General features: G+C 46.0%; 56 protein-coding genes, 1 other RNA gene and 1 riboswitch (1 of these 58 only partly in view). Of the genes, 20 read left to right on the top strand and 37 right to left on the bottom strand.

Annotated elements, in window-relative coordinates:
• Positions 1-693, bottom strand: the 5' portion of a protein-coding gene (gene birA, locus ACMXYT_RS15805; protein ID WP_415899443.1) for a bifunctional biotin--[acetyl-CoA-carboxylase] ligase/biotin operon repressor BirA. The gene continues 282 nt to the left of window position 1, outside the view; 693 of the gene's 975 nt are visible here — the first part of the coding sequence; it begins with the start codon at positions 691-693; its stop codon lies beyond the left edge, outside the window.
• A gap of 15 nt (positions 694-708) precedes the next feature.
• Entirely contained in the window at positions 709-1212 is a 504-nt protein-coding gene (gene folA / locus ACMXYT_RS15810; RefSeq protein WP_415899444.1) for a type 3 dihydrofolate reductase, read from the bottom strand.
• Between the two features lie 122 nt (positions 1213-1334).
• Here folA and ACMXYT_RS15815 point away from each other — a divergent pair, with 122 nt between their 5' ends.
• Positions 1335-2186, top strand: coding sequence for a thymidylate synthase (locus ACMXYT_RS15815; RefSeq protein ID WP_415897122.1), 852 nt, complete (start codon positions 1335-1337; stop codon positions 2184-2186).
• A 50-nt stretch (positions 2187-2236) separates the two neighbouring features.
• Here ACMXYT_RS15815 and lgt read toward each other — a convergent pair whose 3' ends face one another.
• Together lgt and ACMXYT_RS15825 are read right to left on the bottom strand one after the other, a co-directional pair.
• Positions 2237-3013, bottom strand: coding sequence for a prolipoprotein diacylglyceryl transferase (gene lgt / locus ACMXYT_RS15820; protein ID WP_415899445.1), 777 nt, complete (start codon positions 3011-3013; stop codon positions 2237-2239).
• Between the two features lie 10 nt (positions 3014-3023).
• Positions 3024-3824, bottom strand: a complete 801-nt coding sequence (locus ACMXYT_RS15825) for a sulfite exporter TauE/SafE family protein (protein WP_415899446.1) — start codon at positions 3822-3824, stop codon at positions 3024-3026.
• An 84-nt stretch (positions 3825-3908) separates the two neighbouring features.
• Between ACMXYT_RS15825 and ACMXYT_RS15830 the strand changes: the two genes are divergently transcribed.
• Positions 3909-4679: an NRDE family protein gene (locus ACMXYT_RS15830; protein WP_415911658.1), complete on the top strand. Its 771-nt coding sequence runs from the start codon at positions 3909-3911 to the stop codon at positions 4677-4679.
• 20 nt (positions 4680-4699) lie between these two features.
• Here ACMXYT_RS15830 and ptsP read toward each other — a convergent pair whose 3' ends face one another.
• Together ptsP and ACMXYT_RS15840 are read right to left on the bottom strand one after the other, a co-directional pair.
• Complete coding sequence (ptsP, locus tag ACMXYT_RS15835) at positions 4700-6973, bottom strand: phosphoenolpyruvate--protein phosphotransferase (protein ID WP_415899448.1); 2274 nt, start codon at positions 6971-6973, stop codon at positions 4700-4702.
• 15 nt (positions 6974-6988) lie between these two features.
• Positions 6989-7480 (bottom strand): RNA pyrophosphohydrolase, encoded by a 492-nt coding sequence (locus ACMXYT_RS15840; RefSeq protein WP_415882757.1) that lies wholly within the window; start codon positions 7478-7480, stop codon positions 6989-6991.
• A gap of 136 nt (positions 7481-7616) precedes the next feature.
• On the opposite strand from ACMXYT_RS15840, the gene ACMXYT_RS15845 reads away from it, so the two are divergent.
• Positions 7617-8270 carry an HAD family hydrolase gene (locus ACMXYT_RS15845; RefSeq protein WP_415911659.1) on the top strand — a complete coding sequence of 218 codons (654 nt, stop codon included), beginning with the start codon at positions 7617-7619 and terminating at the stop codon, positions 8268-8270.
• Positions 8271-8334: 64 nt separating this feature from the next.
• Here the strand turns inward: ACMXYT_RS15845 and ACMXYT_RS15850 are convergent, their stop codons facing one another.
• The 11 genes from ACMXYT_RS15850 to ACMXYT_RS15900 form a co-directional block, all read right to left on the bottom strand.
• Positions 8335-8559 carry a phosphatase gene (locus tag ACMXYT_RS15850; RefSeq protein ID WP_415899450.1) on the bottom strand — a complete coding sequence of 75 codons (225 nt, stop codon included), beginning with the start codon at positions 8557-8559 and terminating at the stop codon, positions 8335-8337.
• 18 nt (positions 8560-8577) lie between these two features.
• The gene (gene ppk2 / locus ACMXYT_RS15855) at positions 8578-9483 is read right to left on the bottom strand and encodes a polyphosphate kinase 2 (protein ID WP_415892771.1); all 906 of its coding nucleotides are present in this window, start codon (positions 9481-9483) and stop codon (positions 8578-8580) included.
• Between the two features lie 176 nt (positions 9484-9659).
• A complete protein-coding gene (locus ACMXYT_RS15860) occupies positions 9660-10067 on the bottom strand; it encodes a CBS domain-containing protein (protein ID WP_415892772.1) in 408 nt (135 codons plus the stop codon).
• A gap of 117 nt (positions 10068-10184) precedes the next feature.
• Positions 10185-11222 carry an NADP(H)-dependent aldo-keto reductase gene (locus ACMXYT_RS15865; RefSeq protein WP_415899451.1) on the bottom strand — a complete coding sequence of 346 codons (1038 nt, stop codon included), beginning with the start codon at positions 11220-11222 and terminating at the stop codon, positions 10185-10187.
• 32 nt (positions 11223-11254) lie between these two features.
• Entirely contained in the window at positions 11255-12451 is a 1197-nt protein-coding gene (locus ACMXYT_RS15870; protein WP_415911660.1) for a class I SAM-dependent rRNA methyltransferase, read from the bottom strand.
• 83 nt (positions 12452-12534) lie between these two features.
• Positions 12535-12927: a glycine cleavage system protein GcvH gene (gene gcvH / locus ACMXYT_RS15875; protein WP_415886154.1), complete on the bottom strand. Its 393-nt coding sequence runs from the start codon at positions 12925-12927 to the stop codon at positions 12535-12537.
• A gap of 41 nt (positions 12928-12968) precedes the next feature.
• On the bottom strand, positions 12969-14081 hold the full coding sequence (gcvT, locus tag ACMXYT_RS15880; protein WP_415899453.1) for a glycine cleavage system aminomethyltransferase GcvT: 1113 nt from the start codon (positions 14079-14081) through the stop codon (positions 12969-12971).
• A 213-nt stretch (positions 14082-14294) separates the two neighbouring features.
• Positions 14295-15575 (bottom strand): UbiH/UbiF/VisC/COQ6 family ubiquinone biosynthesis hydroxylase, encoded by a 1281-nt coding sequence (locus ACMXYT_RS15885; protein WP_415899454.1) that lies wholly within the window; start codon positions 15573-15575, stop codon positions 14295-14297.
• Between the two features lie 9 nt (positions 15576-15584).
• Entirely contained in the window at positions 15585-16832 is a 1248-nt protein-coding gene (gene ubiH / locus ACMXYT_RS15890) for a 2-octaprenyl-6-methoxyphenyl hydroxylase (RefSeq protein ID WP_415886157.1), read from the bottom strand.
• A complete protein-coding gene (gene pepP, locus ACMXYT_RS15895) occupies positions 16829-18145 on the bottom strand; it encodes a Xaa-Pro aminopeptidase (protein ID WP_415899455.1) in 1317 nt (438 codons plus the stop codon). Before pepP ends, ubiH begins: the two co-directional genes overlap by 4 nt.
• Entirely contained in the window at positions 18145-18756 is a 612-nt protein-coding gene (locus ACMXYT_RS15900; RefSeq protein WP_415886159.1) for a UPF0149 family protein, read from the bottom strand. Before ACMXYT_RS15900 ends, pepP begins: the two co-directional genes overlap by 1 nt.
• A gap of 135 nt (positions 18757-18891) precedes the next feature.
• On the opposite strand from ACMXYT_RS15900, the gene ACMXYT_RS15905 reads away from it, so the two are divergent.
• The 4 genes from ACMXYT_RS15905 to ACMXYT_RS15920 all read left to right on the top strand — a co-directional run bounded on the left by ACMXYT_RS15905 (position 18892) and on the right by ACMXYT_RS15920 (position 20319).
• Positions 18892-19101 carry a TIGR02449 family protein gene (locus ACMXYT_RS15905; protein ID WP_415882770.1) on the top strand — a complete coding sequence of 70 codons (210 nt, stop codon included), beginning with the start codon at positions 18892-18894 and terminating at the stop codon, positions 19099-19101.
• A complete protein-coding gene (locus ACMXYT_RS15910) occupies positions 19098-19415 on the top strand; it encodes a cell division protein ZapA (protein ID WP_415899456.1) in 318 nt (105 codons plus the stop codon). Before ACMXYT_RS15905 ends, ACMXYT_RS15910 begins: the two co-directional genes overlap by 4 nt.
• Before the next feature lie 126 nt (positions 19416-19541).
• Positions 19542-19722: non-coding RNA, 6S RNA (gene ssrS, locus ACMXYT_RS15915), on the top strand.
• Positions 19723-19731: 9 nt separating this feature from the next.
• Positions 19732-20319: a 5-formyltetrahydrofolate cyclo-ligase gene (locus tag ACMXYT_RS15920; RefSeq protein WP_415899457.1), complete on the top strand. Its 588-nt coding sequence runs from the start codon at positions 19732-19734 to the stop codon at positions 20317-20319.
• Positions 20320-20332: 13 nt separating this feature from the next.
• Here the strand turns inward: ACMXYT_RS15920 and ACMXYT_RS15925 are convergent, their stop codons facing one another.
• Together ACMXYT_RS15925 and ACMXYT_RS15930 are read right to left on the bottom strand one after the other, a co-directional pair.
• A complete protein-coding gene (locus tag ACMXYT_RS15925; protein WP_415882773.1) occupies positions 20333-20458 on the bottom strand; it encodes a hypothetical protein in 126 nt (41 codons plus the stop codon).
• 180 nt (positions 20459-20638) lie between these two features.
• Positions 20639-21562: an AEC family transporter gene (locus tag ACMXYT_RS15930; protein WP_415899458.1), complete on the bottom strand. Its 924-nt coding sequence runs from the start codon at positions 21560-21562 to the stop codon at positions 20639-20641.
• Between the two features lie 53 nt (positions 21563-21615).
• On the opposite strand from ACMXYT_RS15930, the gene ACMXYT_RS15935 reads away from it, so the two are divergent.
• A complete protein-coding gene (locus tag ACMXYT_RS15935; RefSeq protein ID WP_415899459.1) occupies positions 21616-22134 on the top strand; it encodes a glycine cleavage system protein R in 519 nt (172 codons plus the stop codon).
• Positions 22135-22208: 74 nt separating this feature from the next.
• Here ACMXYT_RS15935 and argH read toward each other — a convergent pair whose 3' ends face one another.
• On the bottom strand, positions 22209-23603 hold the full coding sequence (argH, locus tag ACMXYT_RS15940; RefSeq protein ID WP_415882776.1) for an argininosuccinate lyase: 1395 nt from the start codon (positions 23601-23603) through the stop codon (positions 22209-22211).
• Between the two features lie 167 nt (positions 23604-23770).
• Between argH and hemC the strand changes: the two genes are divergently transcribed.
• From hemC to ACMXYT_RS15960, 4 genes are read left to right on the top strand one after another with little or no spacing between them, the layout of a single operon-like run.
• Positions 23771-24712 carry a hydroxymethylbilane synthase gene (gene hemC, locus ACMXYT_RS15945; RefSeq protein WP_415899460.1) on the top strand — a complete coding sequence of 314 codons (942 nt, stop codon included), beginning with the start codon at positions 23771-23773 and terminating at the stop codon, positions 24710-24712.
• A 25-nt stretch (positions 24713-24737) separates the two neighbouring features.
• Positions 24738-25514, top strand: a complete 777-nt coding sequence (locus tag ACMXYT_RS15950) for a uroporphyrinogen-III synthase (protein WP_415899461.1) — start codon at positions 24738-24740, stop codon at positions 25512-25514.
• Positions 25511-26782, top strand: coding sequence for a uroporphyrinogen-III C-methyltransferase (locus tag ACMXYT_RS15955; protein ID WP_415911661.1), 1272 nt, complete (start codon positions 25511-25513; stop codon positions 26780-26782). Before ACMXYT_RS15950 ends, ACMXYT_RS15955 begins: the two co-directional genes overlap by 4 nt.
• Entirely contained in the window at positions 26782-28035 is a 1254-nt protein-coding gene (locus tag ACMXYT_RS15960) for a heme biosynthesis HemY N-terminal domain-containing protein (RefSeq protein WP_415899463.1), read from the top strand. The genes ACMXYT_RS15955 and ACMXYT_RS15960 overlap by 1 nt, the downstream gene beginning before the upstream one ends.
• A 49-nt stretch (positions 28036-28084) precedes the next feature.
• Here the strand turns inward: ACMXYT_RS15960 and ACMXYT_RS15965 are convergent, their stop codons facing one another.
• The 6 genes from ACMXYT_RS15965 to trxA form a co-directional block, all read right to left on the bottom strand.
• Positions 28085-29308, bottom strand: a complete 1224-nt coding sequence (locus ACMXYT_RS15965) for an EAL and HDOD domain-containing protein (RefSeq protein ID WP_415911662.1) — start codon at positions 29306-29308, stop codon at positions 28085-28087.
• Positions 29309-29431: 123 nt separating this feature from the next.
• A complete protein-coding gene (locus ACMXYT_RS15970; RefSeq protein ID WP_415899465.1) occupies positions 29432-30061 on the bottom strand; it encodes a hypothetical protein in 630 nt (209 codons plus the stop codon).
• 263 nt (positions 30062-30324) lie between these two features.
• Entirely contained in the window at positions 30325-31371 is a 1047-nt protein-coding gene (locus tag ACMXYT_RS15975; RefSeq protein WP_415899466.1) for a 2Fe-2S iron-sulfur cluster-binding protein, read from the bottom strand.
• A 3-nt stretch (positions 31372-31374) separates the two neighbouring features.
• Positions 31375-32853: a 4-hydroxy-3-polyprenylbenzoate decarboxylase gene (gene ubiD / locus ACMXYT_RS15980; RefSeq protein WP_415899467.1), complete on the bottom strand. Its 1479-nt coding sequence runs from the start codon at positions 32851-32853 to the stop codon at positions 31375-31377.
• Between the two features lie 63 nt (positions 32854-32916).
• A complete protein-coding gene (gene rho / locus ACMXYT_RS15985; RefSeq protein WP_007021413.1) occupies positions 32917-34176 on the bottom strand; it encodes a transcription termination factor Rho in 1260 nt (419 codons plus the stop codon).
• A 229-nt stretch (positions 34177-34405) separates the two neighbouring features.
• Complete coding sequence (gene trxA / locus ACMXYT_RS15990; protein ID WP_415882785.1) at positions 34406-34732, bottom strand: thioredoxin TrxA; 327 nt, start codon at positions 34730-34732, stop codon at positions 34406-34408.
• A 300-nt stretch (positions 34733-35032) separates the two neighbouring features.
• Between trxA and ppx the strand changes: the two genes are divergently transcribed.
• Positions 35033-36547 carry an exopolyphosphatase gene (gene ppx, locus ACMXYT_RS15995; protein WP_415899468.1) on the top strand — a complete coding sequence of 505 codons (1515 nt, stop codon included), beginning with the start codon at positions 35033-35035 and terminating at the stop codon, positions 36545-36547.
• 25 nt (positions 36548-36572) lie between these two features.
• Here ppx and ACMXYT_RS16000 read toward each other — a convergent pair whose 3' ends face one another.
• The 3 genes from ACMXYT_RS16000 to hslO form a co-directional block, all read right to left on the bottom strand.
• Positions 36573-37673, bottom strand: a complete 1101-nt coding sequence (locus ACMXYT_RS16000; protein ID WP_415899469.1) for a poly(3-hydroxybutyrate) depolymerase — start codon at positions 37671-37673, stop codon at positions 36573-36575.
• 330 nt (positions 37674-38003) lie between these two features.
• Complete coding sequence (locus ACMXYT_RS16005; RefSeq protein WP_415886192.1) at positions 38004-39551, bottom strand: phosphoenolpyruvate carboxykinase; 1548 nt, start codon at positions 39549-39551, stop codon at positions 38004-38006.
• 209 nt (positions 39552-39760) lie between these two features.
• Positions 39761-40630 (bottom strand): Hsp33 family molecular chaperone HslO, encoded by an 870-nt coding sequence (gene hslO, locus ACMXYT_RS16010; protein ID WP_415911663.1) that lies wholly within the window; start codon positions 40628-40630, stop codon positions 39761-39763.
• Positions 40631-40741: 111 nt separating this feature from the next.
• Between hslO and ACMXYT_RS16015 the strand changes: the two genes are divergently transcribed.
• Entirely contained in the window at positions 40742-41524 is a 783-nt protein-coding gene (locus tag ACMXYT_RS16015) for a phosphatase PAP2 family protein (protein ID WP_415911664.1), read from the top strand.
• Positions 41525-41578: 54 nt separating this feature from the next.
• On the opposite strand, the gene hslR is transcribed toward ACMXYT_RS16015, so the two are convergent.
• Entirely contained in the window at positions 41579-41989 is a 411-nt protein-coding gene (gene hslR, locus ACMXYT_RS16020; RefSeq protein ID WP_415886198.1) for a ribosome-associated heat shock protein Hsp15, read from the bottom strand.
• On the bottom strand, positions 41986-42642 hold the full coding sequence (yrfG, locus tag ACMXYT_RS16025) for a GMP/IMP nucleotidase (protein WP_415911665.1): 657 nt from the start codon (positions 42640-42642) through the stop codon (positions 41986-41988). Before yrfG ends, hslR begins: the two co-directional genes overlap by 4 nt.
• A gap of 31 nt (positions 42643-42673) precedes the next feature.
• Here yrfG and nudE point away from each other — a divergent pair, with 31 nt between their 5' ends.
• A complete protein-coding gene (gene nudE / locus ACMXYT_RS16030; protein ID WP_415899473.1) occupies positions 42674-43219 on the top strand; it encodes an ADP compounds hydrolase NudE in 546 nt (181 codons plus the stop codon).
• Between the two features lie 49 nt (positions 43220-43268).
• On the top strand, positions 43269-44105 hold the full coding sequence (gene cysQ, locus ACMXYT_RS16035; RefSeq protein WP_415899474.1) for a 3'(2'),5'-bisphosphate nucleotidase CysQ: 837 nt from the start codon (positions 43269-43271) through the stop codon (positions 44103-44105).
• Between the two features lie 56 nt (positions 44106-44161).
• Here the strand turns inward: cysQ and ACMXYT_RS16040 are convergent, their stop codons facing one another.
• A complete protein-coding gene (locus ACMXYT_RS16040) occupies positions 44162-44446 on the bottom strand; it encodes a hypothetical protein (RefSeq protein WP_415886206.1) in 285 nt (94 codons plus the stop codon).
• 307 nt (positions 44447-44753) lie between these two features.
• Between ACMXYT_RS16040 and ACMXYT_RS16045 the strand changes: the two genes are divergently transcribed.
• Complete coding sequence (locus ACMXYT_RS16045; RefSeq protein ID WP_415911666.1) at positions 44754-45335, top strand: superoxide dismutase; 582 nt, start codon at positions 44754-44756, stop codon at positions 45333-45335.
• A gap of 118 nt (positions 45336-45453) precedes the next feature.
• Positions 45454-46014 carry a DUF4166 domain-containing protein gene (locus tag ACMXYT_RS16050; protein ID WP_415899475.1) on the top strand — a complete coding sequence of 187 codons (561 nt, stop codon included), beginning with the start codon at positions 45454-45456 and terminating at the stop codon, positions 46012-46014.
• A 6-nt stretch (positions 46015-46020) separates the two neighbouring features.
• Here ACMXYT_RS16050 and ACMXYT_RS16055 read toward each other — a convergent pair whose 3' ends face one another.
• A complete protein-coding gene (locus ACMXYT_RS16055; RefSeq protein ID WP_415911667.1) occupies positions 46021-46620 on the bottom strand; it encodes an arylesterase in 600 nt (199 codons plus the stop codon).
• Positions 46621-46630: 10 nt separating this feature from the next.
• Here ACMXYT_RS16055 and ACMXYT_RS16060 point away from each other — a divergent pair, with 10 nt between their 5' ends.
• Positions 46631-47320 (top strand): ABC transporter ATP-binding protein, encoded by a 690-nt coding sequence (locus tag ACMXYT_RS16060; protein ID WP_415899477.1) that lies wholly within the window; start codon positions 46631-46633, stop codon positions 47318-47320.
• Positions 47317-49776 (top strand): ABC transporter permease, encoded by a 2460-nt coding sequence (locus tag ACMXYT_RS16065; RefSeq protein WP_415911668.1) that lies wholly within the window; start codon positions 47317-47319, stop codon positions 49774-49776. Before ACMXYT_RS16060 ends, ACMXYT_RS16065 begins: the two co-directional genes overlap by 4 nt.
• Here the strand turns inward: ACMXYT_RS16065 and ACMXYT_RS16070 are convergent.
• The 4 genes from ACMXYT_RS16070 to ACMXYT_RS16085 form a co-directional block, all read right to left on the bottom strand.
• Complete coding sequence (locus tag ACMXYT_RS16070; protein WP_415899480.1) at positions 49755-50696, bottom strand: diguanylate cyclase domain-containing protein; 942 nt, start codon at positions 50694-50696, stop codon at positions 49755-49757. The two genes, ACMXYT_RS16065 and ACMXYT_RS16070, sit on opposite strands and share 22 nt — an antisense overlap.
• 15 nt (positions 50697-50711) lie before the next feature.
• Complete coding sequence (locus ACMXYT_RS16075; protein WP_415911669.1) at positions 50712-54149, bottom strand: response regulator; 3438 nt, start codon at positions 54147-54149, stop codon at positions 50712-50714.
• Between the two features lie 125 nt (positions 54150-54274).
• The gene (locus ACMXYT_RS16080) at positions 54275-54583 is read right to left on the bottom strand and encodes a hypothetical protein (RefSeq protein WP_415899482.1); all 309 of its coding nucleotides are present in this window, start codon (positions 54581-54583) and stop codon (positions 54275-54277) included.
• Positions 54584-54617: 34 nt separating this feature from the next.
• Positions 54618-54692, bottom strand: a riboswitch (cyclic di-GMP riboswitch).
• Positions 54693-54771: 79 nt separating this feature from the next.
• Entirely contained in the window at positions 54772-57360 is a 2589-nt protein-coding gene (locus tag ACMXYT_RS16085) for a DUF748 domain-containing protein (RefSeq protein WP_415899483.1), read from the bottom strand.
• Positions 57361-57671 lie beyond the last annotated feature (311 nt).

Here is a 57671-nt window from a genome sequence, read left to right on the forward strand (position 1 = left end):
AGTTTTAAGATCGGTCCAAGGCTGATCGATATCTTCCGCCTGCTCCTTTGGCATATTCACATTCATACCAACACCAATAATCACTTGGCATTGACCTGACGCCTCTCCATTTAACTCAATCAAAATCCCTGCAAGCTTTTTGCCTTGATAAAGTAAGTCGTTTGGCCATTTCAGCTCAACCCCATCAACCGAGAGTACTTCCAATGCTTTAACAAGAGATAGACCGATCAGCAGACTCAAACCCTCAAGTGCTGCAGCACCCTGCTCAAATCGCCATACCAATGAGAAATAAAGATTGCGAGCAAAAGGGCTAACCCAGTTGCGACCTCGTCGACCACGACCTTCTGTCTGCTGCTCAGCAACAAACAAACGCCCATGACAATCTCCCTGTTGAGACTCCTTCATAGCCATCTCATTTGTAGATGCGATGGTTAACGGAATCTCTGGACATTTTATTAGTTCTGCAACCTCTGGGCGTAAAGCAGATTTAATCTGCTCATAATCCAGTAGCTCTACACCACCCGGGACACGATAGCCTCGCCCTTTAACACTGTAGACTTCAAGACCGCTTTCTTCGATACGGCGTATATGTTTCCAGATCGCACTACGGCTGATTCCAATTTCCTCTCCCAATTCTCGACCGGAGTGGAATTTGCCATCAGCTAGAATAGACAACAACGAACGGAGCGTCATACTACTTTGCCTTCTTTAAATTTTATCTAAAACAATAAAGCTATAGTTGTATGGGTTAGGTCCTTCTGCAGAGAAATCTTCTCTACCCACTTCTTTCCAATTTTCTTGCGCAAACTCAGGGAACCAAGCATCCCCTTCTATTTCTGCATCAACTTCTGTCAGATATAAACGATCAGCCTTCTCTAACGCTTGCGCATAAATCTGACCGCCACCAATGACCATCGCCTCGGATGCACCATCGATCATTGCTACACTTTCAGCCATATCAATAGCCGCTTCTAGGCTAGAAACAACTTTGACACCTTGAGGCGCATAAGATTCCTGTCTAGAGATAACGATATTGGTGCGCCCAGGTAGTGGACGGCCTATAGACTCATAGGTATTTCGCCCCATGATAATCGGCTTACCCATAGTCACTTGTTTAAAGTAACGTAGATCTTCAGGTAAGTGCCATGGCAGCTTATTGTTAACGCCAATCACTCGATTTTTAGCTTGTGCAACAATAATTGCTAAGTTCATCGAAACTCCTAATCGACTTATATCGCTAAGATATTAAGCATCATTTTATATTCTTACCAAAAATACTTAACATTCGGTAACATAATCTCACTGAATTTAAACACAGGGTTAAGCACAAACCAATGAGACAATACCTAGATCTGTGCCAAAGAATTATCGATGAAGGCGTTTGGGTAGAAAACAAACGCACAGGCAAACGCTGCCTTACCGTCATTAATGCTGATTTAACTTATGACGTCGGCCAAGGGCTGTTCCCTATGGTGACTACGCGCAAGTGCTTTTACAAATCAGCGATTGCAGAGATGTTAGGTTATCTCCGCGGTTATGATAACGCAGCAGATTTTCGCAAGATTGGCACCAAAACATGGGATGCCAATGCCAACGACAATGCTGAGTGGCTAGCTAATCCATATCGAAAGGGTGAAGATGATTGCGGTTTCATCTACGGAAAAGTAGGCAGAAACTTCCCAAAACCCGATGGCGGCAGTATCGACCTATTGCGCAAAATTGTGGATAACCTATCAAACGGTATTGATGACCGTGGTGAGATCTATACCTTCTATCACCCGGGCGCATTCCACATGGGTTGCTTACGACCTTGCATGTATAGCCATCATTTCTCACTGCTAGGCGATACACTTTACCTAAACAGCACTCAGCGAAGCTGCGATGTGCCATTAGGTCTGACGTTTAATATGGTGCAGGTGTACTTCTTGCTAGCGATCGTAGCCCAGATCACCGGTCATAAACCGGGTAAGGCGTATCACAAGATCGTAAACGCCCATATTTATGAAGACCAAGTCGAGCTAATGCGTGATGTGCAGCTTAAACGTGAACCGTTACCGTTACCGACCTTTAAAATCAATCCAGATATCAAAACGCTGGAAGATTTAGAAACATGGGTAACCGTTGATGACTTTGAAGTTGATGGTTATCAGCACCACGACCCGATTCAGTATCCGTTCTCGGTTTAGATCAGACAATAAAAAAAGAGGCCTATTTGGCCTCTTTTTTAAGCTCAATTTCATCCGCGCTTATAAGCGAGCCCAACCAACAACATCCCCAGCAGTATCATCGGCAAAGAAAGCAACTGACCCATGGTTAGCCACTCAAATGCGATAAACTGAAGATGCGCGTCCGGTTCACGCACGAATTCTACTAAAGATCGGAACAAACCATAGAGCAGTAGGAATAATCCAGAAACAGCCATTTTCGGTCGCGGTTTAGATGAGAACCACCAAAGCACCACGAATAGCACGAGCCCTTCTAGTGCAAATTCATACAACTGAGAAGGATGACGAGGCAGATCACCTCCGCGAGGAAATACCACACCCCAAGGCCCATCGGTAACACGCCCCCACAGTTCTCCACCAATAAAGTTACCTATGCGGCCAGCACCTAAACCGATCGGCACCAAAGGAGCCACAAAGTCCGTCATAGTAAATAGGGATTTACCATGTTTGCGGCCAAACAGATACATAGCTGCGGTAACACCGAGCAAACCTCCGTGGAAAGACATTCCACCTTCCCACACAGCAAACAACCACAGCGGATCTTGCAGGAATCGATCAAAATGATAGAACAGGACATACCCCATTCGACCACCTAAAACCACGCCCATAGCGCCCCAGAAGATCAGATCGGATATCTGCTCTTCAGTCCAGCCAGAACCCGGCAAACGCGCTCGTCTTACACCTAACCACCAAGCTGCGGCAAAGCCGATCAAGTACATCAAGCCATACCAATGAATCTGCAATGGCCCGAGATCTAATGCAATCGGGTTGATATCATGAACCCACACAGCGCTACTCCTAAACTAGGTTACTGATTAAGAAACGCAGTCCTACACAGAATAAAAAGACTGCAAAAATCCGTTTTAAAACTGGTCCAGGCAAGCTGTGCGCCCATTTAGCACCAAACTTAGCAAAATAAGAACTGGTCAAAACAATACCCGCAAATGCAGGTAGGTAGACGTAACCTGCACTCCAATCAGGCATATCAGCATTACCCCAACCTTCCCAAACATTGGTTAGCGCCGCCATTACTGCAATCGGAAGGCCACAGGCAGCCGATGTAGCAACAGCTTGCTGCATCTGAACTCGCCCCCAAGTGAGATAAGGCACGGTCAGGGTTCCACCACCAATACCAAAAATACTGGAGAGCCAACCAATCACACCACCTGAGATAACAAAAGATTTGGTACTCGCCGATTTTTCACCCGCATCAGGCTTTAGGTTCAACGCCATCTGGATCGAAACCAAAATAGCAAAGCTACCCAACGCAATTTGCAGCCATTCACCGGTCATTTGTCCCGCAGTTTTAACGCCGAGAAATGCACCCAACAGAATACCGGCCGTTAAAGGCTTAAAAATATCCCAGCGGACTGCACCTTTGCTGTTATGTGCCATCGTAGAGCTGATCGAAGTCACTACTATGGTCGCTAAAGAGGTAGCAACCGCTGCATGGGTTAGCACACTAGGCGCCATCCCCTGTAATTCAAAGCAAAAGACCAATACCGGCACGATCAACAGACCACCACCAATACCAAATAAGCCTGCAACAACCCCTGCTGCTGCGCCTAGAATTAAGTAGGTAAGAATTGTGATCAGCATCTTTTATCCTTTACTCTGCCTTTGTGCGATTTGCACTTACAATAAAAACGATCGCTATATTACCCAATTAATGGCCTATTACCTATGTGCTTAATAACATTCGCATATAAGACCCACCCTAAATACTCCCTGATTTTACTCGCCAATCGCGACGAGTTTTATCAAAGAGCAAGCCAAACAATGCATTTTTGGCCAGATCAGTCTCATGTGCTTGCCGGAAGAGACCTAGAACAGATGGGCACTTGGTTGGGCATCAACAAGGAAGGAAAGTTCTCAGCCGTTACCAATTTTCGTGATGGCAACAATATGACCAAATCGAAAAAATCTCGCGGTGAGCTTACAGCCAATTTCTTAACGGGTTCTACTGATGCGAAAAGCTATTTAGCGCAATTGGAGAAAGAAAAATCACAATACGGCGATTTTAATCTGCTTACAGGGGACAAAACAGGTCTGTACTACTGTTCTAACCGCGGAGGTCAAACGCAGCAATTACAACCCGGTGTATACGGAATGAGTAATGCGCTTCTAGACACACCTTGGCCAAAGCTTACCCAAGTAAAACAGGCACTATCAGACACAATCGAAAATGAGATTATTTCTGAGCAGGTTTTATTTGAGATTATGCTTAACGATCAACGCGCCGCAGACGAAATCCTGCCAGACACCGGCGTACCTTTTGAATGGGAAAGGTTGCTCTCTTCTAGTTTTATTCGGTCAGAGACGTACGGCACTCGGGCTATAACACTTCTACTACAAGGACTCGATGGCCGTACAACAGTTATCGAACAAGGGTACGACTATAATGGGCTATTAGAAAGAAGTGAGTATCAACTTACCTTGCCAGCCCTAGGGTAGTAATCTCCAGAAAAAATCGACTAAACAACAACCGGCTGTTTTGGCAGCGCTATACCCAATTCAGTTAGGCGCTCATTGATGAATTTCTGAATGCGATCAGCATCATCCATCGCCATCACATCTTTCAAGAGTTGACCCGCGTCTTCCTTACTCACTTGGCGAATCGCGGCTTTTACTTTAGGCAGATTGGTCGCGTTCATTGATAGCACGTCATACCCCATTGCCATCAACAGCAAAGCACCACCTGGCTCAGACGCCAATTCACCACAGATAGACACTGTAACGTTTTCTTTATGCGCCTCTCGTGCAATGAAAACAAGCGCTCTCAGAACAGCGGGATGGTAGCTAACATACAGATCAGCAACACGAGGGTTATTTCGGTCTACGGCAAGCAGATACTGAGTAAGGTCGTTGGAACCTACCGAGATAAAATCGACACGACGGGCAAATCGGCGTACCTGATAAACAGCTGCCGGCACCTCAACCATCACACCCACCAATGGACGCTCTATATCATGCCCTTCATCTTGCAGCTCTTTAACTGCACGATCGATCTGACGACTTGCTTCTTCTACTTCGCCGACGCTGGTCACCATCGGCAACATGATACGTAGATTACCGTAGCCTTCACCCGCTTTAAGCATGGCGCGTACTTGCACTAGGAAGATTTCAGGATGATCCAGCGTCACTCGGATACCACGCCATCCCAAGAATGGGTTTTCCTCTTCAATTGGGAAGTAAGGTAGTGACTTATCTCCACCGATATCCAAGGTGCGCATTGTCACAGGACGAGGATGGAATGCTTCAAGCTGCTTGCGATAAGTCTGCGCTTGGTCTTGCTCACTCGGGAAGAACTCTCGGATCATGAAAGGCACTTCGGTTCGATACAGTCCGATACCTTCTGCTCCGCGATCAAGTGAACGCGCTACATCGGCGATCAAACCTGTATTTACCCATAACGGCATTCGGAAACCATCTGTCGTTTCCGCAGGCAGGTCCTTGATCGCTTCAAGTTCGGCTGCTTGCTCCTGCTCACCACGCAAGATATCTCTGTATGCCGTTAGAAGATCCTCTCCCGGCTGTACGTAAATTCGACCTGAATAACCATCAAGAATCAGCTCTCGACCATCAATACGCGTTAGAGGCAGATCAACCGCGCCCATAATGGTAGGAATGCCCATGGAACGAGCAAGGATCGCAGCATGTGAGTTACTAGAACCATGCACAGAAACTAAACCGACCAACTTCTCGCTCGGCACTTCTCCAAGCATCGCCGGGGTTAGTTCATCAGCAACTAGTATTGTTTCATCGGTAAATTCGAGTACTGCAGGCGCATCTTCTTGCAGATAGGCGAGCACTCGACGACCTAAATCTTTGATATCCGTCGCACGTTCACGCAGATAGGGATCATCCATCATAGAGAACTGACGCACATGCTCCATGACAACTTCACGCAGTGCACCTTGCGCCCAGTTACCTTGGCGAATTCTCGCTACAACTTCGCCAGCCAAGGCATTGTCATCCAACATTCGAAGATAAACATCGAACAGCGCCTGCTCTTCAGAACGTAAACGCTGGGCTAAACTGCGCCCAACTACTTTGATATCCCGTCGAACAAGCTTTAACGCAGCTTCAAAGTTCGCAATTTCCTGCTCTACATCTTTGGCAACTTTATCCGGAACTGAATTCAGATCTGCAGGAGGCGCAACAACCGTAGCCGAACCAATAGCTACGCCAGCAGAACCCGGTACACCTTCAAAGCGTAAGTTAACAATCTCGCTACTAGGCTCTTCACCCATCGCACCTAAAGAGCCTGTGGCTTCAGCATGAGCAATCGCACCTGCTAGTTGCGCAGATAATGTAACCAGAAAAGCTTCTTCGCTCTCATCAAAACGGCGCTGCGCTTTTTGCTGAACAACTAAGACCCCTAAAACACCGCGGTGATGGATAATCGGCACACCGAGGAAAGAGTTAAAACGCTCTTCACCAGTGGACTCAACATATTTGTAGGCGGGATGTTCAGAGGCGTTTTCAAGGTTGATTGGTTCGGCACGATCCACCACCATACCAACCAAGCCTTCTTCGGCAGATAAGCGAACACTACCTACCGCTTCTTGATTTAGACCCTCGGTCGCCATCAAAACATAACATTGATCCTCGGGATCAAATAGATAAACAGAACAAACCTCTGTGGACATAGCACGCTGGATGCGACGCACAATCAGATTCAGTACCGAGTCCAAATCTGGCGCGATACTGACTTCCTGTACAATCTTCTTCAACACATCCAGCATTCAGTGTCTCTCCTTCTAGGTATTTATGGCATTAAATCTCGATAGTTTAGGTGATAATTCTCGCATTGCCTTGCGATACACCTCTCGTTTAAATGACACAACCTGTCCTAGCGGATACCAATAGCTCACCCAACGCCAACCATCAAACTCTGGCGATTCAGTGTGATCAATTTTTACCGCGCTATCTGCGCTCAACATCCGTAGCAAGAACCATTTTTGCTTCTGGCCAACACATACCGGATGCGAATTGCGCCGGATCATTCGTTTGGGCAATCGGTATCTCAACCAACCTCGGGTTACTGCAACAATCTCTACATCTTCTGCAGCAAGTCCAATCTCTTCTCTTAATTCGCGATACATTGCTTCTTCAGGGGTTTCATCCTCATTAATCCCCCCCTGCGGAAACTGCCAAGCATCTTGGCCAATTCGTCTTGCCCAAAGGACCTGACCCAGCGAGTTAGCCAGAATGATACCGACATTCGGCCTGAACCCATCTGAATCAATCACTTTAGTTATTCCTAATTATTTTTCAGCTATTGTTCCATAATTCTTTGATACTCAGCAAATCCCTTTTCAGACAATTGCATTCAAAGCATATCCTCCCTATCCTTGCGACACTATCTTATTCGTTGAGGAACCTCTTTTGAGCTTAGCAATTTTTGATCTGGACAATACTCTTCTTGCCGGTGACAGTGATCACGCATGGGGCGAATTTTTGTGCGAAAAAGGGATTGTAGATAGCGATGAGTATAGTCGCGCAAACGACTACTTTTACGAGCAATATAAAAATGGCGGATTAGATATTTTTGAATTTCTTGCCTTTGCTCTAAAACCTTTGACGCAGATGAAACGTGCAGAGCTAGATAAGCTGCATTTAGAGTTTATGGAATCTAAAATTATTCCAATTATGCTGCCTAAAGCGGCTGAGCTTCTGCAGAACCACCGCGAACAAGGTGATTACTTGCTTATTATCACAGCGACTAACCGCTTTGTAACAGGCCCTATCGCAGACAAGCTTGGTGTAGACGATATTATTGCAACAGACCCAGAAGAAGTGGATGGTGAATATACCGGTAAAGTTGCGGGTATACCTTGCTTCCAAGATGGCAAAGTAACGCGCCTGAATGAGTGGTTAAAACATAATGACTTCAATTTAGAAGGCAGTTATTTCTATAGTGATTCCCACAATGACTTACCGTTGCTGGAGAAAGTAACTCATCCAGTCGCAGTAAACCCAGATGAAACGCTGGAAGATCATGCCAACGCCAACCTTTGGCCTGTGCTTGATCTACGTTGATCAGGTGTAAACATCCGCACAAAAAAGAGAGGCAATAGCCTCTCTTTTTTATTTCTGTTAAAACTCAATCAAAATGTTCTGCAAAATGACGAACATCGTGAGCTAACTTATCAATCTTATCGGCCGCTTTTTCCATCTCTGCCAAAACAGCCGCACTGATCGCTGACTCAATCAACAGTGCTAACTCATCAAAATGCTCTTCACCAATATCGTTACACATTGCTGTTGGTAATCTCTCCTTAAAAGACGAGACAACATGTTGAGCATGTGCAGTTTGTTTCATTGTCATCGTTTTACTCCTTAACTCTTACTTATGCACTGGGTGACGATCAATTTGCCCTTGGGCATTGCTGACGATTTGCGGATCCGGCTGAAGATCAATCTCTTCACTTTTATTCGGATAAGGCATACGACTAAGTAGATGGCGCATTGCATTAAGTCTTGCGCGCTTCTTATCGTCAGACTTAATCACAGTCCAAGGCGCATCTGCTGTGTCGGTATAGAAAAACATCGATTCTTTGGCTTCTGTATATGAATCCCACTTATCTAAAGAGGCCAAATCGATTGGAGAAAGTTTCCATTGCTTCAACGGATCTACACGACGAGCCTGAAAACGTCGGAACTGCTCGTCACGGCTTACCGAGAACCAGAACTTAAACAGTTTGATGCCACTTCGCGCCAGCATACGTTCCAGATCAGGTGTCTGACGCATAAACTCTAAATACTCAGATGGCGAACAGAAGTTCATCACCTTCTCAACGCCAGCACGGTTGTACCAAGAACGGTCAAACAGCACTATCTCACCAGCCGTAGGAAGATGATTGATGTAACGCTGGAAATACCACTGTCCTTTCTCTTGCTCGGTCGGCTTTTCCAAAGCCACAACACGGGCACCACGAGGATTGAGGTGCTCCATAATACGTTTGATGGTTCCACCTTTACCGGCGGCGTCACGCCCTTCAAAGAGGATAACAACACGCTGCCCGGTCTCGCGCACCCAGTTCTGCATCTTCAATAGTTCTATCTGCAGCTCTTTTTTGCGCTTTTCGTATTCTTTGCGGGAGATCTTTGTATCGTAAGGGTATTCGCTGGACTCAAACAGATCAGTAACTTCCTGATCCAGCAGTACAGTAGGGCAGATTTCTTCTTGCGGTGGCAAGGTCACATCTGCAGTTTGAACATCAACGTCTGGGGTCTGTAACTCCTGGTTCATAGGCTTACCTCTCTAGTTCGGTTAATCAGTATTACTGATTATGCGCCTACTACATCAGGAGTTTCTGATATAGGTCAAACAACCATTATTATTTTAAAAATTAACTTTCTCTCTATAATTATTCTTCGGTATGATCCCTCGTCCTTTGCGGTTAAACCTTCACGGAATAACAGCCTTTAAGCCACCACTTTACAGTGCTTCAAAGACTCATTTAGCTCATGCATCAACATGCTTCGCGTGATGATACCCACAAGCTTATTCTGCTCAACCACTGCATACACTTTTGGTTTATCCAAACCCATCTGCTGAGCCAAATCGACAATACTCAATCCCGGTGCAACCGTAAGTGGATCGGTACGCATAATATCACCAACAATTTCATGGCTATCACAGTGATAGCTGTCGGTAACCAAATAGGGCAAACAATCAAACTCTGATAAAAAGCCAACCACCTTCAAGTTCTTATCCACAACCGGTAAGCCTAAATACCCAGAATCTAGAATATGAGAAACCGCCTCAACTAGGGGCATATCTGCACTTAGCGGCTTATTCACAGGAAACATTGCATCTTTTACTTGTAACATAACCCTACCCACCTGTTTTATCTTGCTGATTACAGTCTGGCAAAGAACTCGAAAATGACAAATTCACAACAAAAAAGGGAGCTGTTAAAGCTCCCCTTTTTGATCAATTCGCCAAAGCTATGGGCATGGATTCGGATAGCGGACATGAATCGCTTCAATCTCCGCCAGTAAACCTTCATCAAGGTTAAGGTTTACCGAGTCTATATTCGCTGTCAGCTGCCCCATGGTCGTTGCGCCAATAATATTACTGGCAACAAAATCACGACTATTAACAAAAGCCAACGCCATCTGAGCTGGATCCAAATTATGCGCTCGCGCTAGCGATACATACTCTTCAGTCGCTTTTATACCTTGTTCATTCAGATATCGAGTGTAATCAGGAAACAGGGTTAAACGGCCTTTCTCAGGCTGAGCGCCATTAAGGTACTTGCCACTCAAGGTACCAAATGCCATTGGTGAATACGGCAGTAGAGACACCTGCTCACGCATCAAAACCTCGGTTAAACCGACCTCGGAGGAGCGGTTTAACAAGTTGTAAGGATTCTGTACGGAAACAACTCGTGGCAGGCCTAATTGCTCAGCATAAGCGAGAAACTTCATGGTTCCCCATGCCGTTTCATTGGATAAGCCCACATATCTAATCAAGCCTTCATCCACCAGCTCTTTTAAAATGTTTAGGGTTTCCAAAATTGCTGCCCCATCGTTTTCTGGAGCATGCTGGTAGCCTAACTTACCAAAAAAATTAGTGGTGCGATCTGGCCAGTGGAGTTGGTAGAGGTCAATATAATCGGTTTGGAGGCGCTTTAAACTGCCTTGGATCGCTTCACGAATGTTTTTGCGATCAAAATGCATTTCAGGGCGGATAAAGCTGACAAAATCACCGGGCCCCGCAACCTTTGTTGCAACAATCACCTTATCGCGGTTATTCCGCTGCTTCATCCAATTGCCGATATAGGTCTCGGTCAGCCCCTGATAGCGCTCATCAACAGGCACTGGATACATCTCAGCAGCATCAAGAAAATTGACACCTTGTGCCCAAGCATAATCCAGCTGCTCAAACGCTTCGACCTCAGTATTTTGACGCCCGAAGGTCATGGTTCCCAGACAGATTAGACTCACATTGAGGTCAGTATTACCTAGCTGACGATATTGCATGGTAAAGCTCCTATCTGGGAACAGATGTCAGATTAAGACGATGGCAAAACTCTGACAAAGAATGATTTAAGGTAATCCGTTTCTGGAATCGCCGGATGTACCGGGTGGTCTGCACCCTGATGCCCCTGATCAAAGACCTGAGCATTACGATCCAATTCGCGGCTATTACTACGAATAATATCGATCAAGCGATCACGCTGAAGATGCATAGAGCATGACGCAGACACCAAGATTCCGTCTTTCTTAAGCAGACGCATCGCGAAGTTATTCATACGGGAGTATGCACGCTCACCATTACGAATATCCTTTTTCTTCTGGATAAACGCAGGCGGATCCAACACAACCACATCAAATTTTTCTTTATCTGCAATCAGAGACTTACAGATATCAAAGGCATCGCCGTGGAAGCCTTCGAAACGATCAGACGCATTGTTGATACGCGCGTTCTCAGCTGCCACTTCTAGAGCAAAGTGGGAAGCATCAACACAGATCGCCTGATTAGCACCAGCAGCCAAAGCTTGCGCGCCCCAGCCACCTACGTAACTAAACAGATCCAGTACCCGCTTACCTTCAACATGCTTTTGCATCTGTGCGCGGTTATTACGGTGATCGTAGAACCAACCAGTTTTCTGGCCTTTCTGCAGTGGTGCTAGCAGTGGCACAGAGTTTTCCATCAACGGACACAGTTCAGGGATATCACCCTGGATAATCTCTGTGTAGGTTTCCAAGCCTTCCATATCACGCATTTTGCCGTCGTTACGCAGCAAAATAGCTTTCGGCGTGAACACCTTGTTCAATGCGTCGATAATGTCATCTAGCACCGCTTCCATGCCAGCTGTAGAGATCTGTACAACAAACACATCGTAGAAACGATCAATCACTAGACCAGGTAGAGCATCACTGTCACCAAACACCAAACGATAACAATCATCAGTAAAGCAGCTTTCACGCAGTGATAGCGCCACTTTTAGACGGTGAATGATTAAGGAACGATCCAAAGTGTATTTAAGATCACGACTGACAATTCGACCGCAAATCAACGTATTTGGGTTTACATAAGCAACGCCTAAAGGTTTGCCTTTGTCAGTTTCGACAATAACCTGCTGACCCGGCTCAAAGCTCTTCAGCGGCGTCGCACGGTTATCCACCTCGTTACTGTAGATCCAAAGGTGACCACCACGCAGCCTGCGTTCAGCCCCACTGTTTAGTTTTAGAGTTTGCAGTGACATGTTTTTCCTGTTTTACAGACAACTGTCCCGGCATATAGCCGGGACAAGGTATTTATTTCTCAGGCCGAGGCCCTAAATCTGACTTAAGCTTCAGATTCGCACAGATCGTTGTAAGCTTCTGCGCTTAGTAGTTCGTTCAACTCTTCAGCGTCGCTTAGCTTCAATTTGAAGAACCAACCATCACCGTATGGATCAGAGTTAACTAGCTCTGGAGAGTCTTCCAGATCTTCGTTAACGGCTACAACTTCACCACTTAGCGGCGCGTATACATCAGATGCAGCTTTAACAGACTCAACAACACCTGTTTCATCACCTGATTCTACTTCAGCACCGACTTCTGGCAGCTCAACGAAAACTACGTCACCCAAAAGGTCTTGCGCGTGATCTGTTACACCAATGACAACGGTGCCATCACCTTCAACGCGGATCCACTCGTGACTAGCAACGTATTTCAGTTCAGATGGAATGTTACTCATGTTTATTTCCTACCCCTATGGGTCCTGTTTAAATCGAATTCTTAGTCAAAAACTTTTTTGCCGTTACGGACAAAAGAAGGACGAATTACACGTACAGACACCAACTTGCCTTTACCACGCAGATCCACTTCAGCTGTATCCGTTGTGCCCACTGGCACACGCGCCATAGCGATCGAACAACCTAGCGTTGGGGAGAATGTACCACTGGTAATCTCGCCTTCGCCAATGCCGTCTACTACAACCTTCTGATGTGCACGCAATACACCACGCGCTTCCATCACTAGACCTACAAGCTTATGGCTTACACCTGCATCGCGCTGCTGTTGTAGTGCTTCACGGCCGATAAATACACGCTCTTGCGGTTCCCAAGCGATCGTCCAACCCATATTAGCTGCAAGTGGGGAAATGGTTTCATCCATATCCGCGCCATATAGGTTCATACCCGCTTCTAAACGCAAAGTGTCGCGCGCGCCTAGTCCACACGGAGCAACGCCAGCATCCGCGAGCGCCTGCCAGAAATCTGCTACCTCATCTTCAGGCAGCATCACTTCTAAACCGTCTTCACCAGTATAGCCAGTTCTCGCAATAAACCAGCCTTCTGACTCTAAACCTTGGAAAACACTTAACTGATCGATCAAATTAGCGCGAGACTCAGTTACAGCTTCTTTAGCCAACGCTAATGCGTCTGGGCCTTGCACGGCCACCATCGCCAATTCTGGCTGCTCTGTTAGGGCAACGTCATCAAAGCTAGCTGTCTGGTCAGACATCCAACGTAAATCTTTTTCGCGTGTTGCACAGTTCACAACGACACGGAACCACTCACCAGCAACACCTGGCTCTGTCATTAGGTAGACAATAAGATCATCAATTACACCAGCATCTTCATTCAGCATGCCGCTGTACATCGCCTTACCTTTTTCCTGCAACTTAGCAACATCGTTTGCTAGCAGGTAACGTAAATACTCTTTAGCGTCTGTGCCGGTAACGTCTACAACCGTCATGTGGGAGACATCAAACATACCAGCAGCTTGTCGAACCTTGTGATGCTCATCTACCTGAGAACCATAGTGGATTGGCATATCCCAACCACCGAAGTCGACTAGCTTAGCACCCATCTCTTGGTGCTTTTCGTACAATGCAGTTTTGCTACCCATATTATTAACTCTTATCAGGGGCTAGCTTAGGCCTTGTTATCGTCATAAACAGGTCTTGCTAGGCTTTAACAACTGCTTTTCAGCTCAAGAGCGAATCAATTGACCTGAAAAACAAAAAAAGGGAAGACAATTTATAGGGATTCTCTTCACAGTTCAATCTTTGAACGACAAACTAGGGTTGCGACTATGGTCGGATCAGATTATCCAAGCCAATTATTCTTGAATGTTTCTCTGCGCCAATTGTGGCAAACGGCCAGATAATCCCATCGCATCCATCACAATATGGTTTTTAACAGGTGACAGTTTATCCAATAAGTTCATACCCATATTGCGCGCTAAGCAAGCTAAAGGCTGTCTGGTATTAAATAAACGCTTGAAACTTTCCATAGCTAAAGACATCTGGATATTGTCATTGCGGCGTTCGCGCTGGAATCTGCGTAACACAGATTGAGCGCCTAAAGGCTCACCTCGACGCGAAGCTTCCATCAACGTTTCAGCTAATTGAGCTGCATCCAGTAAACCTAAATTCACACCCTGACCTGCCAGAGGATGGATGGTATGTGCCGCATCCCCAATCGCAGCAAAGCCCGGCTGGATATAATGCTGAGCATGACGCTGACGTAAAGGAAAAACGCTGCGTTGATCGCACCATTCTATGTCGCCTAAACGGTTCTCAAATGCGCGGCCTAATTGCTGGCAAAACGCGTCATCTGGCAATGCCATCAATTCATTGGCATGTTCTGGCGATGTCGACCAAACAATCGAGCAGTAGTAATCGCCCTCTTCGTTACTCAGAGGTAACAATGCTAGCGGTCCATCTTCGGTAAAACGCTGCCAAGCGGTCGCTTGGTGAGGCTGTTCGGTTTTAACTGTGGTCACAATGGCATGGTGACCATAGTCCCATTCCACCATCGGTAGACCAGCATGTTGACGCGTTTTAGATAACGCGCCATCCGCAGCAACCACTAGACCCGCTTGAATGATACGACCATCACTCAATTTCACCGCACGACCATGATCAGACTGGGGAGAGAGCTCCGTCACTGTCACGCCGGTAATCAGTTCTACTGAAGGTGTTTCTAAAAGAACCTGATACAAACCCGCCAGTGTCACACGGTTTTCTACAATATGGCCTAAAGCGGGTTCATGTAACTCTCGTGCTGAGAAATGAATATGCCCAGTCCCTTCGCCATCCCAAACATCCATCTCGGTGTAGGGGCTTAGACGATAATCCCGCATATACTTCCAAGCACCTACAGAGGTTAAGATCTGCTGTGAGGCACAGGTGAGCGCACTGACACGAGGGTCATAGCCCTTAGTTTGAGCGCCTTTAACAAACTCAGAGAAACCACTGATATCGCCTTCACGCTGCTCTAAAAGCGTTACTTTAATATCGGCATCCGCCAAAGCCGCAGCAAGGGTAACTCCCACCATGCCGGCTCCAACAATCACTACATCTGAATTAAGCACTTGTGCCTGTGTATTTTCTGGCATGATCTATCTCTATTTCAGGTCTGGAGCGGGCATATCTAAGCCCATGGCACCACGGGCAAAAACGGTTCTAGCAGGCGGACAAATATCTAACAGTTGCAGGCCTAGGTTACGGCCGGCTGCAAGCAGAATATTATTATTGGAGAACAGCTTCATAGTCTGATCGCTCAGCCCAATTGTGCGCTGCTGATCTTGTCGTTGCTGTTCGTAGAAATCCTGAAGTACGTTTAAGTCACCTAGATTACCGCCCGCTTTACGAGCTTGAATTAGGTGATCAGCTAAAGCGACAACGCCACGTAACGCCAAGTTGTATCCTTGTCCAGCGATTGGATGCAAAGCATGCGCTGCGTTACCTAAGACCACTAAACCCTGACGCACCTGTTCCTGCGCTAAAACCAGTTTTAGCGGATATGTATGTCGCTCACCCACTTTGACAAAATTACCTGCGCGATGACCAAAGCGTTCGTGTAGACGCGCTATAAACTCAGCTTCGTCAAGCGCCATCACTTCATCGACTTGATCATTAGGCACTGTCCAAACTAGACCACAACGATGCTCACCGTTTTGTTCTTCCAAGGGTAACAGCGCCATAGGGCCCGTATCGGTAAAACGTTCATAAGCAATATCGTTGTGTGAGCGATCTAAGCTGACGTTGGCTATGACAGCATGTTGCTCGTAGGTTGTTTCGCTGTAGTTCATGCCCATCCCTTCACGCAATGAGGAACGGCCACCATCAGCCATCACAACCAATTCAGTCGTTAACTGATGCGTCTCACCCTCTTTTTCTAGCGTGACGCCCATCTGGTCAGAGCCATACTGAACATCTGTCACTTCTGCAGGGCAGATAAAATCAATGCGATTGGCATCATCCTGCTGTAAACGATCTAGCAGGACACGTCCGAGCCATTGGTTTTCGACCACATAACCCAACGCAGGCACTCTCTCCTGCTCTGCGTGCAGACGCGTCACACCAAAATGACCTTTATCAGAAACGTGAATATGTTTGATGGGTGCTAAATGCGTTTTTAGCGTTGGCCAGATACCCATGACTTCGTAGATAGAGCGGCTACCATAAGCCAATGCCGTCGCTCTGGAATCATAGCTCGGCTGATACTCCAGAGCGCTTTTCTCAGGCATAGGAAAGGCTTCAATTACGGCGATATTCAGATCAAGCTGTTCACTTGCTGGCAGAAGAGCACAAGCTAAGCTCGCACCCACCATGCCGCCACCAATCACCACGATGTCATAGTGCTGTTTCATTTTGCTGCCATTAACGCTTCAATTTCTGCAATTTCTTTCGGCACAGCCGCAGTAAGGTTTTCGTTACCCTCTGCAGTGATCAAGATATCGTCTTCAATACGCACACCAATACCGCGCCAACGAGGCTCAACATTTTCGTTGTCCGCAGCGATATAAATACCTGGCTCAACCGTCATCACCATACCAGGCTCTAACGGACGCCATTCGCCATCGACTTTGTAATCGCCAACATCATGAACATCCATACCTAACCAATGACCAATACGATGCATGTAAAAATCACGGTAGCGACCCGCTGAGATCTCTTCACTCAACGTACCCGATAGCAAACCTAGCTCAATCAGCCCTGCGGTTAACACTTCTACTGATTTTTCGTGTACGGCTTCCCACAAAACACCTGGTTTCGCGAATTCAATACAAGCTTTCTGTGCTTTCAAAACCAGTCCGTATATTGCCGCTTGTTCAGGACTAAAGCGACCATTTACAGGGAAAGTACGTGTAATATCGCCAGCATAATGATCTAGCTCACAACCGGCATCGATTAACACCAGATCGCCGTCGTTGAGCGGTTCGCTGTTTTCGATGTAGTGCAGTACACAAGCATTTGCTCCGCCACCCACGATAGTCGAGTACGCTGGCTGGCGCGCTCCATTCATCGCGAAGTGGTGCAAGATCTCCGCTTCTAACTGATATTCCATCACACCCGGCTTACACAGCTGCATCGCCTTGATATGCCCCTGCGCAGAGATCTCACCGGCACGACGCATCATATCTTTTTCTGCATCGCCTTTGATCAAGCGCATTTCATGTAACAGGCAATCCAGCATAACTAATTCTGAAGGCGCTACCGCCCCTTGACGTACTTTTGCGCGAATCAGGTTAAGCCAGTGTCGAACGCGTTGATCAAGCTCTTCATCTTTACCAATGGAGTAATAGATTCTAGATACGCCATTTAACAGGCCCGGTAGAATATCGTCGACTTCATCAATGGCATGGGCTTCATCCATGCCATAGTCATTAACAGCGCCTTCAGGCCCTGCACGATAGCCATTCCAGATCTCCATCAGCTTGTCACGATTTCGACAAAACAGCACCGATTCACCATCTGTACGACCCGGCATCAATAGCAACACTGCATCCGGCTCGTTAAAACCAGTTAAGTAGTAAAAGTTGCTATCCTGACGAAATGGATATTCAACATCGCTATTACGCTGTTTCATCTGCGCAGAAGGAATAATCGCGATACTGCCCGGTGACATCTGCGCCATCAACGCAGCACGGCGTGCGACAAACTGATCAAGACCGATCTTCATTAGTGCAACCTGTTGTTTTCTGGCTTAGCTTTAGCAAACTCTTTTTCTTTCTCTTCTAACGCTTTATTACACTCAGTAAACAGCATCAAAACAGCCATACGCACATATTCTTGAACTTCCATCAGATCAGCTTCGTTTTCATCAAGCTCTTCCAGATCGGAAGAGATTTGTGCGATCTGGCCAAGGTCATTTAGCGTCTCTTTCGCTTCAGGCGATAAGCTGGCATCTGTATGTTTACCATAGAGACCGAATCCACTTAGGAAGCTCTGACACCAACGCCCTAGGGATTCAGCACGCATAGAGATCTCATCCTCATCATCTGGAAGTACCATATCGAACTCCAGATCCATACTTTCCATACAGCCAAGCGTTGCTGTGTAAAGATTCGTCACCACCGACTTACTGCTGTCTTGGGAGAGCGATTCTATATCGAGCAATTCATTAACGATCTTCTCTAACGCCGCTGGTTTTAAACGTGCACCCGCAGCTAAATGTCCCGAGATAACTCCGTGGAGTTCCGAAGGTGAAACAGCTCTCACCCCCTCCTCTACAAACATATTTGCGATAAGTTCAAAATCGGGTAGATCTACAGGTACATTTTCTAAAGACATGAATCGAATCCATCAATAATATCGTGCTGTTAATCCTAGCATTTCAACACTTCCTGTGCAGCGTCATTGACCCACAGACAGGGGCTGATTATAGTCCTGCTGAGAATAATTTAGCTTTAGGGGCATTCTTTCTGCATGACTGAGCATTACTTTAACGCGCTGGAACAGAAAATCGATCAACTTCTGGAACGCTGCGAACAACTAAATCAGGAAAATATTCAGCTGCGTGCCCGTGAACAACAGCTTAAAGAGGAGCGTGCTCAACTAGTACAGCTCAACGAACAAACGCAATCCAAAATTCAAGCGATGATCATGCGACTTAAAGCGTTGGAGCAAAACAAATGAGCCAGCCAGAATCCCAACCTGTCACTATTACTCTGCTAGACAAAGAGTTTAATTTTAACTGTCCGGCTGACGCAGAGGCTGAATTATTGGCTTCCGCAGACTTTCTTAATGAGAAAATGCTAGAGATCAGAAAAACAGGCAAAGTGTTAGGGCTTGAGCGGATAGCGGTGATGGCAGCGCTCAACTTGGCTCATGAGTTATTGCAATCCAAGCAAGCAAACACCAGCAATATTGAAGAACGCCTACGTCACCTTGGTAACAAAATTGATAAAGCGTTAATCAACGAAACACAAACTACTGATTCGGACAGTTAACCACTGTCCTTGAAAACTTTTCAACTTAAGAAAAGTGTATATTTAACAGCCAGTTACAGCACCACCTAGCAGAAAATATTTTTATTACAAGTCCTGACACCGGCATCATAAAGGGTATAATAAAAACATGCCCTGGGGTGTTCGACCGTTGGTTACGTCCCTCGAGCCGATAATCACACTTTTGGGGGTTGCTCGTAGTTTCTGGTGTGCATGTCCGATTTACCGGAAAGCCTAATGATACTCAGTAACCACCTCCTTGAACCTTCGGGTTCAGGGCCATATCCGACACCGGCACCTTGGGGATCTTCATTTCACAATGACTCAACAACGCAAACAACTCCGCCAGCGTATTCGTCAACTCAGACGTTCTTTAACTCCTCTACAACAGGAACAAGCCGCACAAGGTTTGCTGAAGAATATACGCACCCGTGCAGATTTCAGACGCGCTAAGAGCATCGCCATCTACCTACCTAATGATGGTGAGATTAACCCTGAACCGTTGATTCACTACTGCTGGAAATTAGGCAAAGAAGTCTACCTACCGGTATTGCACCCTATTCTTCATAATCGTTTATGGTTTACACCGTACACAGACCAAACACCGATGATTAAGAATATCTACGGTATCCGAGAGCCCAAACTACAACCGCACAAACGCAGAGCCGCTTGGGCGATCGATTTAGTTTTGCTACCTCTAGTCGCCTTCGATGCAAAAGGCAATCGCATGGGCATGGGTGGTGGATACTATGACCGCACATTCGGCTTTAAAAATCTGAAGAAAAGCATGAAAGGGCCAAGCCTTATCGGGCTGGCGCATGAAATTCAGAGAGTAGAAGAGTTACCTGTAGAGAGCTGGGATATCCCTCTAATATCGATTGTTACTGATAGCAGAAGCTATCTATAACGCAATTGAAAGCTTAGCTGTTAAAGACTTGCTCAAACAGGGAAGCAAACTGGAAATCTGCATGCGATACGCCGGTCATTACAGACCCTAGTACAAACACGACTACCAAGATTAGAACCAGATCAGGACCTTTTTTCATTATTCTGCCTATAAGGTTTACCACACATTAAACAAACGCTCGTTTACTTAATGCCCGGCCGTAGTTTTTCATAAATACAGTTTTTTGCAACCCCTTATAAATCATAGGGCAATAAAACTATCGGCCAGTTACATAATTATTTTAATCCAGAATTGTAAAAAGAGCCAATTACCTACTGATTTATAAACTTTTTTGCAGAAAATTAAGAAAAATCATCATAAAAGGTATGGTTAACATCGAGAAAAGTGTCTGTCCGGTGATAATGGCAGCCATCATTTGCACATCCCCACCAAGCTGACGCGCCAGAATATAAGAGGATGCAGCCGTTGGTAAGGCCGCGTACAACCAGATAATTTCAGCATTTGGCAATCCCAATACAACACAGATAAGAAAGGCCAATAATGGCATTACTAACAGTTTGATCAACGAGGTTGCACAAAGCGCTTGGCCACTTTTCATTAGGACCTTAAAACTCAGTCCTGCTCCGACAGATAACAGCCCTAAAGGCAGAGCCATACGACCTAGGAATTCAGCGATAGGCATCAGCAGATTCGGGAAACCTACCCCTGTCTGATTTAGCAACAAACCACACAAGCTACCAACAATAAGTGGGTTCTTTAACAAGGCTAACAGCACACTCTTAAAATCTTGAGTGCTACGGGTAAAGTAGGAAAAGACCAGTACACAGCAGAAATTCAGCAAGGGGATCATGAGCGCCATCACCACTGCACCGACCACTACCCCTTGAGGACCAAACAAGGTTGCCGAAGCAGCTAAGCCCACATAAACATTGAAACGAACTCCACCCTGATAAATGGAGGTAATGCCCGCTGCATCGACCCTCAAGAACGGTTTTGCCAAAAAGACAAACACACTGCCACCCAAAACCAGCAACACAACAGCCAACCCCACCTGATCCAAGGGGACAGCAGTCATATCGGTACTAGCTAAACGGGACACCAACAAGATAGGAAACAGCACAAAGTAAGTCGCCTTTTCCGCCTGCCCCCAAAAGTCATCGGTTAGAAATCCGCTCTTTCTCGCCGCATAGCCTAATAAAATAAGTGCAAATACCGGCCATAGAGCACTGATAATTTCGATCATAGTGTTATAGTGATCTTATAAAGTTAATAATGATGTACAGAGTGGAGCCTACAATGATGACATCTCTTGTCTTAACCGTCATCGGTCCTGATAAACCAGGTCTGGTCGAAATGCTAGCGCAAACCATTACTGAAAATGGCGGCAACTGGCTTGAATCCGGTATGTCCAGATTAGCTGGAAAGTTTGCCGGCATTCTAATCACCGAAGTTCCTGAAGATAAAGCAGCTACATTAACTGCAGCGCTAACAGCGCTAGATGCTCAAGGCTTGAAGGTAACAGTTGAGCAATCATCAGCACCAGAAACCACTGGCGCATCTCAGCACTTTAAACTTGAGTTGGTTGGCCATGACAAACCTGGCATCGTGCGCGATATTTCTAGCGCACTAGCTAAACGCCACGTAAACGTTGAACGCCTAAACACAGAACTCGTGTCTGGTTCTATGTCGGCTGAATTGCTATTTAAAGCCGAAGCTGAGTTACTTGCATCCAGCGACCTTGACTTAGATGAGCTGCAACAGGATTTAGAAAATATTGCCAGCGATCTAATGGTTGATATCAGCTTAGATAAATAAGCCATACCGCAGACAAACAAAAAACGCGCTTACCTTTCTCAAGGCAGCGCGTTTTTTATTTCTAAGATGAGCGATTAACCACGCGCATCCAATTTAGCCTGACCACGCTTCACAGCTGCACGCACCTGATTTGGTGCTGTACCACCAATGTGATCACGTGCTGCAACAGAACCTTCAAGGGTTAGCACTTCAAATACATCCTGCTCGATCGTATCGGAGAACTGAACAAGCTCTTCCAACGTCATTTCACCTAGATCTTTATTCTGCTCGATACCGTAGGCTACAGATTTACCTACAACTTCGTGAGCATCACGGAAAGGCATACCTTTACGCACTAGGTAATCAGCCAAGTCTGTCGCTGTAGAGAAACCGCGAAGCGCCGCTTCACGCATACTCTCTTTCTTAGACTCAAGCGCAGGCACCATGTCAGCAAATGCACGTAGACAACCTTTCACTGTATCGATCGCATCAAACAGCGGCTCTTTATCTTCTTGGTTATCTTTGTTGTATGCCAGTGGCTGAGACTTCATCAACGTTAGCAAGCTCATCAAGTGACCGTAAACACGACCGGACTTACCACGTACAAGCTCAGGTACATCTGGGTTCTTTTTCTGCGGCATGATAGAAGAGCCTGTGCAGAAACGATCTGGCAGGTTGATGAAATCAAACTGAGCAGATGTCCATAGAACCAACTCTTCAGACATACGCGTTAGGTGCATCAATAAGATACTAGACGCGGAACAGAACTCGATCGCGAAGTCACGATCAGAAACCGCATCCAAAGAGTTCTCAGCCGGAGCATTAAACTCAAGTAGCTCGCAAGTTAGGTCACGCTGAATTGGGTATGTTGTACCCGCAAGTGCTGCAGCACCTAGTGGCATGATGTTGGCGCGCTCACGGCAATCTTCGAAACGGCCGAAGTCACGCGTTAGCATCTCAAACCACGCAAGCAGGTGATGACCAAAGGTCACTGGCTGAGCTGTTTGAAGGTGAGTAAAACCTGGCATGATCGTATCAGCTTCACGCTCAGCAATACCCAATAGGCCCTGCTGTAGACGCGTAATTTCAGCCAAGATCAGGTCGATCTCATCACGTAGGTACAAACGAATGTCGGTCGCAACTTGGTCATTACGAGAGCGACCAGTGTGTAGTTTCTTGCCCGTGATACCAATTTTCTTAGTCAAAGCCGCTTCGATGTTCATGTGCACATCTTCTAGCTCAATTGACCATTCAAATTCGCCACGCTCAATTTCGACACGAATTTCGCCAAGACCACGGATAATATCGTCACGCTCTTCTTCTGTAAGAACGCCTGCTTTTGTCAGCATCTTCGCATGAGCAATAGAACCGCGAATATCCTGCAGATACATACGCTGATCAAATTCAACGGAAGCCGTAAAACGCGCAACGAAAGCATCCGTTGGCTCATTAAAACGACCGCCCCACTGCTGGTTAGTTTTATCACTCATGGGAAAACCTCAAATTACTCGGAGACTTAATCAGCTATTTTTAGCTGATATCACAAAATTTGCGCGACATTATATCATGCCCTTTCGCTTGAGGTGTCTATATCGCGCCCTGCAATCTGCTACAATCGGCAACAAATATTAAATATGCCGTATTTGAGACTACTTTTATGAGCAGAACCATCCGCATTGCTACCCGTAAAAGCCCATTGGCCCTATGGCAGGCAGAATATGTAAAAGCCGAGCTAGAACGCCATCACGCAGACATTAAGGTCGAATTACTCGGCATGGTATCTAAAGGCGACAAGATCCTTGATGCACCACTAGCCAAAGTGGGTGGTAAAGGCCTGTTTGTAAAAGAGCTAGAAGAAGCAATGCTAGCCGGTGAAGCTGATATCGCGGTTCACTCCATGAAGGATGTACCAATGGAGTTTCCAGAAGGCTTAGGTTTGGCCGTGATCTGCCCACGCGAACAACCAACCGATGCTTTTGTCTCTAATACTTACAACAGCATTGATGAACTACCTCAAGGCGCTGTAGTCGGCACCTCTTCTCTACGTCGTGAAGCGCAAATTCGCGAAAAGCGCCCTGACTTAGAGATCAAATGGCTTCGCGGTAACGTCAATACACGTCTCCGTAAGCTAGATGAAGGTGAATACGATGCGATCATCCTTGCCTCTGCAGGTCTGATTCGCCTAGAGATGCCTGAGCGTATTCGTTCAGAAATTTCTGTAGATTTCAGCCTACCGGCAGGTGGCCAAGGCGCTGTAGGCATTGAGTGCCGCACAGATGATGCTGAATTGCATGAATTGCTTAAGCCTCTACACGACACCGAAACGGCTTGGCGTGTAACCGCAGAGCGCGCAATGAATAAACGCCTAGAAGGAGGCTGTCAGGTACCTATCGCCTGCTACGCGACGCTGAACCATGACAACTCTGAACTATACCTACGCGGCCTAGTTGCAAAACCAGACGGTACGTTGATTCTACGCGACGAACAACGCGGCGCTCCGGCTGATGCCGAAGCCATTGGCGTAGAACTGGCTGATCGACTTTTAGCCGCAGGTGCTAAAGAGATTTTGGACGCTGTATATAACAAAGCAGATGCCTAACTCTTTAGCCAACCTTAGGGTTCTGGTGACACGTCCAGAGCATCAGGCCCAAAAGCTTACCGAACAACTCCGCGCCCTTGGCGCGGAACCTATCCCCTTTCCGCTACTCAAAATCCAACCTATTTCTGAAATTGATGAAAACTTTCATCCGCTGAAACAACACATTTTAGATCTCGATCTATTTCAGCATGTCATTTTTATCAGCCCCAATGCGGTAGAGATTGGCTATGAGTGGATCGACTTATACTGGCCTCAACTACCACTTGGCGTACAATGGCTAGCCATCGGAAAGCAGAGTGCGGCATTATTGAACAACTATGGTATAGATGCCTATCACAGCCCTCTGGGGTACGATTCAGAAGCGCTATTAGCATCACCGGCGCTGCAACAGATTACTGGCGATAAGATTTTAATTATGCGAGGCCAGGGTGGGCGGGAAAAATTAGCCACTGAACTTCGTGCACGGGGAGCAGAGGTTAGCTATGCTGAACTCTACCGCCGTGAATGTCCTGCATATTCCGACGCTGATATTGCCGATGCCCTTTTTAATCGGCCTTTAGATGCCATATTTATCAGCAGCGGCGCAGGACTCGACAATTTACTGGACTTGATACAGCGCCCTAATGGCAAATTCAGCACTGATTCACTATTACGCTGTCATCTTGTTGTGCCCAGTGAACGTATTAAAAAAGCTGCCGAAGCAGCTGGATTCAACAGAGTAACCACGGCCTCGGGGCCAGACGATCAAGCAATGATCGACACCCTGAAGCAGTCACTGACTTTTGCGGAAATCGACAGATGAGCAACAAAAAGAAACAATCGCAGGAAGACAATAAAACCACTCAAGATGTACCTGCAACTGAGGTTGTTGAAAAAGTGGTTGAAGAAACTACAGAAGCAGTCGCTGAACAGGAAGAAGCCGCTGCAGAAGAGACTAACAAAGAAGCAGAAGAAACAACGGCTGAAGCAGACAATATTGCTGCATCAGAACAATCTGCTCCTGAACCAAAAGCAGAGAAAGAGAAGAAGCCTGCAACATGGCCTGGCAAACTAGCACTGCCTATCTCAATTATCGCTTTAGGAGCTGCTGGTTACCTGTATTGGCTATCTCTGCAACAAAGCAATAGCGTCGCTCAGAATAACGCAGCGATTGAAGCTCAGGTTAGCTCCTCTCTAAGCGATGCACGCGGCTCGCTCGATCAAGCATTAGCTGGCATGAACCAAACCTTGGGCCAACTAAAATCTCAAAGCCAAGCTGACAAAAACAACATTGATGAGCTACAGGCACGTCTAACGAAAAGCATCCAACAGGTGACAGCTAATCAGAAAACCAATCGTAAAGACTGGCTTCTGGCTGAAGTCGAATATCTATTACGTCTCGCTAATCAGCGCGTACTGATGGAGCAAACCTCTGCAGGTGCACTGAAACTACTGAAATCTGCTGATAAGATCCTAAAAGAGACCGACGACGTTTCCATTTACGATGTACGTAAGGCTTTAGCTGCTGATATCGCAGCATTAGAAGCAGTACCGGTATTGGATACAGAAGGCGTATTCCTGCAGCTTGGCGCATTGAACAATCAGGTACAAAACCTACGTTTAATCCCAATTTCTAAACAGCACAAGCTACCTGATCTATTAGAAAAAGTGACGCCAGAAGTGGTCGAAGAGTCTTGGACTGCCGGTCTAGAAGAATCATGGAGCAAAGCAACCGACAAACTTAATAAGCTTGTGGTTATCCAGCACCGTGATGAGCCAATTGAACCATTGCTATCACCACAGCAAACATACTACCTACAGCAAAATCTTCACCTAATGCTAGAACAAGCTCAGCTTGCTCTACTACAGCGCAAGCAGTCATCTTATGATGCCAGTCTAAACAAAGCGCACGATTGGGTTTCTACTTACTTCGAGCAAAGCGACGGCACTACACAAAGCTTGCTACGCGGCATTTCTGAGCTGAAGAGCGTTAAAGTAACGGCTGAGATGCCAGATATTTCTGGTTCTCTACGCAGCCTGAAGAACTACCTTGCTCATATGACAAAACTTAAGGAACAAGGGGCTTCATAATGAAAAAACTTGTCCTACTTCTGCTGATCATTCTAGCTGGCGGTGCATTCGTCGGTGAGATGATGATCAAAGATTCAGGCTATGTCTTGATCGCTTATAACCAAACAACGATCGAAACCAGCCTGTGGGTTCTTCTCATCGTTTTGGCTGTAGGTTTTGTCATTGGTCACTGGCTATTGAACTTAGTCACTCATACTCAGTTGCCAACCACTAAGCTAAAAGCTTGGAAAGATAACAGAAACCAGCTAATCAGCCGTCGTAAGACGCTGAAAGGTCTAACTTCTCTATCCGAAGGCAACTGGGCTCAAGCGCAGAAACAACTAGCTCAAGCCGCTGAACGCTCTGATCTACCGCTAGTAAACTACCTTGCTGCGGCAAAAGCTGCACATGAGCAAAACAATGAAGCTGCTGCTGACGAACTTCTACAAAAGGCACGCAACACAACACCTGAAGCCGAAGTGACTGTTGCTATCTCTCAAGCTGAGATTCAACTATCTCGTGGTCAGCTAGAGCCTTGCCTAGCAACGCTTCTACGTTTACGCACACTAGCACCTAAAAACACATACGTGATGAAGCTGCTGAAAGATGTTTACCTTCGCCTGAATGACTGGAAAGCGCTTTCTCAACTGATTCCTGCACTGCGTAAACACCAAGCGCTGAAAACGGAAGAGCTATATGAACTGAGCGCGGAATGCTGCACTCATATTCTTGAAGACAGTGTTAGCAAACTTCCAGTGGAAACCAGCGAAGAAGACCGCCTGAAAGCATTAAGCGATGCTTGGTCTGATCTGCCAACAGAGCAAACTAAGAATGGTGAGATCGTTCAGCATTACACCGAACTACTGGTTTCTCTTGGCGCCGAAGATCGTGCAGAACAAAATCTTCGCAGTTTGATTAAGAAAAACTGGGACGAGAAACTGGTTACATTGTATGGCCGCATCAATGGCGAAAATGCCAAGAAGCAGCTTGATAGTGCACGTAGCTGGCAGAAAGCTCACGCTGAAAGCCCTGAACTATTGTTAACCCTAGGTCGCCTATCCTTACGTAATGAGCACTGGGGACAGGCAGTTAAGTACTTTGAACAAAGTCTTGAGCTAGATGCAAAACCAGAAACATTAGGTGAGCTAACGCGCCTACTTCGCCACCTAGGCGAAGATGAAAAGGCACAAGGTTTACTACAAGAAAACCTAAACATTGTGGCATCAGGCTTACCTGAACTACCAATGCCAGTAGAGCAAAAAGCTAGCGCTTAATAGCCTTACAAGACCATAAAAAAGGATGCTTTATAGCATCCTTTTTTATTTATTCCGTTTGCACTAAGGCCTCCATAGCCTGCTCAGCCCAGTGCAGGCTATGTCGATAGGCCACATCAAAAAACTCTTTACCAAAAGGAGAAGCTTCAACCTCTTCCCAATCCGCTTTTTCGAAAGCAATCACAACTTTCAGCAATCCACCTAAATCGCCTTCAAAATCAGATATTGCATGCTTAATGCTGTCATCTATGGGAATCTGACGCAAAATTTCATCCATTTCTACATCTAATAAGAGATCTAACTGAGAGATCATTCCCACCATAAAAGCACTGTCTTGCTGCAAAGCTTCGGTCGATTCGGCCAACAACTCACACATCCGACCACGGACCAATAGGTTTCTAGCAAGCTCTTCGGGTTTATCAGGGTTACTGGCTAATGTAATAAGAGTCGCCCACTTCCGTATTTGATCATGCCCCAAGATAACCACCGCCTGCTGCATAGAATCAATCGAACGGTTCTGCTGATAGGCAGCTGAATTAACCACTTTTAGAATTTTAAAACTAAGCTTAGGGTCCATGATAATCAGCTCTTCAATTTCTGAAGGCGTAATATCTGGACGCTGCAACTGTTGCAAAAGCTGCATTAAAGCCGCGCTATTACCCGGCACATCTTTCCCCAGCACCTTAACTGGACGACTAATAAAACCGCCTTGAAACAGCTTAAATCCAACCTTTTTACAGAACTGCAGGGTTTCAAAGTCATCTACATTTTGCGCTAATGCGGTCTTTTTTGCTTTATTCAGCGTGGCTACCAGCTTTTTGATTTTAGTCCGATGCATCAAACTAAAATCAATTTTGATGATATTGACCAACTTAATTAAGGGGATGAGGTGAGGTTGCATGGAGAACCCATCCAAAGCAATTCGGTACCCTTGTTTAGAAAGCATTCTAAGGTGGGTGATAACCTCTTCAGTCACTGTTATATCTGGATGGACTTCAATAACTATCTCTTTTCTAGGCAAAGCTAGAGAACTCCCCTCCTGCAGCATAGAACTAGGAAAAGGGAGAAAGACGGGAACTTTATGGATATGCCCGTCTTGAAACAGGCTGGTGAAGGTATGCATAACGAGCATTGACCCTTCCGTTTCAGGATCAAACAACGAGTCTTCGATGTATTCAGAATATTGATAGCGCAGCTGATAAGAGATGATCTTGAGGTTTCGATCAAAGATAGGCTGCCGAACCATCAATACTTCAGAGCTTTGCCCTTCCATAGAACTCAAAAGTCCCTGAGGTGTTATGGATTTTATACAGCTTATCCCGCGACTGAAGTTATTGCCAGCCAAAAGCAAAAGAGGAGCTTGCAGCTCCTCTTTCATTTACTCTAGATCTCTAACCTAAGGGTTATCTGCGCTCACTTTTCGCTGACTGACAATCTGCCACAGAAACTCAACCGCAGCGACAACCAGTATCGTATAGCCCATAAGCTCAGTTCCCTCTTCTACAATATTCTTCACGACCCTTACATAGCCATCGCCCATCACCGCTTCCCAGAAGGAACCTCGACCAAACAGGCGCGAAAATACCAATACAACTAAGATACCGCTCAGATAGATACCAGCACTAGACAGTTTCGAGAATTCAATTAAGGAAGGTTTGACCGGATGCTGCTGCCTAATCAAATATAAAGTCGATGTAGCAATCAAGATGCAAACCAGCGTCTGCCATGCGCCATCAAACATATTCTCATCTAAGAAAGCATCAAACTCACGAATCAGCATCATGCCACTCAGCGTCGCAACAACCACGGCAGCTGGGCGCAACGTGTCACTGTAATAAGCGCCGACTAAAAATAGCATGCAGGTAACGAAAGCAAACGTATCATGCATCAACTCTGTCGCCGAACCTTCATCATACTTACTCTCTGCCAATAGGGCATAACCTTCCATTGCAAAGATATTTGCTACACCTGCCATAAATAGCAGATAAACAAGGGAACGAATCATTAAGGCAGCGAATGATTGCATCTGAATACATCCAAGTAAGTTGATAAAAACAGGTAAAACGTCTAGCTAGCGCAATTCTGGCTCGGCGTTTATCGATAACCGCTCAGATAGAGATCCATAACTAAGCGATTAGGGTAAGCGCGAACCGTGGATTCTAATAAAAAATGACCAGAAAAGCATTTATAAGAAAGCTTTGTTACACCTAGCTAGTGTAAAACACGCTTTTAAGGATGATTGAGCAATAAAAAAGGAGCCAAAGGCTCCTTTTTAAATAAAGAGGTGAATTAACTCTTAGGTCTTGGCGCATAAGCAAATACATCAGAATGCATATTCGCTTCTTCAAAGCCACGTGGTTCACACGCATCTAACAACGCATAAACCATTCCTGGAGAACCACTTGCAAAAATTTCTACATTCTCAAAATCGGCAAAATCTTCTAAAACAGCATCCGGTAGAAGGCCTGTACGACCTGTCCAACCAGGGCTATTTTCAGGTTCGCTCACAATAGGCTCAAAGTGAACATTTGGATGCTCTGCAGCCCATTGCATTGGCAACTTTTCCAAATACATGTCTTCTTCTACACGCGCGCCCCAATAGATATAAATTGGGTTACCAAATTGATTAGCCAATAGATGCTCTACCACGCTCTTCACTTGCGCAAAGCCCGTGCTCGCCGCAGCCAAAATCAAACGCGTATCAGGTTTTAGTTTATGAGCTTGTAGGTAGCAATCACCTTTAGGCAGTTCAATCTCTACCGTTTTTTCGCTTTTTAAATGTCCGATAATCGCATTAGACATTTCACTCTCAGGCATATGACGGATATGTAACTCGATATCACGACCCGTATCTGGCGCAGAACCAATAGAAAATGAAGCCTGTTTACCGTCTGGCAAAAAGATATCTAAATACTGACCAGCAAAAAATTCGGCAGATAGAGAAGCCGTTGCAGGCATTTGCAGGCGGATGCGGTACACATCATGGTTTAGCTTTTCAAATGCCTTAATATCACAAAGGAGCTTTTTCACAGATAACTCTCCAGGGCTTTTTAACCCTTCAATCCTGACCCTTACATCACTTAAGGGTTTACATGTACATGCTAGTACACTTGGTGCACTACGAGTAGTTTGAACGCTATCAACAGAGAGATGCAGTTCCGGATAGCGTTGTTTAATTTCGCCTTCAAGCAGCTTTACTTCGCAAATTTCACAGACACCATTGCGACAGCTGACGCGCATTTTATACCCTGCTCGATGCAAACTTTCCAGCAGGGTTTCATCTGATCCAGAAGGAATTTCATCCCCGTTATTTTCGATCAGAATATGCTTAGGCATAGATCACTTTAAAATACCCAATTCGTCCCAGATATCGTCCACTTTACTCTGAACTTCGGGATCCATAACGATAGGCTCACCCCACTCACGAGTTGTTTCACCTTCCCATTTATTGGTCGCGTCCATACCCATTTTAGAGCCGAGGCCTGACACAGGCGAAGCAAAGTCGAGATAATCGATCGGTGTATTATCGATCATCACAGTATCTCGCTGAGGGTCCATCCGCGTAGTGATCGCCCAGATCACATCATTCCAATCGCGGGCATTCACATCATCATCACAAACGATCACGAATTTGGTGTACATAAACTGTCTTAAGAACGACCAGACACCCAACATCACACGCTTTGCATGACCCGGATACTGCTTCTTAATCGTCACTACCGCCATACGGTAAGAACAGCCTTCAGGCGGCAGATAAAAATCGACGATTTCAGGGAACTGCTTCTGCAGAATCGGTACGAATACTTCGTTTAGCGCCACACCTAAGATAGCTGGCTCATCTGGTGGACGGCCAGTATAGGTGCTGTGATAGATTGGGTTACTGCGATGGGTAATTCTCTCGACCGTAAATACAGGGAAGCTATCAACCTCGTTGTAGTAACCTGTATGGTCGCCAAATGGGCCTTCATCCGCCATTTCGTCCGGATCAATATAACCCTCTAAAATAAACTCAGCGCTAGCAGGTACATGAAGATCATTACCAATACACTGAGTAACTTCCGTTTTGCCACCACGCAGCAAGCCCGCAAAAGCATACTCAGACAAAGTATCAGGAACCGGTGTCACTGCACCCAAAATTGTTGCAGGGTCTGCGCCCAAAGCAACGGCAACAGGGAACTTTTCACCCGGATGTTCCTGTTTCCACTCACGAAAATCGAGTGCACCACCACGGTGGGCGAGCCAACGCATAATCAGTTTATTTTTACCGATTAATTGCTGACGGTAGATACCTAAATTCTGTCGCTCTTTATTAGGACCGCGTGTAATCACCAAAGGCCAAGTAACCAACGGTGCTGCATCCCCCGGCCAGCAAGTTTGAATAGGAAGGGTATTTAGATCAACATCATCCCCTTCAATCACATGTTTCTGGCACGGCGCTGACTTAACCAGCTTGGGGCCCATATTGAGCACTTGCTTAAAGATAGGCAGCTTTTCCCAAGCATCCTTCATACCCTTAGGTGGTTCAGGCTCTTTTAATTGAGATAAGAGTTTACCTACATCTCTCAGCGCTTCTACAGACTCCTCTCCCATACCCATCGCTACACGTTCAGGCGTACCAAACAAGTTAGCTAACACTGGATAATAGGAGCCTTTCGGGTTTTCAAACAGCAAAGCAGGACCGCCTGCTTTGAGAGTACGATCACTAATCTCGGTCATCTCCAGATTAGGATCAATCTCTTGCTTAATACGCTTTAACTCGCCACGCTCTTCAAGCATGTGGATAAAATCACGCAGATCTTTATATTTGGGTGTCGCCATAATCAGACCTAGTAGATATAAAAAAGGGCAAGCAGATGCTCACCCTTTAATACGCAAACCGGTTTACTTCCGTTTCATCGAAAGGAAGAATTCGTCGTTTGTTTTAAAGTCTTTCAGTTTGTCGATTACAAACTCTGTCGCTGCAGTATCTTCCATTGGATCTAGAAGCTTACGCAGGATCCACATGCGCTGTAGTTCTTCTTCAGATGTAAGAAGATCTTCACGACGCGTACCAGAACGACGAATATTGATTGCTGGGAATACACGTTTCTCAGCAACTTTACGATCCAAGTGAACTTCAGAGTTACCTGTACCTTTGAATTCCTCAAAGATAACTTCGTCCATCTTAGAACCCGTATCAACCAACGCAGTTGCGATGATTGTTAAGCTACCGCCCTCTTCGATGTTACGCGCAGCACCAAAGAAGCGCTTAGGACGCTCTAGAGCATGCGCATCAACACCACCGGTGAGTACTTTACCGGAAGATGGGATAACTGTGTTGTAGGCACGAGCCAAACGCGTAATGGAATCCAGAAGGATAACCACGTCTTTCTTATGCTCAGTTAGACGCTTAGCTTTCTCGATAACCATCTCAGCCACTTGCACGTGACGTGATGGCGGCTCATCGAAGGTAGATGCAACCACTTCACCGCGAACGGTACGCTGCATCTCTGTTACTTCCTCAGGGCGCTCATCGATTAGCAATACAATCAGGTGAGTTTCTGGGTTGTTACGGGTGATGCTGTTAGCAATGTTCTGTAGCATCAGGGTTTTACCGGCTTTAGGCGGTGATACAACCAAAGCACGCTGACCTTTACCCATTGGGCAAACCAGATCGATAACACGTGCAGTCAGATCTTCTGTACTGCCGTTACCAATTTCCATCCGCAACCGATCCTGCGCAAATAGAGGCGTCAGGTTTTCGAAAAGAATCTTATTCTTCGCGTTATCAGGCTTATCGTAGTTAATTTCATTAACTTTCAATAATGCGAAGTAACGCTCACCATCTTTAGGTGGACGAATCTTACCCGCAATCGTGTCACCTGTACGTAGGTTAAAACGACGAATCTGACTTGGAGATACGTAAATATCATCCGGGCCAGCTAGGTATGAGGAGTCAGCGGAACGCAGGAAACCAAAACCATCCTGCAGAATTTCTAGGACACCATTACCGTAGATGTCTTCACCGCCTTTCGCATGACGCTTAAGAATAGCGAAAATAACATCCTGTTTACGGGAACGAGCCAGATTATCCATTCCCATGCCTTTGGCAATTTCAAGTAACTCGGGAACGCTTTTTGTTTTTAGTTCGGTAAGATTCATAGTTTGAAGAAAAGAAGCACGAAGCTAATTTTTAATATGTGGATGGAATTTAAGAAGATAGTCGAACGTTGGTCAAAACGCTCTCGCATAAAATACAACGAAGGAAAAAGATTTTAGCGGGAGGACCAAACAAGCAACACTATAGAAGGTAGGTAAGGGTCTGTCTATAGTGCAAAGGTAAGAAAGTGTAATGTTTTGAGCCACATTACACTTTCTAGGTATCAATCTATTAAAGATTAGCTTCAATAAACGCAGAAAGCTGCGATTTAGATAGTGCGCCAACCTTAGTAGCTTCTACATTACCACCTTTGAAAAGCATCAATGTAGGGATACCACGAATACCAAATTTTGGTGGAGTTTCGCTGTTTTCATCGATGTTCAGTTTACAAATTTTCAACTGGTCACCGTATTCTTTAGCGATCTCTTCCAGAACAGGGGCGATCATCTTACAAGGACCACACCACTCAGCCCAGTAATCAACTAATACTGCACCTTCAGCTTTGAGAACATCTTCCTCAAAGGAAGCATCTGTAACATTTACAATGTTTTCACTCATGGGAACTTTTCTCCGCTGCGCCCATTATTTTTCAATAAGACTGCCGATAATAGCATCCTCGCCGCCTATTGTGTAACGCCTACAAGGGTAATTCCCTAGCATAGCGGTCAATTATTTAGCTATAAGCTTAAACCTCAAACGCTATAAAGCCCCATTTCATGGGACTGCCAGGCCATATTTCCAGTAGACTATCCTTATAAATTAAAAGCCTTAAAACAAAAGATGAAAAGCACCTGCAGTACCGCAGTACTTTTGGTAATCTAGCTCAGCCTTCCATATCGGGTCATAGGACGATAACGCATGACAGAGCCTTCAACTGTTTCAGATAAACAAGATGATCAACGCTTAGCAGCCATTGATTTAGGGTCTAACAGTTTCCATATGGTTGTCGCGCAACTTGATCAGGGTGAGATACGCCCGATTGACCTCTTGTCCGATAAGGTTCAACTGGCCGCTGGCATCAATGAGAAACGCTACCTGACTGATGAAGCCAAACAACGAGGGCTCGAATGCCTCAGCCGTTTTGCCCAGCGAGTCAAAGACCTCCCTAGAGATTCCGTTAGAGTCGTAGGCACCAACGCTCTTCGTGAAGCCAAAAATAGCCGAGAGTTTATTGAGGAAGCTGAAGCTATCCTAGAAACTCCGCTTGAGATCATCGCAGGTCGAGAGGAAGCGCGTCTTATCTATTTAGGTGTATCCCACACCCTTGCAGATGATCAAGGCTCCCGTTTAGTCATTGATATTGGTGGCGGTAGTACTGAGTTTATCATTGGCGAGCGCTTTGAGCCCCGCACTATGGAAAGCCTCCATATGGGCTGCGTTAGCTATACCAAACGCTATTTTAAAGATGGCATTATCTCTGCTTCCAACTTTAAACGCGCTCGCACAGCCGCTCGCCAAGAACTGCAATCTATCGTCCGAGAATATCGCAATCTAGGTTGGAACAGTGCAGTAGGTGCATCAGGCACAATCAAAGCCGTTCGCAATATTTGTCAGGATTACGGCTACAGCCAAGAGTCCATAACCTGGGAAGGGTTGCAGCAACTTAGAGATCTTCTGCTGACCTTCCAACACAGTGACGATATCGACATTAACGGCATCAAAACTGAGCGAAAAACCGTCCTCACTGCAGGCGTTGCAATTTTATGCGGGATATTCGAAGCCCTAAATCTTGAGAAACTGAGCTTCTCCGAAGGCGCACTACGTGAAGGCGTTCTCTATGATATGGCAGGCCGTTTAAAGCATGAAGATGTCCGTGATCGCAGCATTACCGCACTTATGCAGCGCTACCATGTTGACCAAGAACAAGCCGAACGTGTCGAACAAACAGCTCTGCTTGCTTGGGCACAATTGAAGGAAAGCTGGCACCTTTCTTCAAAAGACTACGATATGCTTTGTTGGGCAGCACGTACACATGAGATTGGCCTGACAATCGCTCACAGCCAGTTCCATAAGCATAGTGCTTATCTGCTTAGCCACTCTGATCTACCCGGCTTTACGACGCGCGAGCAACAACAACTAGCGACTCTCGTGCGCGGTCATCGTCGTAAATTTCCTAAAGACGAGTTCAAAGCACTACCTAAACGTTTGCAAGAACCCTATCGTCGACTCTGCGTGTTACTAAGATTGGCAGTTGTACTCCATCGCAGTCGCTCTTCAGATCGCCTTCCAGCAATCACGTTTAGCTTTGACGGCAAAACACTGCATATGAATTTCCCTGAGGACTGGCTATCTCACCACCCATTGACCGAAGCAGGGCTTGAGCAGGAAGCGAGTTATCTAGAAAGCGCTGATATGAAGCTAAAATACAGCTAACTATCTAATCTTCAAACTTGCACTATTAATAATCATTAGTAGGTTTTGAGGTTAAGCGATTAACCATTTGATTGATCGCCTTCATCTGTGGCGCAGTTCTTTTATAGTAATGATATGGCGGTAAGTTATTACTGCTATACCCCCAAAAATCCCAACAGCCACGGGGGTTTAAAGGCATGATTGAGGAGGGTTTCACTTGCGGGTAAAGGATAATCAATCGATTAGCATCCGCTGTTTCGTTATAACCCGTACCCTTTACAAACCGATCCCCCAAAAATTCATGACCTTGACGGCAACCATGTAGAGCCACATGCACCCTGCAAGATTCACTACGGCAACTCTCAGGAATATAGACATAACCCATATTATCTAGACTACTGTATTCGCCTGAAATGAAAGGTGTTTGATCAAATTTAATCAACTCACCTGACAGCTCTTTAACATCGACCTCCAATTCGCCATAGATATGCTCTAGCAATCGCCGCGCTTGGGAGAAGCCACAATTATTGATCCATGGTTTTTCTGTCAGGCTACATTGATTATCTTCAAGATCATCGGTAATAAATCCGTGTCCTGCAGCCACTCTGTTATCGTAGCGAATAGCACTTTCATCAAGTTCTAAGTGCTTATAGAAAGACACCGTCTGGTCGCCCACGACCTGCCACACGGTTTTATCTTCAAGGCCCGAGAAGATATAAACCTTGTCATCATAAAGATTCTCTAACTTAGCGATACTACCGCGCTCAGCTTCAGTTTTGGCTAGTTCAGACAAATAACGACTATTAGGATAAAGAGATTCAGGACAACCAAACCAGCTGTACTTGCAAGGATCCATACAGGTTGTAGTGGCACTCACAAGCTTAGGCGTCATATCACTTCCGGGAATACTCGCGACACAATTCCACGGTCCTCCTGCAATAATCCCTGCGCCCACTAGATTCTCAGAATATGCAATATGATACTGAGCAGCCATAAAACCACCGGAGGATAAACCAGATATGGAGGTTTGATCCGAAATAGCATTTAACGCCGGAAGATCAGGCGCCACCAGACCACCTTCGCCATCAATCGCTTGAGCAAAGCCCGTCAGCATCCAACAGCTAATAATCAATAATAAACGAAACACTTCCTCTCCCTAATGCAAAGCAACATTAGCAACGAGTTTCTCGTAATTCCGCACATTTGTCCTTTACGGTCTGGTTTAGATCCATAAGCCTTATCTTGTAGCACCATCGCGCGTTGAACTCATTATTTAACATTAAGGGCAGACCTACCCAGCAAAACTACAGACCCACTCAAAAATCAGAGTAGCACCCAACTCTGATCTACACGCTTCATCCATATCACTCCCTGATTTAATGAATCATACATTTGATAAAAATATCCCTTTAACAAAACTAAGGCAAAAAAAAACCTCGTATAAATACGAGGTTTTTTTCAAATGCTAGCTAGCCGCTTATAGCTTAGGGCCCGCTGCAATGATCTCTTCAGATACGCCGTCGAACTTCTTGAAGTTCTCTACGAACTGACCGATCAGGTCGTTTGCAGTTGCATCGTAACCAGACTTATCAGCCCAAGTGTTACGTGGGTTAAGCAGTGTAGAGTCTACACCTTCAACCGAAACTGGTACTTCTAGGTTTAGACCTTCTAGCTTCTCAGTCTCAGCACCGTTTAGGGAACCATTCTGGATTGCAGAGATGATGCCACGGGTAGTTGGGATGCTGAAACGCTCGCCAGTACCGTAAGAACCGCCAGTCCAACCAGTGTTTACTAAGTAAACCTTAGAACCGAACTCTTCGATACGCTTCATTAGAAGCTCAGCGTAAACGTGCGCTGGACGAGGGAAGAAAGGAGCACCGAAGCAAGTAGAGAAAGTAGACTTGATGCCACCGCCTGAACCCATTTCTGTAGAACCTACAAGTGCAGTGTAACCAGACAGGAAGTGGTACGCAGCCGCTTCTTTAGTCAGGATAGATACTGGTGGCAATACGCCGGTCAGGTCACATGTTAGGAATACGATAGAATCTGGCTCTTCACCCATGTTAGATACAGTACGTTTTTCAACGTGCTGTAGCGGGTATGCGCAACGACCGTTCTCAGTTAGAGATGTGTCATCGTAATCAGCTGTACGTGCATCGTTTAGAGCAACGTTCTCTACGATCGCACCAAAGCGGATAGCGTCCCAGATAATTGGTTCGTTCTTCTGGCTTAGATTGATAGTTTTAGCGTAGCAACCACCTTCCAGGTTAAATACAACGCCTTTGCCCCAACCGTGCTCATCATCACCGATTAGGTAACGAGAAGGGTCAGCAGACAGCGTTGTTTTACCTGTGCCGGATAGACCGAAGAATAGCGTTGTGCTGTTGTCATCACCAACGTTTGCAGAACAGTGCATTGGCAATACGTCTTTCTCTGGTAACAGGAAGTTCTGTACAGAGAACATCGCTTTCTTCATTTCACCAGCGTAGCGCATGCCTGCTAGCAAAACTTTACGCTTAGCGAAGTTGATGATTACGCAACCATCGCTGTTTGTGCCGTCACGCTCTGGATCACATTCGAAACCAGCAACGTTTAGGATCTGCCACTCTTCTTTCGACTTCGGGTTGTATTCCGCAGGACGAATGAAAAGGTTCTGACCAAACAGGTTCTGCCATGCAGTCTGAGTAGTCATGTTTACAGCAAGATAATGGTTTGGATCAGAACCAACGTGTACGTTTGACACGAAGTGCTCTTTATCTGCGATGAACTCTTCTACGCGAGTCCATAACGCATCAAATTTGTCTGAATCGAATGGGCGATTGATATTACCCCAATCGATAGAATCAGCAGTACTTGGCTCTTCAACGATGAAGCGATCCATCGGAGAACGACCGGTACGTTTACCTGTTGTCACTACCAATGCGCCAGTGTCAGCAAGTGTTCCTTCACCGTTGGCAATGGCTTTCTCAACCAGCTTAGCTGGGCTTAAGTTATGGTGTGCAATGTTAACAGAATCTTTGGTCATTACTGGGTTCCCTTGGCATAGGCGCCAATAACGTTACCTAATAAGGCGTAAGGCTATGGTGTATCGTAATTATAAGGAGGCGTATTATGCACAAAAATCGCACGCTGTGCCATTGTTGAAATCAATTCGCATTTGACCTGCCGTAAAAACAGGCTTATTTGATTGATTTTACAGCAAATTCACCACCAGAATATCTAATATAAGTTCGCTTAATGTACTTGTGAGCCGCCTGAAGCGCCGTTTTCAGCAAACAGGGCTTCAATATCTGCAGCGTCAAAATCGTACTGGGCGTTACAGAACTGACAATTTACAGCCACTTTGCCCTGCTCTTCTAGTACTTCTAAAAGCTCTGCTTTTTCGACAAGTTTCAAGGACGCTTCGCTGCGTTGACGCGAACAGGTACATTTAAATCGAACGTCATCCGGTTCGTATAGACGGCATTGTTCTTCGTGGAAAAGTCGGTACAACAATGTTTCGTTATCTAACTCCAATAACTCTTCACTTTTAAGCGTGGACGCTAAGTGACTGACCCGGTCCCAGTCTTCTTCGCCTGTACCTTGCGCTGGCAATACCTGCAGCATCATACCTGCTGCTTTTTCACCATCAGAAGCTAGCTGGATCTGGGTTGGCAGTTGCTCGGAACTTAGGAAGTAGTTCTCTAAACATTTACCAAGGTTTTCTCCGTCTAGCGGCACAATACCTTGATAAGGCTGTCCTTGCTCCGGCTCGATAGTCAGGACAACCTGACCTTGCGGTAATAGATCCACAAAGTTAGCTTGTTCATCTAGCTCACCTTCGTAACGAGCAATCGCACGTAAATCGCGGTCATGGTTACATTCCGCCATTAACACACGAACATTTCCTCGACCTTGAGCTTGAAGAATAAGACGACCTTTAAATTTTAGGTTCGAGCTAAGCAAGCTCACTGCTGCTAACATTTCACCTAACACCTGCTGGATCACAGCGGGATAGTCATGGTTTTCAAAACAATCGGCACAGGTTTGCTGTACGCCGGAAACAACGCCGCGAATATCCAATTCATCGAATAGGATACGCTGAATCTGATCAGGATTACTCATGAGAGGATTCTATCGAGTTATAAGTGGAAAATAAGAGGGTCCAGACAGGTACCCAAGTCAATACAGGTATTTTATCATATCTGTCTAACAATTCGGGACAGTATTTGCAGTATGAACGATATCACCGTTTTCAGGCAGACTTGGAATCTAAAAGCGCTTTTCCTTGGGCATCTATTTGCGTTTGCTTGGTTTGGCTTCTTCGTGACAGAAACAGGCTTTGCTTTCTGGCGCAGCATCGACCAAAACCTATTTTTTATGCTGAATGGCACACTGTCTGAAGATAATGGTTGGACCCGCTTTTGGGCGTGGGCCAATGTCCGCATTATGGATCTAGTCCCTCTAACGATCATGCTGGTGAGTTTGACCTTCCCGGATTTCGGCATCAAACGTGACCGCCTGCAGCAAGCGATCATTGGGTTTGTTCTACTACTTGTTTTGATGTTCTTTGTCAGAGAAGGGGTGGCTAATTTCACTAAGGCTGCGGAGCTAAGTGGAAAGAGCCCAACCTTATTGCTGGAGCCTGCATATCGATTTAGTCAGATCGTACCGGATATTCCGGCCAAAGACAGTGCAACATCCACCTTCCCTGGGGACCACGCTACCGTCGTGCTAACTTGGGCAGGTTTTATGATGCTAAATGCACGTAGCTGGCTATCTCTATCAGCTCTGTTTTTGGCCGTGCTATTTATGCTTCCACGCGTTGTTGGTGGAGCCCACTGGGCGAGTGACAATTTAGTGGGCGGGGCTTTCTCAGCGATGATTACCCTGAGCTGGGCATTCTGCACGCCAATTATGCATATAGCTACCAGCAAGACTCATAAACTTCTGCTGCCATTAATACGGCTATTCACAAAGATACCTTTGCTAAATCAACTTCCGATTCTCAAGCCTTAAACAGGCTTATCAAACCGCATTGTTCAAAAAACAAATGAGCAATGCGGTTAGCATTCAACCTTTATCAAAGATACCGCGCTCACCATCTTTAAATGATCGAATCTGACGACGCTCTTTCTTATTCGGTCGATTGCGCGGATTCAAGCTACTACCCATCGCCTTGCGCTGAGCTGCATGCTCTTCACGTTTTTTAATACTGGCTTCAGTTTCTTTGTAGAGCTTTTGCGCTTCAGGCGCGCCACGACGCTTATCCGAGAGTTCAACCACTACGATCTCTTTCTCATCGAAACCCTGACGAATTTCTAAGACAGCGCCGATCTCAACGTGTCGGCTACATTTGGTACGTTGGCCGTTGTAGTGCACTTTACCGCCATCGATCATCTGTTTAGCAACAGCGCGGGTTTTATAAAAACGAGCGGCCCAAAGCCATTTATCAAGTCGAACTTTTACTTCTGTATCTGTCATTTCTTGGGGGTAATCTCATCAAAGTGCTCTATAGCACTATAGTCATCTATTTCTCTTTTAGGCTGCTGGCTATCAGGTTGGTAGATCGACAATAAATACTTAATACCATATTCCCGAGCACTGTTAAGTACAGCAAAGCTATCATCCACCAGCAAGGTACGGGACTTATCAAAAGGCTCTACTTGCTGCAGACGATCCCAAAAAGTGAGATCTTCTTTGGGCAATCCAAAGTCATGAGAGCAGATGACATCATCCACAAGATCGTTGATAGCGGTTTTTTCAATTTTAAGAGACAGGCTTCCCCAATGAGCATTCGTCACAATAACCGTGCGAATCCCCTGCGCTTTTAAGGTAGCTAGAAAGTCCTGCACATGAGGTCGAAAAGCGATTTTGTCGGCAATCTCATATTTCAGCTCGGTAATGGGCACATTCAGTTCACGCGTCCAATAATCCAAGCAATACCAATTAAGAGTTCCTTGCTGCTCTATGATACGCTCATGCAACCAGCTGCGAGCTTCATCTTGATCCATTTTGTGGATCTGCGCATATCGCAGGGGTAGATGTTCTAGCCAAAAATAGGTATCAAAGTGTAGATCAAGAAGGGTGCCGTCCATATCCAGCAAGACGGTATCTATATTCTGCCAATCAAACATTTTTCAGGCCAAGTAAAGAGGAAACCTCAGTATGCCGGTTAAACCCGAGATTTTGAAGGTTACAACTGCCGCACAAACACGCTTATTTAAAGTCGAGCAGGTTGAACTTCGCTTTTCTAATGGTGCCGAACGCACTTATGAGCGCTTAGCCAATCGAGGTAACGGTGCAGTAATGATCATTCCTGTGACCGAAGACAATGAAGTACTGCTGATCAAAGAGTACGCTGCAGGTATTGAGGATTACACGCTGACGCTACCTAAAGGCCTGATTGATCCCGGTGAAGACGCTCATATCGCTGCAGACCGAGAGCTTAAAGAGGAAGCAGGATTTGGTAGCAACCAGTTAAATACGCTAAAAGTAATGACATCAGCACCCAACTATATGGGGCATAGCATTACAGCGGTCGTCGCCAGAGATCTCTATCCTTGTCGTTTACAAGGCGATGAACCAGAGGAGATGGAAGTTGTCAGTTGGCCGCTAGCCGAAATAGAACAACTGGTAGCCAGCGATGACTTTACCGAAGGTAGAGCCATTGCCGCGCTCTATATGGCCAGAGATTTCCTCAATCGTAAGTAGAACCATCATTCATACTGCCAACACCCAATAACAAAAAGGCCGTAAGGTAATGAACCAACACGACTTAGCTTCAGCATTACTCTGCATTTGTCAGCAAGCCAGCGCTGAGATCTTAAAAGTTTATCAGCGCGATGATTTTTCGATTGCGGCTAAAGAAGACCACTCCCCAGTTACGGCTGCTGATCTCGCTGCGCATCAGGTGATTCAGGCAGGCCTCAGTGATCTAACACCCGAGATCCCGCAACTGAGCGAAGAAGACACTGAATTAACCTATCAACAGCGTAAAGTTTGGCAGCAATTTTGGTGTATCGATCCGTTAGACGGAACCAAAGAGTTTATTAACCGTAACGATGAATTCACCATCAATATTGCGCTGATCGAAAATAACCGCCCTATCTTTGGCATTATCTATGTCCCCGTTAGCGGCGTCGCCTATTGGGGAGGGAACGAGATTGGTGCTTGGAAACAGGAAGATGGGCGAGCTCCAGCGCAAATCAGAAGCCGGCCTCTGGGCAAAGACCTAATCGTCGCATCCAGCCGCAGGCATGGCCAAGAAGCCAACGAAAACCTGATGCTACCGATAGCCAAACAGTTTTCACAGATTAGCCATCGAGGGATGGGGAGCTCTCTAAAGATGTGTCTAATCGCTGAAGGTATAGCCGATTTTTACCCACGCCTTTATCCCACCAGTGAATGGGATACGGCAGCAGCTCAAGCCATTCTGGAAGCAGCCGGTGGGCGTTTAGTCAACGCCGAAACACTCGAAGGCCTCACCTATAACTTACGCGAGTCTTTAGAGAATCCGTATTTCTTTGCCTGCGGTGATCCGCAATTCCCGTTAGAAGTGTTAAGAAACCATCTAGCGAGCGGTTCTCAAAACGGATAGAGATCAAAAGTAACTGGGATAGAGTTAACTATCCCAGTTAGTTGAGTAGATAGGAGTTATTTTTCAGCCGCACAAGACTGATTAGCGCGCGCCAGAACTTCTTCCACTTTAAATTTAAAGTCCGGGTTGCTCAGCTGATTAGCACGGATCAGTTTTACTTCATTATCGCTAAAGTGCTTGTGTACATATTTAGAGAAGCAGTCACAGCGTTCCTCTGTAGCACCCGCCAACTTCATGCAGTCCTCTTTAAACGGCACAAACGTATCAGACGCTAAAAACTGAGTTTTAACGACCAGAATTGCCAGAGATACCACAGAGATCCAAATTAAAACTTTATACATCGTCTAACAGTCACTTTTTTATAGTTATAAAAATACAGGCCTGTCATTCTAGGGTTAAAACATGACAGTTTCAGCAAACTTTAGTCGCAGCCCTTTAAAAAATGAATTATGAACCAATATAGGTAGATAGTTCGTAATAAAAGAACATCAAATAAGCACACTTTTTGTACCATGAAATAATCACTCTTGGGTGCTATTATTCCCGTGCTTTGGATAATTAATAATTACCTGCCAATCGTGTGAGCATACGGAAACGCAGGTAATCTCTGATAATAAGTCTTTACGACACACGAATAAGGTGACACTTATGAGCTTTGAACTTCCGCCGCTACCTTATGCAAAGGACGCTCTGGAACCACACATCTCTGCTGAAACGCTAGACTTCCACCACGGCAAGCACCACAACACATACGTTGTTAAGCTAAATGGCCTAGTTCCTGGTACCGAGTACGAAGGTAAAACTCTAGAAGAGATCATCACTTCTGCTCCTGCTGGCGGCGTATTCAACAACGCTGCTCAGATCTGGAACCACACGTTCTACTGGAACTGCCTATCTCCAAACGGTGGTGGTGAGCCAACTGGCGCGATTGCTGATTCAATCAACGCTAAGTGGGGTTCTTTCGCAGCATTCCAAGAAGCTCTAAACGACAAAGCAGTTAACAACTTCGGTTCTAGCTGGACTTGGTTGGTTAAAAACGCTGACGGTTCTATCGATATCGTTAACACTAGCAACGCTGGCTGCCCTCTAACTGAAGGTCAGACTCCACTGCTAACTGTTGACCTATGGGAACACGCTTACTACATCGATTACCGTAACGTTCGTCCTGATTACCTAAAAGGTTTCTGGGCGCTAGTTAACTGGGAATTCGTAAACGCTAACTTTGCATAAGTTACCGTAATTTTTAAAAGGCTGATACGGAAACGTATCGGCCTTTTTTGTGCCTAGGATTTATCGTGATAGGCTAAAACAAGTGTTACGGGAAATAGCTAAACAAAGGACTGTATGAATGAAATCTGCGCTTGTATCCACTTGGTTCGGAGATAAATTTTCTGAACTTCACCCTCAACTACAACAGTTGCATATCCAAGGTGGTGAGCTTAAAGGCTCCGTCGATCTAACATTCGGTACAGGCCTCGCGGGAATAATCGGCCAGAGGCTTGCCAAGAAAATGGGCCTACCAACAGCTGGCCAACATCAATTATCCGTGAACATATCTCATCAGCCTGATGGCTTATACTGGGGGCGCTGTTTCAACGACCAAGCGAGAGTAACTTCACTATTTAAACCGGTGGGTTCAATTGCAGACGGTTATTGGATCGAAGAAACCGGCCCGATAACATTGCATCTGACAGTTGATATCAAAGAGGGCGGATGGTTTTGGCGCTGTCTAAAAATTAAGATCAAAGGTGTTTCCGTCCCCACATGGTTGCTACCTAAAACCACTGCTTACAAAAAGATAGAGGATGGGAGATACCGATTTTTCGTCGGTTTTACTTTGCCATTACGGGGCTCACTCGTGTCCTATCAGGGGTTACTCAAGCCCGATCTCCAACTCGAAAATAAGTAACGATTACTACAATAATGGCTCTAAATAGGGCCACATCGTATCTAGCAGATAAGGCTGACCAGCCGCACTAGGATGAATCCCATCATCCTGCATGCGCTCAGGAAACAGGGCAACCTGCTCCATAAAGAAAGGCACTAAAGCCACGTCTTTGTTATCAGCCACCGTCGGATAGATTTCGCTAAAACGTTGGGTATAGGCTTTACCGTAGTTAGGAGGGAGCTGCATACCAAGCAACAAAACCTTAGCTCCATTTCCTTCAGCCATATCGATTAGACGCCCTAAATTTCTTTGGATCGCAACCGGCGGCGTGCCACGTAAACCGTCATTCCCGCCCAATTCGATAACCACAATCTCTGGCTCAGTCTGTTTCAGCAGCAAATTCAATCGCGCAATGCCATTTTGCGTTGTATCACCACTAACGCTGGCATTAATCACTTCAAGCGCATAGCCTTGTTGTTCTAAACGCTGCTGTAACAAGTGCACCCAACCTTGTTCTAGATCCATCTGATAGGCAGCAGATAGGCTATCCCCTAAAACAATTAGGGAACGCGCTTGAACCGGAATGGTCAGAAATACGAATAATAGAAAGGCAATCGTTTTACGCACGGAAGAACCTATGGCAATTGATACAGACACAGTCGTTAGTGCTCAGCATCTCGCAAAACAGTTTCAGACTCAAGCAGGAGCCGTTGATCTATTCAGTGATATCAATCTAGAGATCAATCGGGGAGAAAGTGTTGCTATCGTCGGACCTTCAGGCACGGGTAAATCGACCTTGCTATCGCTACTAGCCGGATTAGACCAGCCTAGTTCTGGTCATGTTTTACTGAATAATACCGATCTCAATACCCTGAATGACCAACAACGGGCAGATTTTCGTAACCAACATATCAGCTTTGTATTTCAATCGTTTCACCTACTACCAGACCTAACAGCCCAGCAAAATGTCATGCTGCCTCTGCAAATTCGCAATCATAAAGAAGCTGCAGAAGAAGCAGAGATTTGGCTGAGCAAAGTAGGCCTGAGTGAACGACTTAATCACAAACCCGCTGAGCTATCAGGTGGTGAACAACAAAGAGTGGCGATAGCGCGCAGCTTTGCCACAAATCCCACCCTACTGTTTGCTGATGAGCCTACCGGCAACTTAGATGAACATACCGGTGAACAGATCATCCAGCAGCTTTTTGATCTCAACAAAGCCCAAGGCACGACGCTGATTTTGATTACCCATGACTCATTCTTAGCAGAACGCTGCAGTCGAGCATTGCGTTTGCATAATGGCGAACTGCAAGAGTTATCCGCATGAACCTTACCACTCTGTTGAAAATAGCCGGGCAACATAGCTGGAGTAATATCAAGCTAAGTGAGTGGCGATCACTCCTACTGGCTCTCTTACTGGCGATTACTATTGCTAGCCTAATGGCAGTACTAGGCGAACGGATTGAACAAACGCTCGAAAGACAAGGCAGTGCACTTTTAGGCGCTGACTTAGTTCTGAGTAACAGTCGCCCTCTTTCTGAAAAAACGCTTTCGATGGCTGAAGAGATGGCTCTTGAGCACACCTCGGTCACGCAGATCGCCAGTATGGCGAACCAAGGTGATAACTTTGTTCTTGTCAGTGTAAGAGCGTTGAGTGCTCCCTACCCTCGCGGACAAATAACATTAGATCAGCCAACACAAACAGAATTACCAAAGCAGGGAGAAGCCTGGGCCGAGCAAGGCGTATTTGAACGCTTAAAACTCGAACCCGGCGATAAACTGACCTTAGGCTCAACAGAATTTATTTTAACTCACACTGTAAAGGCGTCACCCGATCGTGGGCGCGGCTTTATCAGCTTTAATCCGCAAATCATTATCAACCAGTCGGATCTTCAAAGCACTGAGCTCTTGGGCCCAGGCTCACGTGTACATTATCGTCAGCTGTTTAGTGGCGATGCTCAGCAAATAGCGAAACTAGAAACTTATCTACAAGAAAACAAACAAACCGGCGAACAGATCACTTCACTTAAAAGCGAAGAGGGCCAACAAAATAGCGCGTTAATGAAAGCTTCGTCTTATCTGCGTTTAGGCGCGCTGTTTGCTTTGCTCATTGCGGCCATGACGATTTTCCTAAGTTTACGCCGCTTCACACAGAGCCAAAGTAAACGCGCTGCCCTGTTGAAAAGCTTAGGGGTCAGTAATCGTCAGTTGTTACTGATGTACCTTGCGCAGCTAGGGTACGCATGGCTCCTATGTAGCCTTGTAGGGATTGTTCTGGCAGTTATATTGGAAGCATCTGGCCTACAACTGCTAAACGAACTGTTACCTCAACCAGTACCTACGGCCGTTTTCACAACCTACCTCACAGGGCCTGCGTTAGGCATTGCTATTATTGTCACCCTGGGGTTGCCGAACCTTCTGTTGCTACAGAAAAGCACGCCAACACAGCTATTCCAAAACCAGCCTTCGCCTCTAAAGTGGAGTGGCAAGCTGCCCTATCTTTGCGCGTTCATTGTCTTACTGTTATTTACTAGCAGTTACTTAAATAGCCTTTGGCTCACGCTCAGTCTTACTCTAAGCTTGCTTATCCTAGGTAGCCTGCTGGGTTGGCTCGGTGCTTTTATCGCGCAATGGAGTTCGCAGAGGTTATCTAAGCATCATCCGCTAGGGCAGATGTTGGCCAGCCGCATGCAGCAACAGCAGCGCTGGTATCGGATCCAAATACCGGTAATCTGCCTGTTATTTGCATTGTTGAGCATCAACTTAGTTGCTCTGAATGATCTACTTAGCCGCTGGCAAGAACAGTTACCCGAAAACACGCCGGACCATTTCCTAATCAATATTCAAGACTGGGAGAAACCTGAAGTTGAAACCTTGTTAACAGCACAGCAGATCGATAATCAGCTCTGGCCGATCTATCGTGGTCGATTAAGTAAGGTTAATGGCCAACCTTTAGCAGAGGCTCTCACGCCTGAACAGTTAGAACAGCCTTCGCTAAAACGTGAGTTGAACCTTACAGCCACGGAACAATTCCCCGCGCATAACAAGCTGATATCAGGACAGTGGAACAGCTCACAAAGCGTCTCTATTGAACAAAAGCTCGCATCTGAACTGGGCTTAACACTCGGCGATACCGTCACTTTTGATATCGCCGGCCGCGAAGCCAGCGCCGAGATCACTAGTATACGTTCTGTAAGATGGGACTCATTCCAGCCCAACTTTTACTATATATTCAGCCCCGACATCTTGGATCCGTACTCGCCTAGCTATCTAACCAGTTTTTATCTAGGTGATAAAAGCGCAGAGGTTAGCCGCTCTCTGCTACAACAGTTCCCGACTCTGACCCTGATCGATGTTCGGCAGATTCTGTCGCAGCTGCAAACATTACTGAGCAAGCTCTCCCTGCTCTCAAGCTTACTGATGTTGCTAACAACAGCATCAGGTTTAGTTTTACTTTATGTAACGCTGACCCAAGAACTTGAACAGCGTCGTCATGAAAACGCACTTCTGCTTACCTTAGGCGCGAGCCAGAAGCAGTGTAAACAACTTGATCGTTTAGAGATGGGATTGATTGGCGGGATCAGTGGTGTACTGGCAGTCATCATTTCCGAGGCAAGTTTGTGGCCGATCCACCAGCAATTGTTGAATCTATCACCGGTTTTGCATCCGATACTCTGGTGTCTATTACCGATACTCAGCAGCGGGCTATTTATTCTAATAGGGCACTTTAGCCATCGTCAGCAGAGCTTAAGCCAAAGCTATCAAACACTAGCTTCACGCTGAACAAAATGAGCAGCGGGCAGATCCTGATAATGACAGCGATTTCGCCCGCTTTTTTTAGCGGTATACAGTGCTTGATCAGCGGTTTCTACCAAACGTTCTAACTCGGCATTGGGACCTGCTTCAATCACAGCCAGTCCGATACTGACCGTAACGATCTCGGCACTGCTTGATTGCGCATGCGGGATCTGTAGTTCACGTACAGCGCTAAGCATTTTTTCAGCGATTTTCTTCCCGCCCGCCAGATCGGTATAGGGCAAGATCACGGCGAACTCTTCCCCCCCATAACGACATGCTTTATCCAAATCTCGATCACACTGTTGATCGATGGTTTGCGCCACCTGTATCAGGCAATCATCACCCGCTTGGTGACCATAGTGATCGTTGTACTGTTTAAAGTGATCAATATCGATCATTAACAACGCGAGAGGACTAAAAGTCCGAATCGAGGCCTGCCAATGCTGATTTAATGCCTGATCAAACAACCGACGATTGGCAATACCGGTCAAACTATCGGTGACATTCAATGCTTCTAACATGTCACGCTGTTGCTTCAACTGTATATGGTTATTTACTCGCGCTTGAACGATTGCGGGACTAAAAGGTTTAGATATGTAATCCACCGCCCCAAGTTCTAGGCCTTGGGTTTCCTCTTCAATAGTGGATTTAACGGTGACAAAAATAATCGGGATATTGCAGGTAAGTTCTTCAGCTTTTAATTGCGAACAGACTTCATAGCCGTTCATATCGGGCATAACAACATCAAGCAGAATCAGATCAGGTGGGTTTTCACGGGCACGTTCAATCGCCTTAGCGCCGCTTTTCGCAACAATAACTTTGTAATCACTCAACAGCGAAACCAACACATTGCAGTTAACCGCTTCATCATCGACTACCAGTACATGCCCCTTCACCTTATCCACAAGAGACTCCTTTACTTAACTATGAACACGAGTCCTTAGCTGCTCTAACTCCTTAAGGGCCTGCTCAAATTCAAATTCTTCCGCGGCGATTAATAGTGCCTGTAACTCCGTTTTATAATCATCCGGGCTATTATCAATTAACTCTGACACTGTAGAGGTCGCCCGACTGTTACCCTCTTTGAGAAGCTCTGTAATCTCATCCAAAGCCGCCATAAAAGAGGAATCGCCTTTATTAGTTATAGACGGTTGTAGCGAAGTTGCCTCTTTGGGCCCTAAAGCAACGTCAGAAGTAACAAATGCCGATATGGCACTGCTGAGCTGTTGGGCTTGTACGAGACATTCAGCAATTCGCTCTTTTTCACTTTCAGGGTTTTCACCTCGCAAACCTACTTCCAATTGCTGAGCAAGACTAAATAACTCGGTGCCTCCCAAATTCCCCACTAACCCAGCAAAGGTATGTACCCGATCAGCCGCCTCAACGAATTTTTGATGCTGCCAAAGAGACTGTACCTCAGTGAACGTTTCACCCTGCTCCTCGGCAAACTGCTTTAAGAGTTTGTGATAGAGGCCAAGATTACCATTAACCCGAGCCACTGCTTCTTCACAGTTAAGGCCCTCGATTGTTGGTATCGGACTGGTTGAGGAATGATGCACGATCTTCGGCGTGATCCACTGCGCTAAGGTTTCTAATAGCACCTGCGGCTGTATAGGCTTAGTGATATGCGCATTCATCCCGACCGCTTCGGTGCGCTCGATATCCTCCTGCATCGCATTGGCGGTCATCGCAATAATCGGAACGCTTTGGTAATCCGCAATCTCTCTCAACCTCTGCGTAGCCTCCAGACCATCCATTACTGGCATTTGGATATCCATCAACACCAAATCAAATGGTGTTTCTTGCGCTTGCTCTATCGCCTCCACACCATTGCCCGCCACACTAACCTCTAGACCTAAGCCTGTAAGCATCTCAGTGGCGATCTGTTGATTAATCAGGTTATCTTCCACCAACAAAACATGGGTATGCTTAAACTCTTTGGCAGCTTCGGCTTGCGTTGGAATAACCTTTGGCTGCCGTCCGCCTAGGTCAGCTTTGATATTCAACGCTTTCATTATCGCGCTGAGCAGTAAAGATGGACTCACAGGCTTGAGCAGGAAGCCGTCTAAATCCTCAGCACAGGCTTGATGAAGAATCCCCTCCCGATGATGCGCGGTAACCATCACGACCGCGGGAACCGGCTGGCTTGGGTTCAACGCTTTGATCTGTTTTGCACATTCAAAGCCGTCCAAGCCCGGCATATGCCAATCGATCAGAAGGAGATCATAAGGAGGTTCGTCACTGTCACTTACCCGCTGCAGTTCAGCAATCGCTTCTTCTCCCGAACTTAAGGCATAACCGTACATACCGAAGTTACACACTAGCGAGCTCAGCACATCACGAGATGCAGAGCTGTCATCCACAATCAAAACACGGGTGCCTTGCAGGCGTTTAGCAGGGTTTTCGGTGGCGAGATCAATTTCAGCCAATTCAAACTCACTGGTAAACGCAAAGCAGGAGCCGTGGCCCGTTTCGCTACTCACCGTGATTTCACCACCCATCAACTCAACTAGTTGTTTACTGATCACTAAGCCTAGACCTGAACCACCATATCGACGGGTGGTTGATGCATCCGCCTGACCAAAGCTTTTAAAGAGTCTTGCTTGTTCCTCTACAGATAAACCAATACCGGAGTCAGTCACACTAAACTGCAACCGCACCTTACCGCTCTCTCTCGAAACTTCTTCCACCTTGATTGAGATCTCGCCTTGCTCGGTAAACTTAATGGCATTGCCCACAAGATTCGTCAGCACTTGCCCTAAGCGTAAGGGATCGCCTCGTAGTTGACGCGGAAGCTCCCAAGGGTGAAAAAGTAGGATCTCTAAGCCTTTTTCCTCAGCTTTAAGACGCAGTAAATCACATAAATGTTCCAGCACATCGTCCAAAGAGAAGTCGATGGTTTCGACACTCATCCGCCCCGCTTCGATCTTAGACAGATCAAGAATATCGTTAATCACACGGAGCAAGTTATGCCCCGCCATTTGGATTTTTCTTAGGTAATCATGCTGCTGATCGGTTAGCTCCGTTTGCAGAGCAAGATGACTAAACCCAACCACCGCATTCATCGGCGTACGGATCTCATGACTCATATTGGCGAGAAATTCAGATTTGGATTTGGTGGCCGCTTCGGCTTCAGCTTTGGCCTGCTCCAATTGCTGCTGGGCTTTTTTCTGACCGCTGATATCTACCACCCAGAACAGGATCTGGCGTTCATCCTGAAAGAAGATCCGCTCCCAAGTTAATAGTGCCCAGAACACCGATCCATCCCTACGCACTAGTTCAACCTCAGTGGTGCTGACGCGGCCATGCTTGCGATATTCTTGAGCAAAGAATTCTCGGTCCTCATCATGTAGCCAACTGTTTTCAGGATTATGCTGTAGCCAAGACTCGATACTAAAACCAAACATATTGGCGCAGGTCTGATTTGAGTAACTCAGTTGATGCTCAACAGGGTTATATACACTCACCGCGATCGGGCTAGTTTCGAGAATATTGCGCAAGTAACTGTGACTCTTTTCTAGGGCTTGCTGACTTAAGGTCAGCTCTTGAGTACGCTCTTTGACCTTCTCTTCTAGCTTGCCTTTGTATTCCCTCTCGCTTTGTAAAAGTTGATTTCGCTCTCTAAGCAAGGCCTTAAGTTCCGCCTCAGCGCTGTTTAGATCATGGAACTGTTTAGTTAATCCTTGCTGCATCCGATTGATAGCATCAGCGACCACATCAAATTCATCAGGATCTTCTTGATCTTGGGGTTTGGAGAGTTTCAGTGGTTTGTTCTCGCCCTCTAATTCCCACCTAGATACATATTCAGTCACCGTCCCTAAGTGCCGGGTCACACGCAACCACATCAATAGCATGATAAAACCCGCAACTATTGCGGTTTTCACACCATTACTAATCAGAATAACGCTGGCTCGGTTGATCAACCTCTCATAAACATTATCGATACTGGCCGTTACTACCAGCGCACCAAGATAGATAGGATCGGCTTGGTTTACTCGCAAAAATTCTAGGGGGTAAACATGCTCTCGAGAGTTATCAGAGATCTTATCGCCAAACTCCCATACGCCACCTTGTTCATCTCTGATCACTACATGCTCTATATCTGGCAGCTGCTGTAAGCCTTCTAGATGCACACCAATCTGGGCGCCATCCATCGACCATAAGCCAAGGGATAAAGGAGGGACATGCGATCTTTCTATATCAACAAATTGCTGTTCAATGCGGCTGATATCAGCGTGATAGTCGAACGCTAACTGCACGCTGGTCGTGATCAACGTAAAACAGGAGCTAAATAAAATTACCTGTATCGCAAACTGTTTACCCAGACGTCCTGATATCGCTTGTTTAAGCCGTCTCATCCAGCGCCTCGCAATCGAAAGATCCTTGCATGAGTTTAGTTCAGCTGCAGAATTTCGTTGCGAGAAAGGGCGAATTTCGCGCAAAAGGCACGAAATTCAGCCAACGAGTTTATACCCTGTAAAATCTACTTTTTATTTCGCGCCAACATTAAGAAGGCTAGGTATAAACGACTTTTACGATTAGGTTTAGCGGCTAGCTTGTTTTGATCCTGTTCAGAAGAAGTGACGGACCTGAAGTAATGGCCACTAAAGCAAAAGATGGGGGATTTGAGCCCAAAATGCCAATCATCTTGGGCAGCTAATTGTGTAAAAATTGAAGAAGGTAAAGACGTGGGTAGATGTGTGGGCGCAGTATCCATTGCACTCACTGAATGAGATGCAAGCGCCAGAGCCATCCCTGCGACACAGCCGAATAGTGGTTTTGCAAACAACATAACGACAACCTCAGCAGAAGCGAGAGTTTTTATCGTCGGCGGTCCGGCCATCCCATAGGGACCCGTAACTTTGCGTCGCCCAATTGCTTGGGTTTTGCCTTTTCGAGAGTTAATCCCGCGAAAAAACAGATCCTGTTCACCCTAAGCTGTCGGCGGCTTGTGCAAAAGCTAAAGATCCCTTTGGCTTTTTATAATCCTAAACTTACCTGCGGTTTAAGTTTTTGTTTCAGATCCACTTTTGGATAGCAGCTAAACAGGCGCTCAATATCGATACCATCTTTCGACAACGCAGCTTTCACAACATCGCTACGGTCTTGCGCTAACTGCTGCAGCTTTGGTGTCACTTCTGCCTGAAGTTGTTCCTCGGGTAGAGGCTTTTTGCGCTTAGCATTTTCAGCCAAAATCTGTTGCCATATAGCTGGCTGGTCTTCAGCAACAGCAAGGCCACAGATATTCATCCGCATGCCCTTTCGTTCCTGCATCATCTGGGTCAATTTCGACAGATAAGCTGAAGATTCAGAATTAAGCGTGGCACCCGCCACGTCGAAGTAGACCGGTTGCAGAGTAATGAACGAGCCTTTCTCTTGTGCATCCATCACCATCTTGCCGATCGAAATCAACGTACCGAAAGGCTGTAGTGCTTTGGTTAGATAACCCATGGCTGCACTCTTCAAACCTTTACCCGCAAGCTTATTAATTACGGTCTGATAGCCAAACTGAGGATCATCCAAAGAGCCATCAATTGGGATCTCTAAATCAATATTGTCATCGTTATCCTGCAGGATCATCAATGCCGTTCCTAGAGGCATCGATACCTTCTGATCAAACTCGCCACTACGCTCACTATTTCTCGCTTCAACATCGAGTTTGTTCAAACGAATATCGGTATCACCCTTGAGTTTACGACCTTTAATAGTGCCTTTTGTGGTTAAGCTAAGCTGACCACTCTGCAAGTAATAACCGGTGTATTCAAGCGAGTAAGGACTTACTTGCGGAAGTTCAAGGCCTTTAATTTTGGCATCCCAATGACCACCGAAATTACCACTAAATAGCTCAATAGCGCCCTTGGCATTAATGGTGGACAACTTGTTTTTAGCCTTCAGATCAAACGCCGTTTTACCTTTGGAACCGGTATCTAGATTACTCAAAGCGAGGCGCTGAATTGTTAGATTGGTTTTAAAAGCAGGTTTAACCCCACCATCGACAATTTGGATTGGATTGCTGCCACTGACACGCAGTTTGTTCAGCTTAACTCTGATTGGCTTGCTTGCTTGTTTCTCGGCTTCTTTCGCTGATGTGGTAGCCTTTTCCTCACCGCTAGATAGCTGAGCTAATAACCAATCCAGATCAGTCAACTGACGCTTAGATGACAACAGCACCCGCGTTTTGCTATCACTCAACTGCACAGAGTTAATACTCAGTTCGCTTTGCTGTTTAAACTTAATATCATCGGCCGTGATTGCTCCCCACTGGGTAAATACCCCGCCATTACCCTGAACGTTGAGTTTCTCGGTTTCAAGCTTACCTAGACTGATATCGTTAACGTCTCGTAGTTGTGCCTGAGTTAAGCGCAAAGTAGCCAGACTAATCAGTTCCTGCTGCCCTTTAGACAAAGCAAAGTTTTGCAGAGCAACTGTAGGGATATTAGCCTGCCAGTTTTTCATATCAGCAGTCTGCACAGCACCGCGCGCCAATACACCATTGATATTGATAGTCTGCCCCGCTTGATTCAGCGCAATGCCTTCCGCTTTTAAAACCAGATCCTTAAGGGTCAGTTTTTGCAGCCCTTCCATCTCGACTGCAGAGACCAAATCGGCCCCTTTTAAATTGACCGTTTGCCCGCCTTGATCAAGCTGCAAACCTGCCACTTTGATTTGGCCTGCAGTTTTTAGCTGTTTTAGTTCACCCGCTAAAACGCCCAAATCAACATCACCTTTCCAAGCTAGTGAGTTTTGTTTTAGCGCCATATTATCTTGGCGGAACTTCAAACCACGTAACTTAACGCTGCCTTTTTGTTTTACCTGTAATAACTGATTAGTCAGGTTTGTGCGTACATTTAGATCGAGATCCATATCCAGATGGCCACGAAGTTCAGGCATAAATACTGCCGTGACACTGTGGATAGGGAAGTTATTTAACTTAACTTTGATCTCAGAACTCTTCTCTTCAGGAAGAGGCTTGGACTGGGACTGCAATACGATTGGCGCACCGTTTAAAGAGCCATCAAGATCCAAGGCAACCGGCTGATCCTGATCCCAAAGGTAGAAGTCGGCGATACGTCCTGTTTTCAATTGCAGCTTATGCGTCTGGTCATCTAACTCTGCTTGCCAGTTGATCGCTTGAAGATTTAACTGCGCTAAACCAAAGCTCCAATTTGAAGGAGGCTCTTCTGGCTTTTCCTCAACCTCTACTTCTTCGGACTTAAATTGGTTCAGATCGATTGGACCTAGCCAAAGTGCCTGCTCTTTCTGACGAACACCTAAATTAATGCCAGCAAGGCTCAGATCAGAAATTAAGATACGTTCTTGCTGAAGCTGCTCATAATCCAGATCAACCGAGAGACTATCTACCTGCAGAGGCGGCTTTTCTGCAGCTTCCGCTTTAAGACCTTTAATATTGATACGGCCTTCAAACCACTCTACTTCTAAAGCTGATAACTGAGCTTTATCCGCACCATTGTTCAGTAACCACAGCACCACCTGATCTCGCACCAATAGAGGCAAGTTATGTAGTAACAGAGCAACCAAAACGATAACAACCAGAAGAAAACGCAACATAGTCCCTTTTCGCCAGACGAGCTAATAACCTCTCTATCATAATCCAGTTTCATGAATAGAAAGCGAATCTTTAGGATAGAAACTCAAAAAACAGCATAAGTTTAGTGAAAAATTGAAACCGACCGAAAAGTCCCTACAGTTTGTAATGATACCTTGACGCTATTACAGTCCCTAAGGACGATTTATTCTGGCTATTAAAAACTTTCTACTCTTGATAAAATTGCCCACGTTTTTGAAGCCTTAGCGCTTCCGACAAGACAGTTCTATGCACATAAACTTTTGCGCGATTTAAATCGATTGCAATAAACCTG

Source organism: Neptuniibacter sp. QD37_11 (assembly GCF_047778105.1).
Taxonomy (GTDB): domain Bacteria; phylum Pseudomonadota; class Gammaproteobacteria; order Pseudomonadales; family Balneatricaceae; genus Neptuniibacter.

What these genes read in the sequence shown, in the direction of transcription:
- folA (WP_415899444.1), bottom strand. Translation starts at nt 1,212, where the DNA reads ATGAACTTAGCAATTATTGTTGCACAAGCTAAAAATCGAGTGATTGGC.
- ACMXYT_RS15815 (WP_415897122.1), top strand. Translation starts at nt 1,335, where the DNA reads ATGAGACAATACCTAGATCTGTGCCAAAGAATTATCGATGAAGGCGTT.
- ACMXYT_RS15825 (WP_415899446.1), bottom strand. Translation starts at nt 3,824, where the DNA reads ATGCTGATCACAATTCTTACCTACTTAATTCTAGGCGCAGCAGCAGGG.
- ACMXYT_RS15830 (WP_415911658.1), top strand. Translation starts at nt 3,909, where the DNA reads ATGTGCTTAATAACATTCGCATATAAGACCCACCCTAAATACTCCCTG.
- ptsP (WP_415899448.1), bottom strand. Translation starts at nt 6,973, where the DNA reads ATGCTGGATGTGTTGAAGAAGATTGTACAGGAAGTCAGTATCGCGCCA.
- ACMXYT_RS15850 (WP_415899450.1), bottom strand. Translation starts at nt 8,559, where the DNA reads ATGACAATGAAACAAACTGCACATGCTCAACATGTTGTCTCGTCTTTT.
- ppk2 (WP_415892771.1), bottom strand. Translation starts at nt 9,483, where the DNA reads ATGAACCAGGAGTTACAGACCCCAGACGTTGATGTTCAAACTGCAGAT.
- ACMXYT_RS15860 (WP_415892772.1), bottom strand. Translation starts at nt 10,067, where the DNA reads ATGTTACAAGTAAAAGATGCAATGTTTCCTGTGAATAAGCCGCTAAGT.
- ACMXYT_RS15865 (WP_415899451.1), bottom strand. Translation starts at nt 11,222, where the DNA reads ATGCAATATCGTCAGCTAGGTAATACTGACCTCAATGTGAGTCTAATC.
- ACMXYT_RS15870 (WP_415911660.1), bottom strand. Translation starts at nt 12,451, where the DNA reads ATGTCACTGCAAACTCTAAAACTAAACAGTGGGGCTGAACGCAGGCTG.
- gcvH (WP_415886154.1), bottom strand. Translation starts at nt 12,927, where the DNA reads ATGAGTAACATTCCATCTGAACTGAAATACGTTGCTAGTCACGAGTGG.
- gcvT (WP_415899453.1), bottom strand. Translation starts at nt 14,081, where the DNA reads ATGGGTAGCAAAACTGCATTGTACGAAAAGCACCAAGAGATGGGTGCT.
- ACMXYT_RS15885 (WP_415899454.1), bottom strand. Translation starts at nt 15,575, where the DNA reads ATGCCAGAAAATACACAGGCACAAGTGCTTAATTCAGATGTAGTGATT.
- ubiH (WP_415886157.1), bottom strand. Translation starts at nt 16,832, where the DNA reads ATGAAACAGCACTATGACATCGTGGTGATTGGTGGCGGCATGGTGGGT.
- pepP (WP_415899455.1), bottom strand. Translation starts at nt 18,145, where the DNA reads ATGAAGATCGGTCTTGATCAGTTTGTCGCACGCCGTGCTGCGTTGATG.
- ACMXYT_RS15900 (WP_415886159.1), bottom strand. Translation starts at nt 18,756, where the DNA reads ATGTCTTTAGAAAATGTACCTGTAGATCTACCCGATTTTGAACTTATC.
- ACMXYT_RS15905 (WP_415882770.1), top strand. Translation starts at nt 18,892, where the DNA reads ATGACTGAGCATTACTTTAACGCGCTGGAACAGAAAATCGATCAACTT.
- ACMXYT_RS15910 (WP_415899456.1), top strand. Translation starts at nt 19,098, where the DNA reads ATGAGCCAGCCAGAATCCCAACCTGTCACTATTACTCTGCTAGACAAA.
- ACMXYT_RS15920 (WP_415899457.1), top strand. Translation starts at nt 19,732, where the DNA reads ATGACTCAACAACGCAAACAACTCCGCCAGCGTATTCGTCAACTCAGA.
- ACMXYT_RS15925 (WP_415882773.1), bottom strand. Translation starts at nt 20,458, where the DNA reads ATGAAAAAAGGTCCTGATCTGGTTCTAATCTTGGTAGTCGTGTTTGTA.
- ACMXYT_RS15930 (WP_415899458.1), bottom strand. Translation starts at nt 21,562, where the DNA reads ATGATCGAAATTATCAGTGCTCTATGGCCGGTATTTGCACTTATTTTA.
- ACMXYT_RS15935 (WP_415899459.1), top strand. Translation starts at nt 21,616, where the DNA reads ATGATGACATCTCTTGTCTTAACCGTCATCGGTCCTGATAAACCAGGT.
- argH (WP_415882776.1), bottom strand. Translation starts at nt 23,603, where the DNA reads ATGAGTGATAAAACTAACCAGCAGTGGGGCGGTCGTTTTAATGAGCCA.
- hemC (WP_415899460.1), top strand. Translation starts at nt 23,771, where the DNA reads ATGAGCAGAACCATCCGCATTGCTACCCGTAAAAGCCCATTGGCCCTA.
- ACMXYT_RS15955 (WP_415911661.1), top strand. Translation starts at nt 25,511, where the DNA reads ATGAGCAACAAAAAGAAACAATCGCAGGAAGACAATAAAACCACTCAA.
- ACMXYT_RS15960 (WP_415899463.1), top strand. Translation starts at nt 26,782, where the DNA reads ATGAAAAAACTTGTCCTACTTCTGCTGATCATTCTAGCTGGCGGTGCA.
- ACMXYT_RS15965 (WP_415911662.1), bottom strand. Translation starts at nt 29,308, where the DNA reads ATGGAAGGGCAAAGCTCTGAAGTATTGATGGTTCGGCAGCCTATCTTT.
- ACMXYT_RS15970 (WP_415899465.1), bottom strand. Translation starts at nt 30,061, where the DNA reads ATGCAATCATTCGCTGCCTTAATGATTCGTTCCCTTGTTTATCTGCTA.
- ACMXYT_RS15975 (WP_415899466.1), bottom strand. Translation starts at nt 31,371, where the DNA reads ATGCCTAAGCATATTCTGATCGAAAATAACGGGGATGAAATTCCTTCT.
- ubiD (WP_415899467.1), bottom strand. Translation starts at nt 32,853, where the DNA reads ATGGCGACACCCAAATATAAAGATCTGCGTGATTTTATCCACATGCTT.
- rho (WP_007021413.1), bottom strand. Translation starts at nt 34,176, where the DNA reads ATGAATCTTACCGAACTAAAAACAAAAAGCGTTCCCGAGTTACTTGAA.
- trxA (WP_415882785.1), bottom strand. Translation starts at nt 34,732, where the DNA reads ATGAGTGAAAACATTGTAAATGTTACAGATGCTTCCTTTGAGGAAGAT.
- ppx (WP_415899468.1), top strand. Translation starts at nt 35,033, where the DNA reads ATGACAGAGCCTTCAACTGTTTCAGATAAACAAGATGATCAACGCTTA.
- ACMXYT_RS16005 (WP_415886192.1), bottom strand. Translation starts at nt 39,551, where the DNA reads ATGACCAAAGATTCTGTTAACATTGCACACCATAACTTAAGCCCAGCT.
- hslO (WP_415911663.1), bottom strand. Translation starts at nt 40,630, where the DNA reads ATGAGTAATCCTGATCAGATTCAGCGTATCCTATTCGATGAATTGGAT.
- ACMXYT_RS16015 (WP_415911664.1), top strand. Translation starts at nt 40,742, where the DNA reads ATGAACGATATCACCGTTTTCAGGCAGACTTGGAATCTAAAAGCGCTT.
- hslR (WP_415886198.1), bottom strand. Translation starts at nt 41,989, where the DNA reads ATGACAGATACAGAAGTAAAAGTTCGACTTGATAAATGGCTTTGGGCC.
- yrfG (WP_415911665.1), bottom strand. Translation starts at nt 42,642, where the DNA reads ATGTTTGATTGGCAGAATATAGATACCGTCTTGCTGGATATGGACGGC.
- nudE (WP_415899473.1), top strand. Translation starts at nt 42,674, where the DNA reads ATGCCGGTTAAACCCGAGATTTTGAAGGTTACAACTGCCGCACAAACA.
- cysQ (WP_415899474.1), top strand. Translation starts at nt 43,269, where the DNA reads ATGAACCAACACGACTTAGCTTCAGCATTACTCTGCATTTGTCAGCAA.
- ACMXYT_RS16040 (WP_415886206.1), bottom strand. Translation starts at nt 44,446, where the DNA reads ATGTATAAAGTTTTAATTTGGATCTCTGTGGTATCTCTGGCAATTCTG.
- ACMXYT_RS16045 (WP_415911666.1), top strand. Translation starts at nt 44,754, where the DNA reads ATGAGCTTTGAACTTCCGCCGCTACCTTATGCAAAGGACGCTCTGGAA.
- ACMXYT_RS16050 (WP_415899475.1), top strand. Translation starts at nt 45,454, where the DNA reads ATGAAATCTGCGCTTGTATCCACTTGGTTCGGAGATAAATTTTCTGAA.
- ACMXYT_RS16060 (WP_415899477.1), top strand. Translation starts at nt 46,631, where the DNA reads ATGGCAATTGATACAGACACAGTCGTTAGTGCTCAGCATCTCGCAAAA.
- ACMXYT_RS16065 (WP_415911668.1), top strand. Translation starts at nt 47,317, where the DNA reads ATGAACCTTACCACTCTGTTGAAAATAGCCGGGCAACATAGCTGGAGT.
- ACMXYT_RS16075 (WP_415911669.1), bottom strand. Translation starts at nt 54,149, where the DNA reads ATGAGACGGCTTAAACAAGCGATATCAGGACGTCTGGGTAAACAGTTT.
- ACMXYT_RS16080 (WP_415899482.1), bottom strand. Translation starts at nt 54,583, where the DNA reads ATGTTGTTTGCAAAACCACTATTCGGCTGTGTCGCAGGGATGGCTCTG.
- ACMXYT_RS16085 (WP_415899483.1), bottom strand. Translation starts at nt 57,360, where the DNA reads ATGTTGCGTTTTCTTCTGGTTGTTATCGTTTTGGTTGCTCTGTTACTA.